The 43,432-nt window shown below is 62.9% G+C and carries 43 protein-coding genes; 21 read left to right on the top strand and 22 right to left on the bottom strand.

All coding sequences use genetic code 11. The features are described from left to right. Window positions 1-335: 335 nt before the first annotated feature. The 5 genes from HMPREF2736_RS11985 to HMPREF2736_RS07730 form a co-directional block, all read right to left on the bottom strand. The gene (locus HMPREF2736_RS11985) at window positions 336-437 is read right to left on the bottom strand and encodes a 30S ribosomal protein bS22 (protein WP_003855542.1); all 102 of its coding nucleotides are present in this window, start codon (window positions 435-437) and stop codon (window positions 336-338) included. Between the two features lie 211 nt (window positions 438-648). Further along, complete coding sequence (locus tag HMPREF2736_RS07745; RefSeq protein ID WP_070421497.1) at window positions 649-840, bottom strand: helix-turn-helix domain-containing protein; 192 nt, start codon at window positions 838-840, stop codon at window positions 649-651. A gap of 181 nt (window positions 841-1,021) precedes the next feature. Beyond that, window positions 1,022-1,834 carry a pyrroline-5-carboxylate reductase gene (gene proC, locus HMPREF2736_RS07740; RefSeq protein WP_070570871.1) on the bottom strand — a complete coding sequence of 271 codons (813 nt, stop codon included), beginning with the start codon at window positions 1,832-1,834 and terminating at the stop codon, window positions 1,022-1,024. An 11-nt stretch (window positions 1,835-1,845) separates the two neighbouring features. Next, window positions 1,846-2,700 (bottom strand): hypothetical protein, encoded by an 855-nt coding sequence (locus tag HMPREF2736_RS07735; protein ID WP_070829334.1) that lies wholly within the window; start codon window positions 2,698-2,700, stop codon window positions 1,846-1,848. Then, window positions 2,701-3,654 carry a Ppx/GppA family phosphatase gene (locus HMPREF2736_RS07730; RefSeq protein WP_070482908.1) on the bottom strand — a complete coding sequence of 318 codons (954 nt, stop codon included), beginning with the start codon at window positions 3,652-3,654 and terminating at the stop codon, window positions 2,701-2,703. Between the two features lie 33 nt (window positions 3,655-3,687). Here HMPREF2736_RS07730 and HMPREF2736_RS07725 point away from each other — a divergent pair, with 33 nt between their 5' ends. Next, the gene (locus HMPREF2736_RS07725) at window positions 3,688-4,587 is read left to right on the top strand and encodes a DUF3109 family protein (RefSeq protein ID WP_070482911.1); all 900 of its coding nucleotides are present in this window, start codon (window positions 3,688-3,690) and stop codon (window positions 4,585-4,587) included. Here the strand turns inward: HMPREF2736_RS07725 and HMPREF2736_RS07720 are convergent. The 3 genes from HMPREF2736_RS07720 to HMPREF2736_RS07710 are packed head-to-tail and all read right to left on the bottom strand — an operon-like array spanning window position 4,569 to window position 7,196. Beyond that, window positions 4,569-5,258, bottom strand: coding sequence for a response regulator transcription factor (locus HMPREF2736_RS07720; protein ID WP_070421500.1), 690 nt, complete (start codon window positions 5,256-5,258; stop codon window positions 4,569-4,571). The genes HMPREF2736_RS07725 and HMPREF2736_RS07720 overlap by 19 nt on opposite strands. Continuing rightward, the gene (locus HMPREF2736_RS07715) at window positions 5,255-6,439 is read right to left on the bottom strand and encodes a sensor histidine kinase (protein WP_070829333.1); all 1,185 of its coding nucleotides are present in this window, start codon (window positions 6,437-6,439) and stop codon (window positions 5,255-5,257) included. The genes HMPREF2736_RS07720 and HMPREF2736_RS07715 overlap by 4 nt, the downstream gene beginning before the upstream one ends. Before the next feature lie 10 nt (window positions 6,440-6,449). Then, complete coding sequence (locus HMPREF2736_RS07710) at window positions 6,450-7,196, bottom strand: phosphoglyceromutase (protein ID WP_070421582.1); 747 nt, start codon at window positions 7,194-7,196, stop codon at window positions 6,450-6,452. A gap of 40 nt (window positions 7,197-7,236) precedes the next feature. Here HMPREF2736_RS07710 and HMPREF2736_RS07705 point away from each other — a divergent pair, with 40 nt between their 5' ends. Continuing rightward, window positions 7,237-8,337, top strand: coding sequence for a chymotrypsin family serine protease (locus HMPREF2736_RS07705; RefSeq protein ID WP_141761616.1), 1,101 nt, complete (start codon window positions 7,237-7,239; stop codon window positions 8,335-8,337). On the opposite strand, the gene mshA is transcribed toward HMPREF2736_RS07705, so the two are convergent. Beyond that, window positions 8,334-9,596: a D-inositol-3-phosphate glycosyltransferase gene (gene mshA, locus HMPREF2736_RS07700; RefSeq protein ID WP_070829331.1), complete on the bottom strand. Its 1,263-nt coding sequence runs from the start codon at window positions 9,594-9,596 to the stop codon at window positions 8,334-8,336. The genes HMPREF2736_RS07705 and mshA overlap by 4 nt on opposite strands. Before the next feature lie 23 nt (window positions 9,597-9,619). Further along, the gene (locus tag HMPREF2736_RS07695) at window positions 9,620-10,612 is read right to left on the bottom strand and encodes a MinD/ParA family ATP-binding protein (protein ID WP_246822119.1); all 993 of its coding nucleotides are present in this window, start codon (window positions 10,610-10,612) and stop codon (window positions 9,620-9,622) included. 147 nt (window positions 10,613-10,759) lie between these two features. Here HMPREF2736_RS07695 and HMPREF2736_RS07690 point away from each other — a divergent pair, with 147 nt between their 5' ends. Together HMPREF2736_RS07690 and HMPREF2736_RS07685 are read left to right on the top strand one after the other, a co-directional pair. Continuing rightward, window positions 10,760-12,454, top strand: a complete 1,695-nt coding sequence (locus tag HMPREF2736_RS07690) for a long-chain-fatty-acid--CoA ligase (RefSeq protein WP_070829330.1) — start codon at window positions 10,760-10,762, stop codon at window positions 12,452-12,454. A gap of 24 nt (window positions 12,455-12,478) precedes the next feature. Next, window positions 12,479-14,200, top strand: coding sequence for a long-chain-fatty-acid--CoA ligase (locus HMPREF2736_RS07685; protein ID WP_070829338.1), 1,722 nt, complete (start codon window positions 12,479-12,481; stop codon window positions 14,198-14,200). Window positions 14,201-14,356: 156 nt separating this feature from the next. On the opposite strand, the gene HMPREF2736_RS07680 is transcribed toward HMPREF2736_RS07685, so the two are convergent. Continuing rightward, complete coding sequence (locus tag HMPREF2736_RS07680) at window positions 14,357-15,358, bottom strand: UDP-N-acetylmuramate dehydrogenase (RefSeq protein WP_141761615.1); 1,002 nt, start codon at window positions 15,356-15,358, stop codon at window positions 14,357-14,359. Between the two features lie 24 nt (window positions 15,359-15,382). Here HMPREF2736_RS07680 and HMPREF2736_RS07675 point away from each other — a divergent pair, with 24 nt between their 5' ends. The 3 genes from HMPREF2736_RS07675 to HMPREF2736_RS07665 are packed head-to-tail and all read left to right on the top strand — an operon-like array spanning window position 15,383 to window position 17,455. Then, window positions 15,383-15,874, top strand: coding sequence for a DUF2505 domain-containing protein (locus HMPREF2736_RS07675; RefSeq protein WP_070421584.1), 492 nt, complete (start codon window positions 15,383-15,385; stop codon window positions 15,872-15,874). A 59-nt stretch (window positions 15,875-15,933) separates the two neighbouring features. After that, a complete protein-coding gene (locus tag HMPREF2736_RS07670; protein ID WP_371326415.1) occupies window positions 15,934-16,686 on the top strand; it encodes a class I SAM-dependent methyltransferase in 753 nt (250 codons plus the stop codon). A 10-nt stretch (window positions 16,687-16,696) separates the two neighbouring features. Continuing rightward, a complete protein-coding gene (locus tag HMPREF2736_RS07665) occupies window positions 16,697-17,455 on the top strand; it encodes an LmeA family phospholipid-binding protein (RefSeq protein ID WP_070829329.1) in 759 nt (252 codons plus the stop codon). A gap of 29 nt (window positions 17,456-17,484) precedes the next feature. Here HMPREF2736_RS07665 and HMPREF2736_RS07660 read toward each other — a convergent pair whose 3' ends face one another. The 7 genes from HMPREF2736_RS07660 to HMPREF2736_RS07630 all read right to left on the bottom strand — a co-directional run bounded on the left by HMPREF2736_RS07660 (window position 17,485) and on the right by HMPREF2736_RS07630 (window position 23,743). Next, on the bottom strand, window positions 17,485-17,799 hold the full coding sequence (locus HMPREF2736_RS07660; RefSeq protein ID WP_083284891.1) for a DUF2516 family protein: 315 nt from the start codon (window positions 17,797-17,799) through the stop codon (window positions 17,485-17,487). Window positions 17,800-17,810: 11 nt separating this feature from the next. Next, window positions 17,811-18,314 (bottom strand): CGLAU_01105 family protein, encoded by a 504-nt coding sequence (locus HMPREF2736_RS07655; RefSeq protein ID WP_070421509.1) that lies wholly within the window; start codon window positions 18,312-18,314, stop codon window positions 17,811-17,813. Between the two features lie 15 nt (window positions 18,315-18,329). Further along, window positions 18,330-19,607 carry a DUF445 domain-containing protein gene (locus HMPREF2736_RS07650; protein WP_224213154.1) on the bottom strand — a complete coding sequence of 426 codons (1,278 nt, stop codon included), beginning with the start codon at window positions 19,605-19,607 and terminating at the stop codon, window positions 18,330-18,332. 84 nt (window positions 19,608-19,691) lie between these two features. Continuing rightward, a complete protein-coding gene (locus HMPREF2736_RS07645) occupies window positions 19,692-20,060 on the bottom strand; it encodes a hypothetical protein (RefSeq protein WP_070421511.1) in 369 nt (122 codons plus the stop codon). 66 nt (window positions 20,061-20,126) lie between these two features. Then, window positions 20,127-20,876: a succinate dehydrogenase/fumarate reductase iron-sulfur subunit gene (locus HMPREF2736_RS07640; RefSeq protein ID WP_070421512.1), complete on the bottom strand. Its 750-nt coding sequence runs from the start codon at window positions 20,874-20,876 to the stop codon at window positions 20,127-20,129. Next, the gene (locus HMPREF2736_RS07635; protein ID WP_070453159.1) at window positions 20,876-22,948 is read right to left on the bottom strand and encodes a fumarate reductase/succinate dehydrogenase flavoprotein subunit; all 2,073 of its coding nucleotides are present in this window, start codon (window positions 22,946-22,948) and stop codon (window positions 20,876-20,878) included. Before HMPREF2736_RS07635 ends, HMPREF2736_RS07640 begins: the two co-directional genes overlap by 1 nt. Before the next feature lie 21 nt (window positions 22,949-22,969). Beyond that, window positions 22,970-23,743, bottom strand: a complete 774-nt coding sequence (locus tag HMPREF2736_RS07630; protein ID WP_070421514.1) for a succinate dehydrogenase cytochrome b subunit — start codon at window positions 23,741-23,743, stop codon at window positions 22,970-22,972. Between the two features lie 257 nt (window positions 23,744-24,000). Here HMPREF2736_RS07630 and HMPREF2736_RS07625 point away from each other — a divergent pair, with 257 nt between their 5' ends. Beyond that, complete coding sequence (locus HMPREF2736_RS07625; protein WP_070421515.1) at window positions 24,001-24,465, top strand: SRPBCC family protein; 465 nt, start codon at window positions 24,001-24,003, stop codon at window positions 24,463-24,465. Window positions 24,466-24,716: 251 nt separating this feature from the next. Here the strand turns inward: HMPREF2736_RS07625 and lpdA are convergent, their stop codons facing one another. Then, on the bottom strand, window positions 24,717-26,129 hold the full coding sequence (gene lpdA, locus HMPREF2736_RS07620; RefSeq protein ID WP_070829328.1) for a dihydrolipoyl dehydrogenase: 1,413 nt from the start codon (window positions 26,127-26,129) through the stop codon (window positions 24,717-24,719). A gap of 78 nt (window positions 26,130-26,207) precedes the next feature. On the opposite strand from lpdA, the gene HMPREF2736_RS07615 reads away from it, so the two are divergent. The 12 genes from HMPREF2736_RS07615 (at window position 26,208) to HMPREF2736_RS07560 (ending at window position 39,019) form a co-directional block, all read left to right on the top strand. Further along, window positions 26,208-27,683 (top strand): alpha/beta hydrolase, encoded by a 1,476-nt coding sequence (locus HMPREF2736_RS07615; protein WP_246822117.1) that lies wholly within the window; start codon window positions 26,208-26,210, stop codon window positions 27,681-27,683. A gap of 316 nt (window positions 27,684-27,999) precedes the next feature. Continuing rightward, a complete protein-coding gene (locus HMPREF2736_RS07610; protein WP_070829327.1) occupies window positions 28,000-29,109 on the top strand; it encodes an alpha/beta hydrolase in 1,110 nt (369 codons plus the stop codon). Window positions 29,110-29,137: 28 nt separating this feature from the next. Beyond that, window positions 29,138-30,352 (top strand): M1 family metallopeptidase, encoded by a 1,215-nt coding sequence (locus HMPREF2736_RS07605; RefSeq protein WP_070829326.1) that lies wholly within the window; start codon window positions 29,138-29,140, stop codon window positions 30,350-30,352. Further along, entirely contained in the window at window positions 30,349-31,530 is a 1,182-nt protein-coding gene (locus tag HMPREF2736_RS07600) for a hypothetical protein (protein ID WP_070829335.1), read from the top strand. Before HMPREF2736_RS07605 ends, HMPREF2736_RS07600 begins: the two co-directional genes overlap by 4 nt. Window positions 31,531-31,536: 6 nt before the next feature. After that, entirely contained in the window at window positions 31,537-32,508 is a 972-nt protein-coding gene (gene rfbB / locus HMPREF2736_RS07595; RefSeq protein ID WP_070614789.1) for a dTDP-glucose 4,6-dehydratase, read from the top strand. Next, on the top strand, window positions 32,508-33,803 hold the full coding sequence (locus HMPREF2736_RS07590; protein WP_070829325.1) for a sugar nucleotide-binding protein: 1,296 nt from the start codon (window positions 32,508-32,510) through the stop codon (window positions 33,801-33,803). The genes rfbB and HMPREF2736_RS07590 overlap by 1 nt, the downstream gene beginning before the upstream one ends. Window positions 33,804-33,869: 66 nt before the next feature. Further along, window positions 33,870-34,730, top strand: coding sequence for a hypothetical protein (locus tag HMPREF2736_RS07585; RefSeq protein ID WP_070829324.1), 861 nt, complete (start codon window positions 33,870-33,872; stop codon window positions 34,728-34,730). A 76-nt stretch (window positions 34,731-34,806) separates the two neighbouring features. Next, entirely contained in the window at window positions 34,807-36,240 is a 1,434-nt protein-coding gene (locus HMPREF2736_RS07580) for an ATP-binding protein (protein ID WP_070829323.1), read from the top strand. 79 nt (window positions 36,241-36,319) lie between these two features. Then, on the top strand, window positions 36,320-37,186 hold the full coding sequence (gene rfbA, locus HMPREF2736_RS07575; RefSeq protein ID WP_070482967.1) for a glucose-1-phosphate thymidylyltransferase RfbA: 867 nt from the start codon (window positions 36,320-36,322) through the stop codon (window positions 37,184-37,186). Then, window positions 37,186-37,983, top strand: a complete 798-nt coding sequence (locus HMPREF2736_RS07570; RefSeq protein WP_070829322.1) for a glycosyltransferase — start codon at window positions 37,186-37,188, stop codon at window positions 37,981-37,983. The genes rfbA and HMPREF2736_RS07570 overlap by 1 nt, the downstream gene beginning before the upstream one ends. 14 nt (window positions 37,984-37,997) lie before the next feature. Beyond that, a complete protein-coding gene (locus HMPREF2736_RS07565; RefSeq protein WP_070570824.1) occupies window positions 37,998-38,687 on the top strand; it encodes a glycosyltransferase family 2 protein in 690 nt (229 codons plus the stop codon). Beyond that, on the top strand, window positions 38,684-39,019 hold the full coding sequence (locus tag HMPREF2736_RS07560) for a DUF2304 domain-containing protein (RefSeq protein ID WP_070452944.1): 336 nt from the start codon (window positions 38,684-38,686) through the stop codon (window positions 39,017-39,019). Before HMPREF2736_RS07565 ends, HMPREF2736_RS07560 begins: the two co-directional genes overlap by 4 nt. Here HMPREF2736_RS07560 and HMPREF2736_RS07555 read toward each other — a convergent pair. Genes HMPREF2736_RS07555 through HMPREF2736_RS07545 form a run of 3 tightly spaced genes read right to left on the bottom strand, consistent with a single transcriptional unit; the run spans window position 39,016 to window position 41,570 of the window. Beyond that, window positions 39,016-39,636, bottom strand: coding sequence for an MBL fold metallo-hydrolase (locus tag HMPREF2736_RS07555; RefSeq protein WP_070570821.1), 621 nt, complete (start codon window positions 39,634-39,636; stop codon window positions 39,016-39,018). The two genes, HMPREF2736_RS07560 and HMPREF2736_RS07555, sit on opposite strands and share 4 nt — an antisense overlap. After that, complete coding sequence (locus HMPREF2736_RS07550) at window positions 39,637-40,734, bottom strand: S-(hydroxymethyl)mycothiol dehydrogenase (protein WP_070829321.1); 1,098 nt, start codon at window positions 40,732-40,734, stop codon at window positions 39,637-39,639. It lies immediately after the preceding gene. 11 nt (window positions 40,735-40,745) lie between these two features. Then, on the bottom strand, window positions 40,746-41,570 hold the full coding sequence (locus HMPREF2736_RS07545) for a GDSL-type esterase/lipase family protein (protein ID WP_070614769.1): 825 nt from the start codon (window positions 41,568-41,570) through the stop codon (window positions 40,746-40,748). A gap of 51 nt (window positions 41,571-41,621) precedes the next feature. Here HMPREF2736_RS07545 and HMPREF2736_RS07540 point away from each other — a divergent pair, with 51 nt between their 5' ends. Further along, window positions 41,622-43,223 carry an AMP-binding protein gene (locus HMPREF2736_RS07540; protein WP_070829320.1) on the top strand — a complete coding sequence of 534 codons (1,602 nt, stop codon included), beginning with the start codon at window positions 41,622-41,624 and terminating at the stop codon, window positions 43,221-43,223. Window positions 43,224-43,432 lie beyond the last annotated feature (209 nt).

Below are 43,432 nucleotides of genomic sequence, written 5' to 3'. Positions count from 1 at the left end.
GCTAGCACAATCCCGAACACCACTAGCAGACCAGAAGAACACCACCCCAACGCTCATCGTCTAGCATCCTGAAACACCAGCTAGACGATCAGCCCCATAACGACAAACAACCCCAACACCACCAGGGCAAACACAGAGACCAAAACGAGACCGTCTAGCAGCATCACAAGCCCAGCTAGACGATCAGCCCACAGACCAGGAGAACACCACCCCACCATCCGCCCCAACCCCAATCCGACGCCATATATAGGGACACACCCACACCCCACCATCCGCTCCACGGAAGGCAAACAAAAAGCCCGCCTCCACAAAAACGGAGGCGGGCGGCGCTTGGCTTACTTGCCGAGCTTACGACGCTGCACACGAGTGCGGCGGAGCATCTTGCGGTGCTTCTTCTTCGACATACGCTTGCGGCGCTTCTTAATAACTGAACCCATAAGGCTTCCTCTTTTCTAACGTTGCTTCGTACGTACGTGGTCGGCACGACCGCTCGCGCGGAACAGTGGGAGGTGCACACTCCCACAGGTTGTGGCCAACCTGAACACGCCAAGCATACAGGCGTGCAGACCAGCAGCCAAAAACCGAAAACGCCCGTTCCCCCACTGAAATCAGGTGGGAACGGGCGTTTCGTAGGGGTCTGGAGTGGTTTTACCCCACGTCGTAGACGGAGGACTCCAGGTATTCGTTCACCGCGTTTTCGTTGACACGGAACGAACGGCCTACGCGGACGGCAGGCAGTTCGCCGGAGTGGACGAGGCGGTAGACGGTCATCTTGGAGACGCGCATAATCTCCGCGACTTCGGCGACCGTCAGGAACTTTCCTTTATCTTCATTAACCACTTAATTCTTACCTCTCGGCACGCAAACGCGCTGCAGGCTTCCCCTCCCGCAGGACGAACACGCACGTGCTCCAACCACCCTAACGTGAAACATGGGTTGAGTGCGACTTAAGGGAGAGAATTTTTTCAGAGTGCAGGTAGTGAACACACAGCATCAGTTGTGACGGGTGTGACTACCGGGGTTATTCCTCGCCAAGTTCCTTCGACCGGCGCGCACAGGCCTCTATCGCGCGGTAGAACGCACCACGCAGACCGGACTCCTCCAACTCGCGGATTGCACGCGCGGTTGTGCCTGCCGGGGACGAAACGTTGGCACGCAACTGCACGGGCCCATCCTCGCCTTCCAGCATCGCGCCTGCACCGGCCGCGGTGGCCTTAGCCAGACGCTCCGCAAGGTCGCGCGGCAGGCCGAGGGACACGCCCGCGTCCACCATCGCTTCGGTGACAAGGAAGAAGTACGCAGGGCCGGAGCCGGACACTGCGGTCACTGCGTCGATCTGCGGTTCGGTGACGGTGACAACCTCGCCGGCGGCGGCGAGCAGTTCATCGACGGTCTGCCGCTGCTCGTCGTCAACGAAACGCCCGTAGGTCACCGCAAGCACGCCCTTACCGACGAGCATGGGCGTATTCGGCATAACGCGCGCGATCGGGGCGCCTGCGAGCGCCACTGCCTCTTCCATCGCTGCCAGCGTGATACCTGCTGCCATAGAGACCAGGACCGGGGTGTTGTCGGCGTCGCCAAAGCCTTCGCCAATTTCGGCGATGACGTCGAGGATGCCCGCGGGTTTCACGCACAGGAACACGACGTCGGCGTGCTGTACGGCTTCGTGGTTGTCGTTGGTGGTGCGCACGCCGTAGCGCTCACGCAATACTTCGCTGCGTTGCGACGACCTATTCGTCGCCGTGATCTTCTCCGGGTCGTAACCGGACTGGATCAGACCCGACAGGAGCGCTTCGCCGATATTTCCGGCGCCAACAATTGCGATGTTTGCCATGGTTGCCATGTTTAGATCAACGCGGGCCCAAATGCCATAACTGCTGCAGCGATACCTGCAAGCGCCATGTTCAGACCATCACGTCCGGTGCGCATCGCACGCACACCGAAAACCACGCCGACCACTGCGACGATGCCAAGCAGCACCGCAACAACTGGGATGACGTGCGCCCACAGCCACTTGAATGCCAGGAACCCAAGCACACCAAGCAGCACGCCCAGGCCAACGAGCAGCACCATCAGAATCGGGTTGATGGAGGCGTCCTCGACTTCGATGTCGCGGACGTCCTCATCAGGCAGGTCGTTCTCGAACAGGTCGAGCTCCGCATCCTGCTTATCGACGACTACCTCCTCTACCGGCTTCTCCTCCGACTGAGGAGCCGCCACAGCAGCCGCAGCTGCCGCAGGCGCCGCCGGTGCCGTGGCCTGTGCTGCAGGCTTCTCCGCAGGCTTCTCTACCGGCTTCTCCGCCAGTTTCCCTGCAGGCTTCTCTGCCGGCTTTCCTGCCGGCTTGGCAGCGCCTTCGCGCACGACCGGAATGACGTGGGTGTCGTCCTCGGCAGGCGGAGCCTGAGTCGGCTTCGCCTTGGCCACTGCCTCTTCAGGCTTCTCCTGCTTGGCAGGCTTCTCCGCAGGCTTCTCCTGCTTGGGGGTCTTTGCCGGTTCGGCGGGGGCGTCGATAGGCACGCTCGAGTGCTTCGCCTCGACAGGCTTGACGTTGACCTTCTTAAAGGAGTCGGTGAGCTCGGCGACCGAAACGCCACCGTCTTCGAGGCTGCGGCGGCGCCGGGGGCGTCGTGTGGCCGAAGGGTTTTCCTTCTCGGCGCGCGCGAGGAGCTCGGCTACCGTGAGCTGCTTGTCGGCCATTTACTCGTCGTCTCCTTTATCGGCATTCAAACCGCCCTGGTCGATGCGTTTCAGAATCACGCCTTCACGCAAGGCCCACGGGCAGATCTCCAACTTATCAATATTTAGTGCGCGCATCGCAGCCTCGGCAACGAGGGCACCGGCGACGATCTGGTGGGATCGGTCCGCATTGATGCCTTCGAGCTCCGCACGGTCCGCTGCTGTCATGCGTGAAATGAACGCGATGAGCTGGCGCAAACCGGGTGCGGTGAGGGTGCGCTGCACGAACGGACCTGCCGACGATGGTGCTGCACCGGTAAGGCGGGCAAGGGAGCGGAACGTCTTCGACGTACCCACCGCCAGGCCTACCTCGCCGAGTGCTTTAAATTCTTCGGCGGGGCCGGCGAGTTCCGCGTCGATGTAGTCGCGCAGCATGTTGATCTTCTTACGCTCTGGCGGGTCGGTGTCGAACCACTCGTGGGTCAGACGGCCAGCGCCGAGGTCCAGCGACACTGCCAGGTCCGGCATTTCTTCGGTGCCTGAGGAAATCTCGAGCGAGCCACCGCCGATGTCCAGGTTGGTGATGCGGCCGGCGGACCAGCCGTGCCAGCGGCGGGCGGCGAGGAAGGTCAGGCGTGCTTCCTCTTCGCCGGAGAGGATCTCCAGATCCACGCCGGTTTTCTTCTTCACCTGCTTCAGCACGTCCTCGGAGTTCGTCGCGGAGCGTACTGCCGAGGTGGCGAAGGCAAGGACCTCTTGGCACTTGAGATTGTTGGAGAGGTCGGCTGCTTCCTGGCAGGCGTCGACAAGTTTGTCGATGCCTTTTTGTTCGATGTTGCCTTTCTTATCCAGCAACTCGACAAGCCGCAGCGGCTGCTTCCAGTCACTCATCGGGGTGGGGCGTCCGCCACCGTATGCATCGACCGCCACAAGATGGACGGTGTTGCTTCCGACGTCTAATACACCTAATCGCACCACCTCAGCGTAACGGGTCTACGGTGTGCAAGTGTGAATCAACCAGCCCCGAATCCTGTTTTTCTTGGCTTTCCGGCAGATTCCCCGGCAGGTCGCTCCATTGCGGCAGGCAGGGAAACGGCCCAGGAATTCCCGCGCGAATGGTTTGAGTTTGTCCACCCGGAGGACCCTGACCACACGTTTTCGCTAGATCTGACCTGGCTCGAGTCCACGTGGTCATGCCGCTTTGGCACGTCACAGTGCCTGGGTATCGACGAATCCAACCAGGCGGTCGGCTGCTGCATCCACGGCGCATACATTGCCGACGAAGAAGACCGCGACACCGTATATAACTCCGTTGCGTTGATGCCGGCGAAGTACTGGCAGTTGCGTCCGGCCGACACGGATGAGTTCTTCAAGGCTGACGACCCCACGTGGCTCGAACCGTGGCTGGAGTGGGACGACAGCGATGAAGAGGACGACGGTCCGCACATCAAGACAAAGGTGGTCGACGGCGCTTGCATCTTTGCTAACCGCCCCGGCCACCCGACCGGTGCGGGCTGTGCGCTGCACCAGTGGGCGATGGCGGAAGGCCACAACATCGTTGGCACTAAGCCGGAAGTGTGCTGGCAGGTGCCGTTTTCCCGCGAGGATGAATGGCAAGAGCGTAGCGACGGCCACGAGATCCTGCGCACCACCATCGGTGAGTACGACCGCCGCCAATGGGGCGACGGCGGCGAGGACTTCGACTGGTGGTGCACCGCCTCACCGCAGTGCCACACCCCGAACAACGGCAGCCTCAAGCCGATTTGGCAGTCCATGAAGGACGAGTTGATTGCGCTGATTGGTGAGGTCCCGTATGCGATCGTCGCAAAGCATTGCGAGGCTCGCGCGAACCTGCCGCAGGAGGCGAAAGCCACCCACCCCGCGACGGATCAGGCCTCGAACTTGTAGCCCAGGCCGCGCACGGTAACCAGCTGAGTGGGGCGCTTCGGCTCCGCCTCGATCTTGGAACGCAACCGCTTGACGTGCACGTCCAGGGTCTTGGTGTCGCCCACGTAGTCGGCGCCCCAGATGCGGTCGATCAACTGGCCGCGGGTGAGCACGCGGCCGGCGTTGCGCATGAGGTACTCAAGCAGGTCGAACTCCTTGAGCGGCATGGGCACCGGCTGGCCGTCCACGAGCACCGTGTGGCGGTCGATGTCCATGACCACCCGGCCGCCCTTCAGCAGCTGGTCGTCGGCCTCCTCCACACTTTCCGCCTCCGGACCGCGGCGCAGCACCGCGCGGATGCGGGCGACGAGTTCGCGGGTGGAGTACGGCTTGGTCACGTAATCGTCCGCCCCCAGCTCCAGGCCGACAACCTTATCGATCTCACTGTCACGCGCCGTGACCATAATGATCGGCACCGACGACTCCGCACGCAGCTTTCGGCACACCTCCGTGCCACTCATCCCCGGCAGCATGAGATCCAGCAGAACCAGATCGATGTCTTCAGAGTCGAAGAGCTGCAGCGCCGTCGGACCGTCCGGCGCGATCTTGGTCTCAAACCCTTCCTTGCCCAGCAAAAACGCGAGCGGATCCGATAAGTTCTCTTCGTCCTCGACGATAAGGATGGTCGTCACTGCTGCTCAAGTTCCTTTCTGCCAGCAGAGGCGTGAACAGATTCCGGGTCAAAGATCGGCAACTCAATGGTGAACGTTGAGCCGGTGCCGGGCCTAGACCACACGGTTATGTTACCGCCATGGTTGGCAACCACGTGCTTGACAATCGCCAGTCCCAGGCCAGTGCCACCTGTCGAGCGGGAACGGGCCTTATCCACCCGGTAGAACCGCTCAAACACGCGTTTTTGGTCCTCGGGCGCAATGCCGATCCCGCGGTCCGTGACACGAATCAGCACCGCTTTGTCGCGCACCGTTTTCTGCGTGATGCTCACCGGCTGCCCATCCGGCGAGTAGTTGATCGCGTTGGAGATCAGGTTGGCCACCGCCACTGTGAGCATCGACTTGTCGCCGAGCACGTACAGCCCAGTGGGGGCGCCACGGTTGATTTCAATCTTGCGGTTTTCGGCGGTGACGTGGTTGCGGATGACGGCTTCGTCGATGATGTCGTCGACACGCACTGGCGCCATGTCGGGCAGCGCTTCCGCGCCTTGCAACTTCGACAGCGCAATCAGGTCCGTGATCATCTCCCCCATGCGGTGCGCTTCCTTGTGCAGTTTCCCGCCGAAGTATTCGACCATCTCCGGGTCAGTCGGATCCTGCAGAAGCGCCTCCGCCAGCAGCGACATGCCACCGACGGGGGTTTTGAGCTCGTGCGAGACATTTGCGACGAAATCACGCCGCGCGTGCTCCATCCGCACATTCTCAGACTCGTCGGAGCCGTAAATGATCACCGACGAGTTATCCGTCAGCGTCAACGGAGCAACTACCGCGCGCACGTTACGGATGCGGTTACCGGTGGTGCGCTGTGGCATCTCCATGTCGATGACACGTTGCTCCGCATCGTCCATCACCTGCTCCGCAACGTCGAGTACGCGGGGGTTGACGGTGCCGTCGTGCACAAGCGACATGTCGTGGGCACGCGCGTTGGACAGTTGCACCTTGCCATTTCTTCCAACGACGACGATGCCGGTGGGCGATCCCTGTGTCACCAGGTGCAACATATCGCTGACAGTGCTCACGCCTGTGTGTTCATCGTGGTCGTCCGCGCTGTTTCGGGCATGCCAACGCAACGCCCGCTGCCCGAGGTGGACAGCGGGGACGGCGACGAGCGCGCCGAGAATAAACGCAAGAACTGGCGACACAGCCTAAGCGCTACTTCTTGCCCTGGTTAGCCACAGCGGCAGCGCCAGCAGCGGCAGCCTCCGGGTCGAGGTAGGTACCGCCCGGGTTGAGCACCTTGCCGCGCTCGCCGATTTCGTACAGCAGCGGCATGCCCGTCGGGATGTTCAGCGCCGCAATGTCCTCGTCGGAAATGCCGTCGAGGTACTTCACCAGCGCACGCAGGGAGTTACCGTGCGCCGCAACCATGACGGTCTTGCCCTGCAGCAGCTGCGGCAAGATTGCCTCCTCGTAGTACGGCAGGAAGCGACGCACAACGTCCTGCAGGCACTCGGTGCGCGGCACCTCCGGCAGGAACGCGTAGCGCGGGTCGTTGGTCTGCGCGTACTCGTTATCGATGTCAATCGCCGGTGGCGGAGTGTCGTAGGAACGACGCCACTCCATGAACTGCTCATCGCCGTACTTGTCGCGGATCTCCGCCTTGTTCAGGCCCTGCAACTTGCCGTAGTGGCGCTCGTTGAGGCGCCAGTTGCGCACAACCGGGATCCAGTGGCGGTCCGCTGCGTTCAGCGCAATGTTGGCGGTGCGGATCGCGCGACGCAGCAGCGAGGTGAACACGATGTCCGGCAGGACACCCTTTTCAACCATGAGCTTGCCGGCGTTGACGGCTTCGCGCTCACCCTGCTCTGTCAGGTCGACGTCCACCCAGCCGGTGAACTGGTTCGACTTGTTCCACTCACTTTGACCGTGACGTACAAGAATCAACTTTCCGTTACCCATAACTTTAAGCATGCCACGAAAGAGGTTTAGTGTCGTGGGCATGCTCAAGGTTTTTCGCTACGCCGCCGCGGTTGCCGTCGCCGCGGCACTGACCACTGCCCCATCTGCTGCCGCAGCGCCTGCGCTTGCCGCCCCCGGCGCGCCTGTGGCCACACTGTTCGAGGGCTCTGATTCCTTTGCCAACACCTCGCGCTGCAGCCAGGGCCCTTCCGGTGTGGTGCGCACCCCTGACGGGCAGACGAAGCGGATCATGATCACCGCCGCGCACTGCTTCGACGTGGACGATAAAACGGTGCGCCCGGAGGTGTACGCGCCGGTACGAAGTGGTGGCGGGGTGCGCTACCCGCACGTGGGCACCATTGATACGCAGCGCAAGAAGTTCGAGCTGGGCAACGGCGAATTGATGGACTTCTACCGCATTATCGACGAGCCCGACTGGGCCATGGTCCGCCTCGACCCAGGCGTTTCTGCCTCCGGCTGGTCCACCTCCCGCGACCAGTGGGGTTCTGCACCTTCCCGGAACGTGGCGATCACCGGGGTGAAGGACTACCGCAGCCTGGGCAACGAGCTGATCAGCTTTGACAACTTTGGCCAGCCCATCTGCAAAGACGGCATGCGCACCGGCCGCTCGTGCGGCACCCAGGTGTTCCGTACACAGAACTTCATCTGGCACGTCGGGTTGAACTACGCCTCGGGTGATTCCGGCGGCATCAACTACGACCCGCGCACGGGCGAGGCCATCGGGTTGACCGTCATTGGATACGGCCCCTTCGGCAACTCCCAGCAGATCGACCGTGCGCTCGAGTCCGCCTACGGCATCCCCGACGGTCAGGTAAATCAGGCGTTTACTCCTGCTGAGCCGGCGCCGCGCGCGGAGTTTGCGACGCTTCGCGACGAAATCGCCCAGCACAACCCAGCCGCCGCCAACAAGCCCGCGCCGGCACCGTCGAAGTTCCACAAACTCACCGGCGCAATCAACGGTGCCCAGGCTGATGCTGCTCGCCTCGCCGGGGAGGCGCAGCGTCTTCCCCAGGCAGCAGACCCGGTTGCTGCAGCGCAGGACCTTGCCGGACGTGCGGGCGCCGCAGCCAACCAGCGTGCAGGTGAGATCAGCGCCGCCGTGAACGCGATCATCCGCTAGTTGCCGCCGGGGATCCGGGGAGCCTCACAGGGGTCGTAACCGTCGAGCGCTTGCTTATAGACGCCCGCGAGCTGGTCTGCCGACGCCGCCCAGCTAAACCGGGCCGCGTGGCGGACGGCGGATTCGCCCATGTGGATGCGCGTGGAGTCGTCGATAAGCAACCGCTCCAGCGCGTCCGCCCACTCGTTGGTGTCGTGACTGCCCACCAGCAGGCCGGTCTCCCCGTCACACACCGCGATCGGGAGCCCGCCGACCTTCGCCGCCACCACCGGCGTACCTGTGGCCTGCGCTTCCACGGCGACCAGGCCGAAGCTTTCGTTGTAACTCGGCACCGCGACGACGTCCGCTGCTTGGTAGATGCTGACGAGTTCTTCAGGCGGACGCGGGCCAAGGAAACGCACGGTGGCACCCAGCGCCTCCTCGTCCGCGATCGCACGGTAGTGCTCCACCGAGGAGCCGGACCCGCTCGCCCCACCACAGATGATCACGCGCAACGGACCTTCGACGCTGCCGCGGCGCACGACCTCCCCCATCGCGCGCAACAACACCTGCGGACCCTTGAAGTCCTGCAACCTGCCCACGAACGCCACCACCTTCGCATGCAGCGGAATACCCAGGTGGCGGCGCGCAAGTTCCGTGTTGCGGTTCGTGCCCGGGGTAAACAACTCCGTATCTGCACCAGGGCTGACCACGGAGATCTTCGACGGGTCCACGTCGTAGAAGCGGGCAAGCTCGCTGGTTTCATCCTCGGTGTTGACCACGAGCGTTTCGGCGTTGTCCACGAGTTGCTGCTCGCAAATACGGCGCGCCTCCGACTCCGATCCACCCACCCCGTAGGCGTTTTTCACCGCCGCCCACGTATGCCCGGTGTGCACCAGCGGCACCCCAGCAAGGTCGGCGAGCAACCACCCCACCTGACCGGAGAGCCAGTAGTGCGAATGGATCAGGTCGTAGGAGCGCTCGTCTGCTCGGCAGAACTGCACCACCCCGCCGGCGAACGCCGCGAGTTGGGTGGGCAGGTCTTCTTTCTCCAGCCCCTCATACGGCCCGGCGACGATATTGATCACCCGGTAGCCTGGCTCGACCTCGACGATCTCGCCCTGGCTGGGCCGCGTCGCACGGGTGAACACATCCACCTGCGTGCCCTGGCGGGCCAGTTGGGTCGCAATGTTGTGAACGTAGACGTTCATGCCACCGGCATCACCTATCCCCGGCTGCTCAAGCGGAGATGTGTGCATTGAAATCATGGCGACGCGCATGCGGGCCAGACTAGCGCGGCACATTACAACGCGTGCCGGTGCCACGCACCGAAGTCCGCCGCGACCGTCGCCGCCAGGTGCTGGTAGGCCTTGAGCGTCGCCGGGGCCATGCGTTCCAAATCGACGACCGCACCTTCCGCCAAGTGCCTGTCGTACGGGATCGTGAGCACCGCCCGCGTACGCGAGGCGAAGTGTTCGGTGACCTTGCCCATGTCGATGGTCGGCTTGCCCGGTGCGGATGAGGAAATGACCACGACAGCGTTGGCGGCCAACTGGTCGTAGCCGTGGAGGTTGAGCCAGTCGAGGGTCGCGGATGCGGACTGCGCGCCGTCGAGAGCAGGTGAGGTGACCAGCACAAGCGCGTTGGCCAGGTCGAGCACGCCCGCCATCGCGGAGTGCATCAGGCCGGTGCCACAGTCGGTGAGAATGACGTTGTAGTGGTGCTGCAGGATGTCGATGGCGTGGCGGTAGTCGGCTTCCGAAAACGCCTCGGAGACCGCCGGGTCTCGCTCGGAGCCGATCACCTCGAGCCGCGATGCTGCCTGGTTAGTAAAGGCGCGGACCTGCGGGTAGCGGTGCGTTTCCGGCGCGTGGAGCAGGTCACGGATGGTGGCCGGTGGCGCGGTTGCTGCGCGTTGGGCAAGTGTGCCCAGGTCCGGGTTGGCGTCGATGGCGATGACGCGATCCCCACGGGTCTGTGCGAACACGCCTCCAAGGCCAACGGTGGTTGTGGTCTTACCGACGCCACCTTTCAGGCTCATCACCGCAATGCGGTAGTCGCCGCGCAGGGGCGCACGGATGGCGTCGATAAGCTGCTGCTCCTCGAGCTCTTTGCGCGAACCGCCCGGGTTGATGCGACCACGAGTGGCGGTGTGGATCATTTTGCGCCAGCCCTGTTTCGGCGGCGATTTCACCGGATCCACCAGGTTGGTTTGATCGAGCACCTCAGGTGGTGTGAGTTCAAGCTCCGGCATGGCAACAGCGTCGCGAAGCGTGGCGTCATGGAACGTGGTCATGAAAAATCCCCCCGTATTTCCCCAAATATGTGATGCGGGCAAGTGTAGATGATCAATTTCTTGCGCGCACCCATTCACAACCTACGCAAGAGTAAGTTATACTCCGCAACACGTTTAGTTACATATGACCATAACCGAGAGGATGCAATGGGCGCCGCAGACACACAGGCCTGGATTGAGCAATACGCCGAATGGACGAACCCGCGTCCCGAAATCGGCACAGATACGCTCGTGAGCTGGTTCAACCGGGCCGTGGCCACCCAACCGCGCAGCGCCGCAACATGGTTCATGGGCAAGGAGCTCACCTACGCCGAGCTCAACGATCACGTCGGCAGCACGGCAGCCGGCTTGGCCAAACTCGGCATCCAGCCTGGGGACCGCGTTGCGGTTGCGCTACCCAACTGTCCGCAGCACGTCATCGCAGTCACGGCAATCCTGCGACTGGGCGCGGTCGTCGTCGAACACAACCCGCTCTACACCGCAGACGAGCTCGAGCCACAGTTCAACGACCACAGAGCGAAGATTGCGATTGTCTTCGACCGTGAAGCGGACACCTTCCTCTCCCTGCGCGGACGCACCCCGCTGGAAACCGTTGTGGCCGTCAACATGATCGACGAAATGCCAACGCGCCTCAAGGCATTGCTCGCACTGCCAATCCCGCCAGTAAAGAAGAAGCGCGCCGAGCTCAGCACCCCCGCCCCAGGGACCATGAACTTCACCGACCTGCTGCGGACGCGTTCGCGCACGGTGCACCTGCCACCGATCGAACCGGAAACCACCGCCTTTATCCTCTATACCTCAGGCACCTCCGGGAAACCTAAGGGTGCGCCACTGTCGCACCGCAATATCGTCTCGGTCCTCAAGGCGGGCATCGAGTGGCTGGAGGACTGGGGTGCGGTGCGCGAGAAGGTGCTCGCCGTGCTGCCGATGTTCCACATCTACGGCCTTGCGTTGAACTACGGCCTGCCACTGACCGTTGGCGGGCAGATCGTGCTCGTGCCCGCACCGCAGCCGCAGTTGTACCAGTCGGCGATCCTGAAAACGCGGCCAACGATGCTGCCGGGCGTGCCCACGCTGTACGCCAAAATCATCGAATGGGCGAAGAAAGACAACGTCGACCTTTCCTCGATTCACACGTCGATCTCCGGCGCATCCACCCTGCCTGCAGAGACGATCGAACTGTGGGAAAACACCACGGGCGGGCGCCTCATCGAGGGCTACGGCCTGACGGAAACCTCGCCGATCCTCGCCGGCAACCCCCTCGACGGCACACGTCGTCCGGGCTACATCGGTCTCCCCTTCCCCAATACGGAGATCCGCATCGCTGACCCGGACGACCCCTCTCGCACCATGCCCGACGGCGAGCCAGGCGAGCTGCTCGCCCGTGGCCCGCAGGTCTTCGCAGGCTATTTGAACAACCCGGAGGCGAACGAGAACGCGTTCCACGATGGCTGGTTCCGCACCGGCGACATGGCCGTCATGGAGCCGGACGGCTGGATCAAGTTGGTGGCGCGCATCAAGGAGATGATCATCACCGGTGGCTTCAACGTGTACCCGGACGAGGTGGAGGGCGTACTTCGCCGCCATCCGGATATCGACGACATCGCAGTCGTCGGCCGCCCCCGCGAGGATGGCGCCGAGGACGTTGTCGCGTGCATCACACTTGTCGACGGCGCCGCGCTCGACCCCGAAGGCCTCAAGGCCTACGCCCGCAAGCACCTGACGCGCTACAAGGTGCCGCGCGAGTTCTACCACTTCGAGGAGCTGAACCGGGACCAGACAGGCAAGATTCGTCGCCGTGAGGTTCGCGACACTCTCGTCAGTCTTCTTACCCAACCGTAGGTAGATGGGCGTAGGGTGGTCACCATGACTTCACCCTCCCCAACCAATGGAGACGCCCCCTGGCTGCAGTACTACCCCGAGTGGACCGCCCACTCGCTGGAGTACGGCAACCGCACGCTGAACGATCTTTACGACGACAACCTGGCCACCAACGGCAACAACACCGCCACCAGGTTCTTCGGCCGCACCCAGACCTTTAGCGAGCTCGACCGCGAGGTGCGCCGCGCCGCCGCAGGTCTGAAAGCCTTTGGCGTTCGCCCGGGTGACCGCGTGGCGATCATGCTGCCGAACTGCCCGCAGCACGTCGCCGCCTTCTTTGCTGTGCAGAAGATCGGCGGTGTTGTCGTCGAGCACAACCCGCTCTACACCGCCCACGAGCTGCGCCCACAATTCAAGAACCACGGCGCCCGTGTGGCAATCGTGTGGGACAAGGCCGCCGACACGCTCGAGCAGCTGCGCGCCGACACCCCGCTGGAAACCGTGGTCAGCGTGAACATGATCAAGGCCATGCCACGCGCCCAACAACTCGCGCTGCGCCTGCCGCTGCCGAAGGTGATGGAGGCCCGCGCAGCGCTCACCGGCCCGTGCAGCAACACGGTGCCATGGGAGTCATTGACCAGCTCCGCCATCGGTGGGCTGGGCACTGACCTGGAACCCCCAGCGGAGATCACTCCGGAAAGCCCCGCGGTGATCCTGTACACCTCCGGCACGACCGGCGCGCCGAAGGGCGCGGCACTCTCGCACGCAAACCTGGTTGCCAACCCGCTGCAAGGCCAGGCGTGGGTAAAGGAACTCCAAGAGGGCAACCAGCGCATGCTGGCGGCCCTGCCGTTCTTCCACGCCTACGGCCTGACGTTCTCGTTGACGTTGACCATGCTGATCGGCTCAGAACTTGTGCTCCTGCCAGCCCCGCAGATGCCTCTTGTGATGAAGGCCATCAAGAAAACCCCGCCAACATTCATTCCGGGTGTGCCCACCCTGTTTGAGCGCATCCTGCAGGCTGCGGAGAAGAAGAACATCGACCTGTCCCCGATTCAGATTGGCTTCTCGGGAGCGTCGTCGCTGCCGAAGGAGATCATCGAGGAGTGGGAGCGCGCCACCGGCGGTCGCCTGGTCGAAGGCTACGGCCTGACCGAGACGTCGCCGATCATCGTGGGCAACCCGCAGACCGCGGACCGTCGCCCCGGCTACATCGGCATCCCCTTCCCCGACACCGAGATCCGCATCGTCGACCCGGACAACCCGGACAAGGACATGCCCTACGGCGAGGACGGCGAAATCCTGGCGAAGGGCCCGCAGGTGTTCTCCGGCTACTTCAACAACCCTGAGGCTACCGAGAAGGTCTTCCACAACGGTTGGTTCCGCACCGGCGACATGGGTGTGATGGAGGAGGACGGCTTTATTAAGCTCGTCTCCCGCATCAAGGAGCTCATCATCACCGGCGGGTTCAACGTCTACCCTGCGGAGGTTGAGGAGGTCATCCGCACCCACAAGGACGTCGAGGATGTCGCCGTGGTCGGCCGTCCGCGCTCCGACGGTTCGGAGGATGTTGTCGCCTGCGTCGTGCTTCGCGACGGCGCCGCCCTCGACCCCGACGGCCTGAAGGACTTCGCCCGCGAGAACCTCACCCGTTACAAGGTGCCGCGCACCTTCTACCACTTCGAGGAGCTGGCCAAGGACCAGATGGGCAAGCTACGCCGCCGCGAGGTCCGCGAGGACCTGCTGTCCAAGCTCGAGCAGCGCTAAAGGCTCGGTCCGGACACCCGCGCTGCTTTGTTGGTCTCGCGGCGGCCATCCGCCGCGCCGCCCCACAGATGGTGAGAACCTAATGGTGAGCTCGGCAAAATTTTGGCGTTCTCCCCGTTTGGTTCTCACCATTTGCGCGTGCGACGGGGGTTCGCGCTAAAGACCCACCCAGACCGGCTCGGGGTGCAGCTCAACGCCAAACTGCTTGTCGACGACCCCCTGCACCCTCCGCGCCAACGCCACGATGTCGTCCGCCGTGGCGTTACCCCTGTTCGTCAGCGCAAGGGTGTGCTTGGTGGACAGTCGTGCAGGTGCGTCCTCGCCGGGGAATCCGCGGGGGCAGCCGGCGCGCTCGATCAGCCACGCCGCAGACAACTTCTCTTGGCCCTCACCAGCGGCAAAGCGTGGCATGTGGTCTTCGCCGACCTTGGCCTCGATCTCATCCGCCAGTGAGGTGGGCACGACCGGGTTGGTGAAAAACGAGCCCGCGGACCACGTGTCGTGGTCGCCGGCGTCGAGCACCATGCCCTTCGCCCGGCGCGTCTCCAGCACGGATGCACGGGCCTCCGCCAGCGACACACGCTCCCCGCCCAGGTGGCGCAGCGGGATCGACTGGTCGGTCTTCTCCAGCGCCAGCTCGATCTCCAGCACCACGGCACGCGAGGTGAACTTCAGGTTGGAGTAGCGATACGCCAACTCCAGTGACTCGGCGGACACCCACTCGTCCGCACCCGTCTGGCGGTTGTAGAGGCGCACGCGGGTGAGCACGTCCGAAATCTCGGAGCCGTACGCGCCGACGTTTTGCACCGGAGTGGCACCAGCGGAACCCGGAATGCCCGACAAGGCTTCGATACCACCGAGGCCATGGTCGACGGCAAAGGCAACCACGTCGTCCCAGACGGTGCCGGCTTGGATGCGCAGCGTGGTGTCGTCGATAAGCGAGATGCCCTCGTTGCGCACCAACACAGCAGTCAGATCGAGCGCACCTTCCGCAACAAGCAGGTTGGACCCGCCGCCAACAACAAGCAGCGGCGAACCGGCGCGATCAAGGCGCGCAACGGTCTCGGCGAGTGCTTCGGCGCTGGTGCACTCGATGATCTCGGCCGGCGAACCGCCGACGCGCAACGTGGTCAGAGAGGCAAATGATGGGGTTGACACGCCAACAACGGTAGTCTGTGATCCATGACTGCACGTAGTGAGATCACTGTGACCATCAACCAGCCGATCGAAAAGGTCGCGCAAGCCTACGCCACGCGCGAATACTGGGAGTTCATCGCAGAGAAACTCTCCCCGGAACCGGGCGAGCTCAACGAGTTCGCGGACAACACCGCAACCCTCTTTGAGATTCTGCCGACCTCTATCCTCCCGCCGGCAGCACAGGCGATGGTGTCCCAGGACCTGAAGCTCAAGCGCGTCGTCACCGTAGGCGCGCTCGACGGCGACACCGCCAAGCACACCATGACCGGCGACGTCAAGGGCACCCCGGTGGACCTCGGCGCCGAATACACAGCAACCCGCGACGGCGACAACACCAAGCTCGACTACGAGCTCGAAGCCAAGGTCAACATCCCGTTTATGGGCGCTGCCCTCGAGCCGAAGGTCGCCGAGGCACTCGAGGAGATCGTGGAAAACGAAGCGAAGCTCACCGAGCAGTGGATTAGCGAGAACCTCTAATCCCCCACTATCACAATCTCCGCGCCGATAACCCGGGTGCGGCGGGCAAACCCTACGGGGTGATCACCCGCGGCACGACCGGGTTTAATCGTCTGCGCAGATCTGATCGCTGGACCCGCTTTCACCCGCGGGTCCAGTCCCTGTTGCGCGCCGTACCCGACCCGCTGGCCGTGGATGTGGGCTACGGCGCGTCGCATGCCACCACCGTCGAATGGACCGGGTGGCTGCGCCAGATCCGCCCCGACATCGAGGTCGTGGGCCTGGAGATCGACCCGGAGCGCGTCCTGCCGCCCCGCGACGGCGTGCGTTTCGAGCTCGGTGGCTTCGAACTCGCCGGCTACCGCCCCCACCTCGTGCGCGCCTTCAACGTGCTGCGCCAATACGACGTCGACCAAGTCCCCGACGTGTGGGACACCGTCTGCTCACGCCTTGCGCCGGGCGGCCTGTTTGTCGAAGGCACCTGCGATGAAATCGGACGCCGTTGCGCATGGTTGCTTCTCGACGACACCGGCCCCGTCTCCTTAACCCTCTCCTGGGATCCCTTCCACACCGCAACCCCCTCAGAGGTGGCGGAGCGCCTCCCCAAAGCGCTGATCCACCGCAATGTGCCCGGCGAGGCCATCCACGCATTTCTTACCGACGCCGATACCGCCTGGGAACACGCCGCCGGATGGGAACCCCACGGCCCGCGCGTGCGCTGGCGCCACGCCCTCGACGACCTGGCCGCAAAATGGCCGATCACGCCCCAGCGGCGCCGCTTTTCCGACAATTCCGTGACCGTCGAGTGGAACGCCATCGCCCCAAGTTCCTAAACTGGCCCGCATGACCAAAGCCTGGAAAGTCACCCTCTCCATCATCGTCGGAGTACTCCTCCTGTTCGCCGTTGCGGAAGGAGGCATCCGCGCGTTCGTGTCCCACCAGGTCACGTCCGAAGCCCCGGAAGGCACCTCGGTGTCCTTCGGCCCGAAGCCAGTCACACTCGGCTTGCTGGGTGGAAAGTTCCCCCACATGAAAATCGACCAGGACTCCACCCTGGTCGTCGACGGCAACACCTTCACCGGCGCGCCCGCCGCCGTCGTAGAGATGGACAACGTCCACATCACAGGTGGCGACCCGGTCGCCGAAACCCTCCACCTGACCTCCGATCTGCCCACCGACTACGTCCGCGCCATGCTCAACCAGCAGTTGGAGCAGCAGATGGGCGAGGACGCCGGATTCCTGGCCAACTTCATCAACGTCAGCGACGTCACCGCGAACCCCGAGGCCGGAACCTTCACCGTCGAGTTCAGCGGCGGTGTCGCAGGCATCGAACTGCGCCCCTCCATGCGTGACGGCCAACTCGCGCTCGAGGCCGAGAACACCTCGCTGTTCGGCTTCGACCTGCCCGACGGTGTCGCCGACGCCATCAGCGGCGCCCTGTCCAACGGCATGGCCCAGGAAGCCAACAGCACCATGCGTATCGACGACTTCCGCGTCATCGACGGCGGCCTCCAAGTCTCCATGGTGGGCACCGACGTGAACTTCAACGAACTGCAGATGATGCAAGAAAACCCCGCCGGGTTCACGACCCAGCAGGGTTAAGCGGTGCCGCTGCGGCGGCGCGGGCGGTGTTACCAGCCGCCGTTGCCCTCCAGAATGTTTTTGATCTGGGGGCGGATGTCGAAGTAGTAGATACCGATCGCCACCGCACCAAACCATGCGATGAACGGCAGGCCGAGCATGCACGCCACCGCAGACAGCGCCAGGATGCCAATCCAGGCGCCCTTCGACTGGCGGCCTGCTGCTTCGAACGCGTCGGGGCGGGTCGTCGCCACGAGCCCGGCAGCCACAAGGCCTGCGATGCCGACCGCGAAGAGCATGAGGAAGCTCGCGCGTGACGGGAGCGTCGTGATGAACTGGATCTGCTCAAGAGCCGCGGTATCCATATCCCAACCTTCTAGTTAGCGGTGTTGTTGGAGTCGGTTTCGTCCGTCTCCAGAATCTCGCCGTCGATAATATCGCCGTCACCGGTGGTGTTGGTGAACTGGTCTTGGAGGCGCTCCACCAGGCCGTCGAAACGCGAGCGGATATCGCTCATAACACCCTTGTCGTCGACCCCGTCAAGAGCCTTATCCAGACGCTCGTTGAGCGCAGCGCGCACCTCATTTACCTTCGTAGTCACAGTCTCCTTGAGGTCGTCGGAGATCTGCAGATCACGCTCACGCAGGGAGTTGAAGAGCTTCTCCGCCTCGTCGACGAAGTTGTTGGCCACGTTGCGCACGTCACCCTCCGACGTCGCCGCGTTCAAGTTCGTGCGAGCCTCATCGGACGTGGATTGGAAACGCTCAGAGAGCTCGCCGGCTACCTTGCCCAGCGCCGCGCCGAGAGAAGAGCCAGCCAGCAGCAGGGCCTCGCCAGCGTCGCGCAGGTTGTTACGGATCTCGCCATTGTTGTCAGCCATAGTTTTACCTTTCATCTAAAAGAACAAGAGCTGTGTCACAGTGTAAATAACCAAACCGGCCAGTGCACCGACCACAGTGCCGTTCAGGCGAATAAACTGCAGGTCACGGCCCACCATCAGCTCGATCTTCTCCGCTGCTTCCTCCCCGTCCCAGCGCTCGATCGTCTCCGCGATGATGCCCACGATCTGTTCCGCGCCGTTCTCGGCCGCGTAGTGGGTGATCTTTTCCAGGCGTGCTTCGGCGTCGGCGCGGACTGTGGGGTCGTCGCGAAGCTTGGTGCCCCATTCCATCGACGCATCCGCGATCTTCCTGCGCAGCGTGCTCGACGGATCCGAGGCCGCCTCCACCAACGCTGTGGACAACTGCGCCCACATCCCGGCAGACGCCGAACGCACCGCGTTCGACGCCATGATATCGCCCTTCAACGCCTCCACGCGCGAGATCATCTCCCCATCAAACTGCAGGTCCTGCGCGAAGTCGTTGATCTGTCGGCGCAGCGCCCGCCGCGCCTCGTGCTGCGGGTCCGCGTCCACGTCCGCCATGAACGACACCAACTCGTCGTACACGCGCTGCCCCACGAGGTCTTTGGCGAATTGGGGTGCCCAGCGGGGCATACGTTCGTCGATAAGTGAAACGACCGTGTCCTCCATGCCATTTACTTTGCGACGACCCCACGCCACCATGTCATCCACCACCGGCTCCACCTTGCCATCCGCAATCAACCCCTCCAGCGCACGGCCCAGCGGCGGGCCCCAAATCGGCTCCGCAAAGCGGTCGATCACCTGCGAATCGATAAACCGCTCCGCCTCCTTCGGATCGATGCCCTCAACCATGCGCACCACGAACGTGCCCACCTCTTCGCTGACCCGCTCCGCGTTCGCTGGCTGCGCCATCCACGTGCCTACCCGCTCCGGGATGCCCGCATCCATCACCTTCTGCGTAATCGTGCGCGCATTCAGGAAGTTCTCGCTGACAAAGTCGCTCAGCGCCCCCGCAACCTGATCCTTCTTGTTCGGGATGATCGCCGTGTGCGGAATCGGAATCCCCATCGGGTGCTTAAACAACGCCGTCACCGCAAACCAGTCGGCCAAACCACCCACCATGCCTGCCTCCGCCGCAGCACGCACGTAACCAATCCACGCCGCCGTTGCGCCTTGGGATTGCGCCCACGAGCACGCAAGGAAGATCACCGCAGCAACCCCAAGCAAACTTGTCACCGCGATCTTGTGGTTTCGCAGGACGCGGCGCCGCTCCGCCTCATTGGTTGGGCTTGGCATCAACTGATCAGTCATGCCCCCGATTAAAGCAGCCCGGCCGACATGGGCACGAAAAATGCCCCCTCCGCCGAAACGAAGAGGGCAAAAGCGTCCAGCGCGTTAGTTCACGCGGCCAGTGCGCTTGCGGTACTCCTTGTAATCCTTCCGGCCAAGGCCGATGAAGATGAAGGCGAGCACCGTGGTGATCACTGCTTCAGCGACGCCCAGGATGAGCAGACGCTCTGCCAGGCCGTGAGTCTGCGAGCCAAAGCCGTAGACCATCGCACCCCAGCCCCACACTGCCAGGCCAACACCGAACAGTGCGGACAGGAGCAGACCCATCGCAACCCAGGTGAAGTTGCGGTTCAGGGACGAGTGCGGCGCACCCAGGGATACCGGGTCGTAGCCCTCGATGTACGTGTCCTCAATCCTGCTCTGGTACTCAGGGAAAGACTCGCTGTGGATATCTGCAACTGCATGAGAACCCATGATGATGTTTCCTTCTACTACTGCTGGTTCTACCAGGACTCCAATACCTCGGAGTATACGGCAGATCTAGTCGTCGCCACCCTTGAAGGCAGCACGGGCACGCTCAGCGTTGATCGCACCGACTGCATCAAGCGGGATACCGGCCGGGCAAACATCAGCACACTCGCCGTACAGCGAGCAGTGGCCGAAGTTCGTCTCCAGCTCATCAACCATGTTGCGGGCACGGCGGCCGCGCTCCATCTTGCCCAGCGGCAGCAGCTTCAGGTGCTTGAGCTTCGCGCCAGTGAACAGGTGCGCAGCACCGTTCGGGCAGGCAGCCACACAAGCGCCACAGCCGATGCAGGCCGCGTAGTCAAGCGCGGTCTCTGCGTCCTTGTGGTTCACAGCCAGCGTGTCAGCATCCGGAGCGGTACCGGCGTTGACCGAGACGTAGCCGCCCTGCTGCATGACGCGGTCCAGGGCGGAACGGTCCACAGTCAGGTCCTTGATCACCGGGAATGCACCGGAGCGGAACGGCTCAATCTTGAGCGTGTCGCCGTCGTTGTAGTTAAACAGGCGCTGCAGGCAGGCCGTCGTGTTCTGGCCAGCACCGTGCGGGCGACCGTTGACCAGTACGCCACAGGTGCCGCAAATGCCTTCGCGGCAGTCAGAGGCGAACACGAACGGTTCTTTGCCCTCTTCGACGTAGTTGTTGTTGACGTGGTCGAGCAGCTCCAGGATGGACATCTGCTCCACAGCGTCGTCGACCTGGACGGTCTCGAAGCTGCCCTCAGTGTCAGGACCAGCCTGGCGCCAGATTTCAAGTGTCAGTTTCATTACTTGTAGTTCCTTGCCATCAGCGGGATCGAATCGAAGTACAGGGGTTCAGCGTGGCGGATGAACTGGCCTTCGCCGGCCGGCTCCCACGCGGAGACGAAGCACCAGTTGTCGTCGTCACGCTCTGCCTCGCCGTCATCGGTGAGGTGATCCATACGGTAGTGAGCACCGCAGGACTCGTCGCGGTCAAGAGCGTCGATGCACATGAGCTCGCCGAGGTTGATGTAGTCAACCAGGCGCAGCGCTGCCTCGAGGGTCTGGTTCATGTCATCCGCGGTACCCGGGATGGAGATGTTGGTCCAGAAGTCCTCGCGCAGTGCACGGATCTTACGGATGCCCTCTTCCAGGCCCTCCACGGTACGGGCAACGCCGCAGTGCTCGTAGAGGATGTCGCCGAGCTGCTCGTGGAAGTGCTCCGGGCCGTGCGGCTCCGGGCCACGGATGGACATGATGCGCGCGATGCGCTCCTCCACCTCAGCAACAACGTCCTTGGCTTCCTGGGAGTCCTCGGAGAGCTTCTCCTCACCGAGGTGGTTTGCCAGGTAGTTCGGGACGGTGAACGGCAGGGTGAACCAGCCGTCGACGGATGCGGACAGCAGCGAGTTAGCACCCAGACGGTTTGCACCGTGGTAGGTCCAGGAGCACTCACCGGCGGCGAACAGGCCGTCGATGGAGGTCATCTCGTTGAAGTCGGTCCACAGGCCGCCCATGGTGAAGTGGACGGTCGGTGCAATACGCATCGGAGCCTTGTACGGGTCGTCGCCAGTGGAGTCCTCGTACATCTCGAACAGGTTCGAGTAACGCTCACGGATGGTGTCCTCGCCGAGGCGCTCAATCGCGTCGGAGAAGTCCAGGTATGCGGAGTTGTGCAGCGGGCCAACACCGTAGCCGGCATTGAGCTGCTGGGAGATCGCACGGGACGCAACGTCACGCGGCACCAGGTTGCCGAAGGCCGGGTAGCGACGCTCCAGGAAGTAGTCACGCTCGTCTTCCGGAATGGTGTTCGGGTCGCGGTCGTCGCCCTTTTCCTTCGGGGTCCAAATGCGGCCGTCGTTACGCAGCGACTCCGACATCAGCGTGGTCTTTGCCTGCCACTTCGCGTTGACCGGAAGACCGGTCGGGTGGAACTGGACGAAGCACGGGGACGCCAGGTAGGCACCACGCTCGTACGCACGCATCATGGCGGAAGAGTTGGAGTTCTTCGCCAGCGTGGTCTTGTGGTACACGTTGCCGTAACCGCCGGTAGCCAGGATGACTGCGTGGCCGGTGAACGGCGTGATCTCACCGTTGATCAGGTTACGGGTCACAATGCCGGAGCAGTGCTTCTTGCCGTCCTTCTCGGTGATGATCAGATCCATCAGGTCGTGGTGAGTGAAGATCTCAACGTTGCCCAGGTGGATCTGGCGCTGCAGAGCCGAAGCGGTGGACAGCTGCAGCTGCTGGCCTGTTTGGCCACGGGTGTAGTAGGTACGGGAGACCTGCACGCCACCGAACGAACGGGTGGCCAGGGTGCCGCCGTACTCACGAGCGAACGGAGCGCCAATGGCGTTCATGTGGTCGATCACGCGGACCGACTCGACAGCCAGGCGCCAGCAGTCGGACTCGCGGCAGCGGTAGTCGCCGCCCTTCACGGTGTCCTTGACGTGGCGGTAAGCACCGTCGTTATCCACCTTCTTGCCGCGGGCGGAGTTGACGCCACCCTGTGCAGCAATGGAGTGCGCACGACGCGGAGCATCGTGGTAGGTGAAGGACTTGACGTTGTAGCCGAGCTCGCCAAGTGCCGCAGCAGCTGCGCCACCGGACAGGCCGGTACCAACAACGAGGACGGTGAACTTACGACGGTTCAGCGGCGACACCAGGTTCATGTGGTCCTTCTGGAACTCCCACATGTCCTTCATGCGCACTTCGTCGCGGTTTGGCTCGTTGGACTGCAGGATCTCACCCGGGGTGACACCAGCAGCAGCCGACTCCGGCTGACGGAACGCCTGTGCCTGGGCCTGGCCGGCAGCCGGCGTCTCGGTGGAGGCCTGCTCGCCGTGCGAACCCTGATTCGAGGAAATAGAGGTAGTCATATTGTTTCTCCTATTTGGCCATTACCGAACGAAGTCCGGGACCCAGCCGGCCGCAAGAGCGATCGGCATGATGACGTTTCCGGCGACGACGATGAACGGAAGGATGTACGCGAGCACGACCATGAGGCCCTCACCGCGCTTGCCCAACCAGCCAAGGTCAGACACAGCGAGGTAGATGCCGTGGGTCAGGTGCAGCAGCAGTGCCAGGTTCGCGACAACGTAAACCAGGGTGACCCACCAACGACCTGGGCCGAAGGTAGCCAGCAGGTTGTTGCGGACTGCGCCGTGGACGAACTCGTCGGAAGCCACAGCAACACCCATGGTGAGGTCCAGGATGTGGAACACGATGAACAGCAGCAGGATGACACCCGTGACCAGCATTGCGCGGGTCGCGGTGGACTGCCAGCCACCCATCAGGCCCGTGCGCTTGAAGCGACCGCGGGACTTCTTCGAACGGCCGTGCAGGGCGAATGCTCCCCAAACGTGCAGCACCAGGCAGGCGAGCAGCACGATGCGAATAATCCACAGGAAGCCCTCACGCGGGAACAGCGGCTCGCCGATCGTGCGGAGGAACTCGCCGTAGTCGTCGATCGGCGCGGAGCCGTCGGCGTGCAGCGGCATAAAGATCTTCAGGTTGCCCACCATGTGGCCAAGCACGAAGAGACCGAAGATGAGGCCGGTGATGGCCATGGTCAGCTTGATGGCCCATGTTGGGTAGGACGGCCGCTCGCGCAGCGGCTTTTCAGTAATTTTTCCGTGACGAATGGCTTCACGGTCTGCGTTTTGTACAGTCATGGCACCTCCAGTGTCGCTAATACTCTATGGGAATCGCGCCGGTTACACACACCTGAATTGCAGGCCGATCCATGTTTTTCCCAAGTTTCAACCGTCACTTGACCCCTCTCCCCAGTACGCACCGCACTTTGTGACCTTCCTCACTGCGAGGCATTGATGGTGGATAGCCAACAATCCTCACCCCGTTAAGTGTCAATCTTTGGTTGGTTAGTTTCACCTAACTGCCAGCTCGGGGCGAAATCGGTACGCTGGCCCCCATGGCTATTGACAAGAACACCGAGAACTCTGCAACCCGTCAGATTGATGCCCCTGCGGCCGCGATCTTCGACATCCTGTCCAACCCCGAGCGCCACGCCGAGACCGACGACTCCGGCATGGTTGTCTCCGCCGATCAGGCCGAGCGCCTCAAGGCAGTCGGCGACACGTTCACTATGAACATGACCAAGGAGGACGGCGACTACCAGACCGTCAACGAGGTCTTCGCCATCCAGCCGGACCGCATCATCGGCTGGAAGAACGTGGAAAACACCACCGCCCAGGTGAAGGTTGGCGCGAAGTGGCTCTACGAGCTCGAGCCGATCGACGCCGACAACACCACCGTGAAGCTCACCTACCAGCGCGATGAGCTGGAGGAGAACCTGCTGGGCATGACCGAGAAGTTCAACGACGACTTCCTGGCTAAGTCCCTGGACAAGCTCGCAGCAGCAGTCGCAGGCGCATAAGCACTCGCTAATCGACGACCCCACGCGGCGCCCCGCCAGCCGGGGCGCCGCGTTCTGCTTTTGCTGATCGTCTAGCTTCCTTGGCAGCACAACCAGACGATCAACGCACCTCGCCCGCGTTTTCCCAGGTGATAACGCAACCCATGTTCAATATGGTGCGGATCGTCTAGTGGCAGCTAGACGATCCGCACCACAACATAAAAAAGGGGCGCGACCTGTGCGGTCGCGCCCCTTTTTTATGCGGCGATCAATTAGAGGTTGATCATGTGGCCTTCGACGCCGTGGGCAACTTCCTTGAGCACCTCAGACAGGGTCGGGTGGATGTGAATGGAGCGAGCGATCTCACCGGCGGTCAGATCGAAGCGCTGTGCAAGCACAACCTCCGGCAGGAGCTCGGAAACGTTCGCGCCAACGAGGTGGGCGCCGAGGATCTCGCCGAACTCCGCGTCGGCAACGAGCTTGCCAAAGCCTGCGGTCTCAGCCAGGCCGACTGCCTTGCCGTTTGCGGTGAACGGGAAGGTAGCGACCTTGATGTCGCGGTCCGGCCACTTCTCCTTGGCCTGCTCCTCGGTGTAACCCATGGATGCAACCTGCGGGTTACAGAAGGTGGCGCGCGGGGTCATCATGTAGTCCTCGATCTCGAGGGTCTCTGCACCCGCGATGGTCTCGGCGGCGATGATGCCCTGCGCCTCTGCGACGTGGGCGAGCTGGAGCTTCGCGGTGACGTCGCCGATGGCGTAGATGTGATCGACGTTGGTGCGCATGCGCTCGTCGATAGCAATGGCGCCGCGGTCGGTGAGCTCGACGCCGGTGTTCTCCAGGCCGTAGCCCTCGGTGCGCGGTGCGAAGCCGACGGAGATCATGACGCGATCGGCCTTGAGGGTCTCGGTCTTGTCGGAGCCGTTCTTCTTCACGTCGACCTCGACGGAGTCGCCGTTGTCGCGGACCTCGGTGGTGGCGTGGCCGGTGAGCAGCTTCACGCCGAGCTTCTTGTATGCCTTGGCGATCTCCTTGGAGACGTCCTTGTCCTCGTTCGGCAGGACGCGGTCCTGGTACTCGATGACGGTGACGTCAACGCCGTAGTTGGACAGCACGTAGGCAAACTCCATGCCGATCGCGCCTGCGCCGACGATGACCATCTTCTCCGGAGCCTCAGGGTTGAGGATCTGCTCTTCGTAGGAGACGACGTTCTCGGACAGTTCGATGCCCGGCAGGGTGCGCACGACGGCGCCGGTGGCGATGATGCAGTCGTCGAAAGTGACGGTCATGCCCTTGTCGTCACCCTCGGTGATCTCGATGGTCTTGGCGTCCTTGAAGGAGCCCAGGCCGTTGATTTCCTGGATCTTGTTCTTCTTCATCAAGTAGTGCACGCCGCCGACGATCTTCTGGGAGACCTGGCGGGAGCGCTTGTGGGCGTCGGTGTAGTCAAACTCCACGTCACCCTTGATGCCGAAAGTTTTTGCTTCGTGGTTGAAGATCGAAGCGACTTCAGCGTTCTTGATCAGCGCCTTAGATGGGATGCAGCCTACGTTGAGGCAGACTCCGCCCCAGTACTGCTTCTCAATGACAGCAACTTTCTTACCCAGCTGAGCTGCACGGATGGCGGCGACGTAGCCACCGGGGCCCGCGCCGAGGACAACAACGTCAAAATGTTCTTTACTCACGATGCATATGGTACGTCCCCGTCTGGCAAAATGTGGCGGAGGATCTCCCCAAGTCTTTAGGAAAGCGAGCACAGTTCCGTGAAACTCACGCGTCCGGCCATCGCCGTAGCCGCTGTCGCCCTTGTTACAGCAGGTGCCGTTCCCGTTGTCCATTACGCATCTTCGCTTAGCGACGACACCCCCGCCGTCCTCAGCGCTGCACAGTCGACAGTGAATACAACACTGCCCGAGACCACCCCCTCGGAGACGACCACCCCGACCGAGCCGACAGAGAAGTCGACCACGTCGGCAACGTCCGAAACCCCAACTTCGAACGAGCCCACCCCAACCACGTCCGAGCTGGTGCCGGAGGGCTCCAGCAAGGACACGACCAACGAGGACCTCAACTCGAAGGACGGGAAGGACGACTCAGCCACTGACGCGGATGCGGACGCCACGGTGCTTTCGGAGGATGCGGCGAAGCTGAACCCGATGGGTGAGGATATGCAGCAGCACCCTGCGATCAAGGAACTCGGTGAGGTGCCGAAGACGATGAGCGGCGCGGAGCAGCGCTGGGTCAAGCGTCTGGCCGACAACCAGCACGTGTGGAAGAACGAAGCGCTGCGCGTGTACTCGGAATCGATGGGCCGTTACATCCCGGTCGCGGTGTTCTACGCCACCAACGACAAGGGCGAAACGGTCGAGAACGCCCCGACGGTTTACCTACTTAACGGCGCTGGTGGCTCCGAGCAGGACACCGACTGGGTTTCCCAGGCACTCGAGGAAGTCCACGAGGTCTACGGTCGCTCGGGCGCGAACGTGGTCATCCCGATGGAGGGCGCGTTCTCGTACTACGTCGACTGGGCTGCAGAGCCGCCGACGGAGAACAACGTGTTTTACAAGGGCAAGCAGATGTGGTCGACGTTCCTGGCCAAGGAACTGCCGCAGATTATCGAGCCATACATCAAGGCTGACCCGAATCGCCGTGGCGTGATCGGCATGTCTATGTCCGCCACCTCGTCGCTGCTGCTCGCTGAGCACAACCCGAACATGTTTAAGGCCGTCGGCTCGTTCTCCGGCTGCCCGGCAACGTCGCGTCCGCTGCCGAGCTTCTTCATCAACCTCACGGTGGACCGTGCTGCACCGGGTGTCATGTCGCCTGAGTACATCTTCGGCCCGATGGGTTCGGACTACAACCGCTACAACGATGCCCTGGTCAACGCACCGAAGCTGGCCGGCACTGACACGAAGGTGTACATCTCCACCGGCACCGGCCTCGCAGCGGAGACCGATATGCCGGGCACGTTGCGGAAGCGCCTCGAAGATGCGGGCCTGGACTCCTCCGACGCGTTTGTGAAGGGTTCCGCAAACGCCGCGACCCTCCTGGTCGAAGGCGGCGCGATCGAGGCTGCGATGAACGCCTGCACCCACGACTTCCTGGTCAAGGCGCGTGCCAACGGTGCGGAGGTCGCTCACGCTGAGCTGCGCCCGGTGGGCACCCATTCCTGGCCGGTGTGGCGCGACGACCTGAAGCGCTCCTACGAGACCGTGTTCAAGTCGGCGCTCGGCCTGTAACTGGGCCTGTAACCGCGCCTGTAAAAAACAGGCAACAAAAAAGAGGCACCCTGCCACAGGGTGCCTCTTTTTCTAGCTTTTAGAACATGCCCAGGCCGTAGGCGATCGTGGAGGACGTCGAGGAGCCGAAGTGGATGAGCTGGCCGAGGACCTCGTTGATCTGCAGCTGGACGGATTCGATCGGGTTCATGTCGCTTTCCTTTCAAAACGTGGAACATCTGTAACAATAGCCACAGGTTTAACGTATGTACCGTACAATGACGCTTCGAATGTCGTCAGGCAACACACTTTCGTTACAGAAACGGGGACCCGCCTCATGAAGACCTTGAAGAAAGCTGCGCTCGCAGCACTCACCGCCGTCGCCGTCGCATGCGGTACGATTCCCGCGGTGGCGCAGCCGGTTGGCGTGGTCAAGGCGTGGGACGCCACGGCAAACCCGCCGACTGTCATCCACACCGGCAAGCCGCAGTCCTGGGTGAAGCAGGTCGACCACAAAACGGTCCTGTCCTACAACGTGTTCTCCCCGTCAATGAACCGTGACATCCCCGTCGCCGTCATCCCCGCCACCAACCCGGCTGGCCAGCGCGTCCAGGGCGCGCCGACGCTCTACCTGCTCAACGGCGCAGGCGGTGCGGAGCAGGACCAGGACTGGATCCACCTGCACACCACCAAGGACTACTTCGCGGGCAAGGGCGTCAACGTGGTCATCCCGCAGGCTGGCGCATTTTCGTACTACACCGACTGGGTCGCCCCAACCGTGCGCTCCCGATACCTCAACGGCCCGCAGAAGTGGGAGACGTTCCTGACCAAGGAACTGCCTGGTCCGATTGAGCGCACCCTCGGTGCAAATAACAACCGAGCGATCGCCGGGTTCTCCATGTCGGGCACCTCGGCGCTCGTCCTGCCGCAACACAACCCGGGCATGTACAAAGCCGCGGCGTCGTTCTCTGGCTGCGCGGCGACATCCTCGCCAGCCGGCTACAACTTCGCCCGCATCACCGTGAACCGCGCGTCGGCTACCCAGGACTTCAAAACCGTCACCCCGGAGATGATGTGGGGTCCGATGGGCGGACCCTACAACCGCTGGAACGACGCCCTGCTCAACGCCGAGAAACTGCGCGGCCTGAAGCTCTACGTCTCCGCGGGCACCGGCCTGGCGGGGCGCAGCGACCAGGTCAGCTACCTCATCGGCCTCGGCGCACCGGACCCGATCGCACACATCGGCGCGGCAACGCTGCAGGTAGAAGGCGGCGTGATCGAGGCTGCGATCAACACCTGCACCCACGACCTCAAGGCAAAGCTCGACGGGTTGAACATCCCGGCGCACTTCGAGCTGCGCAACGTGGGCACCCACTCCTGGCCGTACTGGCGCGACGACCTGGACAAGGCCTGGCGCACCACTATCGCACCGGCACTCGGGGTGTAAGCCCGCGCTGGACTAGACTTCGCAGGCGATGAAACGCCGCAGCGACAACTACACGGGCGTGGAACCCAACCGTGGGTTCCACGTCACGCATTACGACCTGGATTTCGACTACATCGTCGGACCCAACCGGCTCAACGCCACCGCAACGTTGACGCTGACCACCACCGAAGCCCTGCACCACCTGACGTTGGATGTGGCGGAGGGGCTTGCGGTTCGGCGCGTGGAGTCGTCGATAAGCAGTGGCATCAAGCGCTTCCGCCAGTCGGGTGGAAAATTGCGCATCTCGCTTCACGACGACCTCCCGGCCCACACCGAATTCACCCTCACCATCCGCTACGGCGGCAACCCCCGCCCGCGACGCACCGCGTGGGGCGAACTCGGCTGGGAGGAACTGGACAACGGCGCGCTGACCGCCAACCAGCCCAACGGCGCACCCACCTGGTTCCCCTGCAACGACACCCCCGACGAGAAGGCGACCTACACGTTTAACGTGCGCACCGACCGCGACTACGTCGCCGTAACCAACACCACCGCGCACCCGATGCCGACGTACCTGGCCACGGTGCAGGTCGGCCAGTTCCAGCGCGTGGAGCTCGGCCGCAACGTCGTCGCGTGGCTGCCCGGCGCGCAACCCGGCGACCTGAACAAGCAGCAGGCGATGCTGGACTACTTTGAAACCGTCTTCGGGCCGTACCCGTTTGAGAACTACCAGGTAGTCGTGCACGAGGAGGCGCTGGAAATCCCGCTCGAGGCGCACGGTTTGTCCATCTTCGGCATCAACCACCTGCGCCGCAACGAGCGGCTGATCGCGCACGAGTTGGCGCACCAATGGTTCGGCAACTCGCTCGGCATCGGCCACTGGCGCGACATCTGGCTCAACGAAGGTTTCGCCTGCTACGCCGAGTGGCTGTGGGCGGATCACGCAGGACAGATGCCTATCGACGACTCCGTGCGCACCCACTACAACAAACTCACCCCCATGCGGTTTACCCTGGCGGATCCGGGCCCGCGCGACATGTTCGACGACCGCGTGTACAAACGCGGCGCGATCACGCTGCATGCTTTACGACGAAGCGTCGGCGACCCAGTCTTCTTCAACACGGTGCGCGATTATGTGGCTGCGAACGCGGACGGGATCGTGGATACGCAAACGCTCATTGACGCGTTTGCCCGCAACGGTGCCGACATTGCCCCAATCCTGGAGGCATGGGTGCAGCGCGCCGAACTGCCGGAGTGCCCGTGAAACACCTCTCGCTGGCGACAGTGTTCGCCGCCATCAGCGGGCTGGTCGTCGTCTGGGTTGCCGGCTGGGCGCTGGACGTAGAAACCGGCTACCGGTACTTCCTGGCCTACTGGGGGCTGTTCTTCTCCTGCGCCGGAATCGTGGACGGCATCACCCACGAAACCACCCGCGCCGTCGCCGCCGCCCGCGAGGACGGCACTCGCGGCAACGCCAACCCGTGGCGCATGGGTGCGGTCATCGGCGGGGTGGCGCTGGCGCTCGTGGCGGTGTTCGGCCTGTTCGGCATGGGTACGATCGTCCCCTCCGACCCGACGCTGGCCACCGCGCTGCTGGCGTTCGGCCTGCTGTCTTACGCGTTCCAATCGGTGCTCTCCGGCGTGCTGTCCGGCGCGGGACTGTGGGAGCGCTACGCCGCACTCGTGGCGTTGGACTCCGGCGCGCGCCTGGTCCTCGCCGTGCTCACGCTGCTGCTTGGCGGTGGGCTTCGCGAGTTCCTCATCATCACCGTCATCGGCGCCCTGAGCTGGGTGGTCATCCTCGCCGTCGACCCGGTGCGCGTCGCCTTGGACGTGGACCGCGCCACGTTCGTGCGCCGCGTCCTCTCCGCCATGACCGCCTCAGGCGCCTCCGCAGCGCTGATCACCGGCTTCCCCACCGCCGTCAGCGCCGCGTTTCCCGACGACCCGCAGACCTCCCTGACCGTCGCCGCGATCTCGAATGCCGTCATGCTCACCCGCGCACCCGTGCTCGTGCCGCTGCAACGCTTCCAATCGGCGCTGGTGGTGCGGTTCGTGGAACACCGCGACCGTATTTACAAGGCGCTGGCCGCCCCCATCGGCGCGGTGCTCGCCCTCGGCGTGGTCGGTTTCGCCGCCGCGTGGCTCATCGGCCCATGGATCCTGCGCCTCGCGTTCAAACCGGAACTGTTCGTCGCCGGCATCACGCTCGGACTGCTCACGTTCGCCTCGGCGTTTATGGGCATGCTCATGATCACCGGCGTGGCAGTGCTCGCACAGGAGCGGCATGCGTTTTACGTGGCAGGCTGGGTCGCGGCGACGCTGATCGCCTTCGCGGTCCTCTTCATCGCGCCGTGGGGCGTGGCCACCTCCGTTACCGTCGCCCTGTTCGTCGGGCCGGTTGTCGGTGCGCTCGTGCACCTCGCAGGCCTTGTAAGGTAACGCGATATGGAATCTTTGCTGGTCACCGGCGGCGCCGGTTTCATCGGGTCGAACTTCGCACGCATGGCGGCGCAGCGCTACCGCGTCGTCGTGGTGGACAAACTCACCTACGCCGGCAACCGCGCCAACGTCCCCGAGGGCGTCGAGTTCGTCCAGGGGGACATTTGCGAGCAATCGCTTATCGACGACCTGGTCAACCGCACCGACGCCGTCATCCACTTCGCGGCAGAATCCCACAACGACAACTCCCTGCGGGACCCAAGCGCGTTCGTACAATCCAACGTGGTGGGCACCTTCACCCTGCTCGAAGCCGTGCGCAAGTTTGATAAGCGCCTGCACCACATCTCCACCGACGAAGTCTTTGGCGACCTCGAACTCGGCGGCAACGACGCATTCACCGAAACCACCCCCTACAACCCGTCGTCGCCCTACTCCGCCACCAAAGCCGGCTCCGACCACCTCGTACGCGCATGGGTACGCTCCTTCGGCATCAAAGCGACAATCTCGAACTGCTCCAACAACTACGGCCCCTACCAGCACGTAGAAAAGTTCATCCCCCGCCAGATCACCAACATCCTGTGCGGCCAACCCGCGAAGCTCTACGGCACCGGCGCCCAGGTGCGCGACTGGATCCATGTCGACGACCACAACGACGCCGTCCTCACCATCCTCGAGCACGGCCGGCTCGGCGAAACCTATAATATCGGCGCAAACCAGCCACACACCACAAACAAGCAGGTCATCGAAACAATCTGCGAAATCATGGGCGGCACCTACGAACACGTCGCCGACCGGCCCGGCCACGACCAGCGCTACACCATGGACGCCACCAAACTCCGCAACGAACTCGGCTGGACACCCAAGCACGACTTCGACACCGGCCTGCGCGACACCATCGACTGGTACCGAGAAAACCGTCGGTGGTGGGAGGACGGTAAGGGTGTCGTCGAAAAGCAATATGCGCAAAGGGGACAGTAATGATCGCAGGACTTGAAATCCACGACCTCACACTGCACAAAGACAACCGCGGCTGGTTCAAAGAAAACTGGGCCGGCCAAGCCCTCGTGCCGCGGCAACAAAACGTCAGTTTCAACGCCCGACGCGGCGCCACCCGCGGCATGCACGCCGAACCCTGGGACAAATGGGTCTCCGTCGCCACCGGACGCGTCTTCGGCGCCTGGGTAGACATGCGCGCCGGCTCCGACACCTACGGCGAAACCTTCACCTGCGAAATCGGACCCGACACCGCCGTGTTCGTCCCCCGCGGCGTAGCCAACGGCTTCCAAGCGTTGGAAGACGACACCACCTACATCTACCTGGTCAACCAGCGCTACACCCCCGGCGGCGCCTATTGCTCGTACCGCGAGATCGACTGGCCGCTGGAGCCCACCGAACTCTCCGCCGCCGACCAAGCGCACCCCATGCTTGCCGACGCCACCCCACTACCACCCCGCCGCATCCTAGTCACCGGCGCCAACGGGCAGTTAGGCCGTGCACTGCGTGCCATCTGGACGGACGAGGAAGCGTTGTTTGTCGGCCGCGAAGACTTCGATATCACCGCGCCACCCGAGCTGGACTGGTCCGAGTTTTGGGCCGTGGTCAACTGCGCCGCATACAACGACGTCAACGGCGCCGAAACCGACCGCGCCGCCGCCTGGGCCACCAACGCCACCGCCCCCGCCGCACTCGCCAGGCTTGCCGACGAGCACGACCTCACCTTCGTCCACGTCTCCTCCGACTACATCTTCGACGGCACCGTCGAGGTCCACGACGAAACCGAGGTGCCCTCGCCGCTGTCCGCCTACGGAGCCTCCAAAGCCGCCGGCGACACCGCCGCGCAAACCGCCCGCAAGCACTACGTCATCCGCACCTCCTGGGTCTTCGGCGACGGCGCCAACTTCATGGAAACCATGGCCCAACTCGCCGAAAAGGGCGCCACGCCGAAGGTGGTATCCGACCAGCGCGGGCGCCCCACCTACGCCGAAGACCTGGCCAAAGGCATCGCGCACCTGCTTCGCACCGGCGCCGACTACGGCGTGTACAACATCACCTCCGACGGCGACACCGTCGGCCGCGACGAAATCGCCATGGCCGTCTACATCGCCATGGGCGGCGACCCGGCCGACGTCCACCCCGTCACCACCGAGGAGTACGGCCTCGACGCCGCCGTGCGCCCCCGCGAATCAACCCTGTCGCTGGACAAGATCAAGGCCACTGGGTTCGCGCCGACGAACTGGCGGGCGGCACTCGCGCTCTACGTCGCCATGCGATAGCCCAGCTGAGGGGGTGAATCCCGCTTATACTTACGGAAGTCCCCACCCCGTTCCCAGGAGATTTCCATGAAAACCTCGCGCCTCCTCACCGCTGTAGTTGCCACCACCGTTGCCTTTTCCGCTGTCACGCCTGCGCAGGCAGCGCAGATCGGCCCCCTCGGCCAAAACAAATGCAAGGTGACCTTCACCGCGGCGGAGAAGTCCTTCCTGACATCGATGGAACAGGGCGTGGAAAGCCGACTCGACTCGACGTTTGCACGCGACATCAACCTGTCGCTCGAAGCCGCATACCCGTCCGCTCGTCCCGTTGGCAATGACTTCGTCGACGCCAACAAGCAACCACTCACCGGCCACAAGACTGTCGATGCCTTCGACGCAGCATTCGACGCCCTGAACAAGGACTCGTACCTGAACCGACTGGGTATGGCAGGTATGAATGAGTCGACCGCGAAGTTTTATCTGCAGCTGCGCGCGCGAGCTGCCTATGGGCAGAACCTCGCCGGCGGCGCCGAATCCGAGGAAACAGACTGGGATAATTACTACGTCGAAGCGAGGAAGAAAGAGGGCGATATCGAAGGCAACTTCGCTGGCGCCCTGATAGCTCTCTTCTTTGGTCTCACCGATGTCCTTGGCAACGAGGCGCAGATGGAGAAGTTCTACTCCACCTTCGAGAAAACCTCCACCGGCAAGTTCTTCGAGAACATGAACGCCTTCCTCAACGCCGAAGCGGACGCTGAGGAAGCTTGCCTCGGTGGAGGCAACACCACGGTTGCGTTCCCGACGAAGCCTGCGAACCAGCCGGGCAAGGAAGACGGCTCCTCCACCGCTGGCATCGTGGTCGGCGTGATCGCTGCTGTCCTCGCAGTGGTCGGTATCGCGGTGGCTTTCGCACCGCAGTTGGGTCTCCAGATCCCGGGCCTGCGCTAACTGGGGTCACAGGCAACTTACCAATCAACTTCCCAACTACTTACCAACATGGGAAGTTGATTGGTAAGTTGGTGGCATGTTGCCGGTCGATCTTGCTCAGCTGCTAGACAAACTCCGCATAATCGGTACTGAACAGCAGCACGTAGAAGTTAAATCCGGCGCCGGCAAAAACATGTTGGAAACACTCAGTGCTTTTTCTAACAAAGACGGCGGAATCATCATTTTTGGAATCGACGAAGAATCGGGTTTCACCCCGGTTCCCAACTTCGATTCCCGGAAAACTCAAGACTCTCTAAATTCATTTTGCGAGAAGCTCACTCCGCCAGTCCGTCCAACGGTCGAAGTCATGCCATTCGAAGGTTCCAGTGTCGTCGTTGCACATTTCAAAGAAATGGCTCCGTTTGATAAACCGTGTTATATCACCGCACGTGGTCCCTACGGTGGCAGCTATATCCGTTTAGGCGAAAGCGAACATCGCCTTACCGCGTATGAAGTGGATCGATTGCGCGAGGAAAGCCACCAACCACGCTGGGATCGCACTCCCGTCGAAGAAGCACGCTTAACCGACTTAGATGAAAATATTCTTCGGTCCTACCTTCAGCAACAACGCAATTCACGTCCGAAGACCTTTAAGGACGGGGAAGACATCGCGCTCCGACGGCTTCAAGTGCTCCAAGGCGACTCCCCTACCTTCGCAGCACTGTTAGCAATGGGCGACTTTCCTCAAGAATTCTATCCACGACTGACAGTCACTTTCGCCCTCTATCCAGGTGCCGAAAAAGGCGAGGTAGGAGAAGGAATTCGACTGCTGGATAGTGCGCGACTTAGAGGCCCTATCCCCGAGCTGGTAGACGAAGGTGTCCGCCTAGTTGAGAAAAATATGCGAACTGCTGGTCTTATAGAAGGAGTTTTCCGCCGAGATTTACCGGACTATCCTCAAATCGCAGTTCGCGAGGCACTCGTCAACGCACTTATGCATCGCGATTATTCCCCGACTGCACTCGGCACACCAGTACAGATCGACATGTTCGTGGACAGGCTAGTCATATCTAATCCTGGCGGACTTTACGGCGGTGTTACTAAGGAGAATTTGGGAACCCCTGGTGCGTCTTCTACGAGAAACCAACAGCTAGCAACTTTTTTGGAAGACCTTCATTTCGATGACGGGGGTCTCGTCGCTGAAAATAGAGGTACGGGTATCGCGACGATGACACGAGCGACCGCTGATGCGCTTATGCCGCCTCCTGTTTTCAGTAATTCTCTCACGCATTTCTCTGTGACTTTTCATAAGAGGAAAGTCGCTGCTGAAGAAACTCATGAAACGGCTTACCAACAGGTTCTCCGACTTTTCGATGAACAACATTCCTGGTCAAGCACTGAACTAAGAAATGCAACGGGGAGAAGTCGCAGCGCAATCCAGTTGGCTTTGAATCAGCTGATGGAAGAAGGGCGAGTTGAACGCACTGAGCCTTCTCGAAGCCCGAAACAGCGGTACCGGCTTACGAAGTAGAGCTTCCCAATCAACTTCCCAACTACTTACCAACATGGGAAGTTAGTGGGAAGTTGGCTGCCCACTAGACTTCGGGGCTATGAAAGGCATCATTCTGGCGGGCGGATCGGGTACGCGGCTGTACCCGATTACGCAGGGCATCTCGAAGCAGTTGATGCCGATTTACGACAAGCCGATGATCTACTACCCGCTCTCCACGCTGATCAGCGCGGGTATTCGGGAGATTCTGATCATTACGACGCCGGAGGATCGGGCGAATTTCGAGCGTTTGCTTGGCGACGGCTCCCACCTCGGCATCATGCTCCACTACGCCGAACAGCCGAAGCCGGAAGGCCTCGCCCAAGCGTTTCTGATCGGCGAGGATTTCATTGGCGACGACGCCGTCGCCCTGGTGCTTGGCGACAACATCTTCGACGGCGCCGGCATCCTGGAAGCACTCGGCCAGGTGCGCGAGATCGAGGGCGGGGCGATCTTCGCCTACGAGGTCTCCGACCCGCAGCGCTACGGCGTGGTGGATTTCGACGCGGACGGCACTGCCCTGTCCATCGAGGAAAAGCCAGCCCAACCGAAGTCGAACTTTGCGGTGGTGGGCTTGTATTTCTACGACAATGACGTGGTGGAGATCGCGAAGAACATCACCCCCTCGGCGCGCGGCGAGTTGGAAATCACCTCGGTCAACGAGGCCTACCTCAAGCGCGGCGACCTGAAGGTGCACCGCCTGCACCGCGGGGATGTGTGGCTGGATACCGGCACGATCGATTCGATGAGCGAGGCCAGCTCCTACGTCGAAGTGCTGCAAAAACGCACCGGCACCGTCATCGGTTCGCCGGAGGTCGCCGCCTACCGTGAAGGCTTCATCGACGCCGCCCAGCTGCGCGCGCTCGGCGAGGCCGTGCTCAAATCCGGCTACGGCCGCTACCTTATCGACGCCGCCGAGGAGGCCTAATGCCCACCCTTTCCGCCCTTATGAGCGTCTACCACGCCACCGACGCCGCCGAACTCGAACTCACGCTGAACTCCCTCGACGCCCAGACGCGCCCCGCCGACGAGGTTGTGGTGGTCTTTGACGGGGAGGTGTCTGGGGCGGTGCGTGGGGTCGTCGCAAAGCATGGCGCTCGCGTGGTCGAACTACCCGAAAACGTCGGCCTAGGCCGGGCGCTCAACGCAGGCTTAGCGACGATCAACGCCACCTACACCGCACGCATCGACTCCGACGACGCCGCCAAACCGGAGCGCTTCGCCAAACAGCTCGCGTACCTGGAGGCGCACCCGGACGTGGCCGCACTCGGCAGCGCCATGGAAGAGTTCGAACACACCCCCGGCGACCGCGGCACCATCCGCGCACTGCCGCGGGATCCGAACGCGTACGTGAAAATCAACTCCCCGCTCAACCACCCCGCGGTCACCTTCCGCACCGACGCCGTCAACGCCGTCGGCGGCTACCAGCACGTGCCGTTCATGGAGGACTACGACCTGTGGGCGCGCCTCATCGCCGCCGGACACACCCTGGCCAACCTCGACGAGCCACTGACCTACTTCCGCGTCACCGACGACCAGCTGCGACGCCGCGCCAGCGCCGACACCCGACGCGCCGAGCGCACCATGCAGGCCAACCTCGTCGAATACGGGCTGATCTCGCGGCCACGCGCGCTGGCGAACCTCGCCATGCGCAACCTGTACCGCGCCCTGCCCATCGGGCTAACTAAGCGCGTCTACTCCGTGCTCTTCCACCGCGGCGAGTAACCTCTTTAAGCGACATGACCGGATTTTCAGACACTTGGCTGATCGTGCCTTGTTACAACGAGGGCACGGTCATTTTCGACGTGCTCAGCCACGCCCGCGAAACCTTCCCCAATATCGTCGCCGTCAACGACGGATCCCACGACAACTCCGCCGAACAAATCCGCGCCGCCGGCGCCCACCTGGTCAACCACCCGGTGAACCTCGGCCAAGGTGCAGCGATCCAGACCGGCGTGGAGTACGCGCGTGCGCAGCCCGGCGCGAAGTACTTTGTCACCTTCGACGCCGACGGCCAGCACCAGGTCAAGGACGTGGCGCGCATGGTTGAGCGGTTGCGGACGGAGCCGCTGGATATTGTCGTCGGTACGCGGTTTGCGGGCCAAGACAACTCGCAGGTGCCGTGGATTAAGCGCGTCGTGCTGAAAACGGTGGTGATGCTGTCGCCGCGCACCCGCAAACTCGGCCTGTCGGACGCGCACAACGGGCTGCGCGCGTTTAACAAGAAGGTCGCCGACGAGATGAACATCCGCATGAACGGGATGTCGCACGCCTCGGAGATCGTCGCGATGATCGAGAAGTTCGGCTGGCGCGTCGACGAGGAGCCGGTGGATATTCTCTACACCGAATACTCGATGTCCAAGGGGCAATCGTTGATCAACGGGGTGAACATCCTCGCGGATGGGCTCGTGGCGAGGAGGCTGCCATGATTCAGGCGTTGTTACTGCTGGCCATTGTGGCGCTGGCGTGGTTCTTCTTCGCTAACCGCCGCAAGGCGAACGCGAAGGCGTGGGTGAAGTTGGGTTTCGTGCTGATGATCCTCGCCGCCGTGTGGGCGATCGTCCGCCCCGACGATGTGACCGTGCTGGCCAACTGGCTCGGCGTGGACCGCGGCACGGACCTCATGCTTTATCTGCTGGTCATCGCATTTTTCTTTACGACGATCTCCACCTGGACCCGCTTCCGCGAACAGGAACTGCGCTACGCGCGCCTCGCCCGGGCGGTGGCGCTACAAAACGCCGAAGCGCCCGAACGCGATTAGAACCCGCGGCGGATCCACTCCTCGAGGTGCGGGGCTTCGTCGCCAATCGTGGTGTGGTCGCCGTGGCCGGTGCGCACGACCGTCTCCGGCGGCAGTTCCAAAACGGACTTCTGCAGGGAGTGGATGATGGTGTCAAACGACGAGAAGGATCGTCCCGTCGCCCCCGGGCCGCCCTGGAACAAGGTGTCGCCGGAGAACAGTTCGCCGGCTTCCTCGGCGTAGATGACCACGGAGCCCGGCGAGTGGCCGGGGGTGGACATGACGCGTAGTTCGGTGCCGGCGATGTCGAAGGTGGCGCCGTCGAGAAGCGGGCGGTAGTGCGCGCCTGGGTTCTCGCGCTGCCAGAGGAACCCGTCGGTGGGATGCAGGTACACCGGGGCGTTCACGAGGCGGGACAGTTCGGGGGCGGCGTCGATGTGGTCGGAGTGGCCGTGGGTGGCCAGGATGCCCTTGACGCGACGGTTGCCCACGGCGTCGGCGATGGCCTGGGCGTTGTGGGCGGCGTCGATGATGTAGACCTCGGAGTCGTCGCCGACGATCCAGACGTTGTTGTCCACCTCCCATTCGCCGCCGTCGAGTTTGAACAGGCCGGATGTGACTACGTTGTCGATACGCATTTAGAACTCCACCACGCTTCGCAGCACGTCGCCACGCTTCATCTTGTCAAACGATTCTTCGATGTCGCCCACACCAATGCGTTCGGAGACGAACTCGCCGAGCGGGAACCGTCCCTGCTTGTACAGCTCAACGTACGTGGGGAAGTCGCGCTCCGGCAGGCAGTCGCCGTACCAGGCCGGCTTGATGGAGCCGCCTCGGGCGTACAGGTCGATCGCGGGGATGTCCACGTGGTCGGTCTGGTTGGGCACGCCGACCATGACCATGCGGCCGGCGAGGTCGCGGGAGTAGAACGCCTGGCGCCAGGTGGGTTGGATGCCCACGGCGTCGATGGCCACATCCGCGCCGAAGCCGCCGGTGAGGTCGCGCACGGCCTCGATGACGTCGTCTTCGCTCATATCCTTGGAGCAGATGGCGTGGGTTGCGCCGAACTTCTCGGTCGCGGCATCGCACTTTCGCTTATCGACGTCCACCGCCACCACCGTCGACGCCCCCGCCAACACAGCACCCGCCACGGCCGCAAGACCTACGCCGCCGAGGCCGAACACGACGACGGACTCGCCGCGCTGCACCTCACCGGTGTTCACGGCGGCGCCCAGGCCGGCCATGATGCCGCAGCCGAGCAGGCCCGCCGCGGCCGGGTCGGCTTCCGGATCCACCTTGGTGCACTGCTTCTCGTGCACGAGGGTCTTCTCGGCGAAGGAGCCGATGCCTAAGGCTGGGGTGAGCGGGGTGTCGTCGACAAGCGTCATGCGCTGGGACGCGTTGTGGGTGTTGAAACAATTCTTCGTGTCCCCCTTGCGGCAGGCGCGGCACTCGCCGCACACCGCGCGCCAGTTCAACACCACGAAATCGCCCTCTTCGACGTGGGTGACATCTTCGCCGACCGTTTCGACGACGCCAGCCGTTTCGTGGCCGAGCAGGAACGGGAACGCATCCTCAATATCACCGTCGCGGTAAGCCAGGTCCGTGTGGCACACGCCGGTGGCCTGGACCTTGACCACCACGTCGTTTGGGCCGGGGTCGGGGATCACAATGTCCACAACCTCGACGGGCGCGCCCTTTTCGCGGGCGATTACTCCTTGAACAGTCTGTGTCATGCCCTCCCAGACTAGGAGCGGGCGATGATATTTGCCACGTGCTCGTGGCCACGCTGGTTCACGTGGATCGGCAGGTTGCCCGGCCCGCCGTAGAAATCGACCAGGCCAGCCCACATGCGCTGGTTATCCGGGGCGCACATGTTGTTGTTCATCGTGGACGGTTTCAGGTCCAAAAACTCGACGCGGGCGGCGCGAGCGGCGTCGACCTGCATCCACTGGGCGAGGTTCTCCCAACGCTGAACTTCCTGGAAGCGCGTCCAATCGGAGGCATTCGGGGCGATGTGGAACAGGCACACGCGGTCGCCGGCAGTGACCTTCGGGTAGCCGACGATCTGGATGCGCGCGTTCGGGGCGGCGGCGCGGATGCGGTTGATCTGCGGGACCATGTAGCGGGTGAAGTCGCGGCGGATGTCGGCGTCGGGGCGCGAATTGTTGTTGTACGTGTCGTTGAAGCCGACGGAGATGATCACGCGCGCGGTTGCCGGCGACAGGCCGCGGTCCGCGATCGCGCGGTCAACCTGCTGGAAGAAGCCCGGCCCCTTCGAAATGGTGACCACGCCGGTGCAGGAGTAGTCACGCGCAGGCAGGCCGAGTTTCGCGGCGGAGCGCTTGCCCCAGTTCGTGGCGGAGGTCGGGCACCAGGTGCCGTTGTCGGAGCGCCCGCGCGGGTCGAGGCCGAGTTTGCCGGCGGCCCACTGGCCCATGTTGGGGTCGGAAATAACGGAGTCGCCGAAGATGACCATGTTGCGCTCCTGCGCGTGGGCGGCCGGGGTCAGTGGGGCGACGAGGGCGGCAGCGGCCACAAAGGCGGCTGCGAGACGTCGGAAAACAGACACGAAAATCCTTTCACGCGAGACACTTACGTATCGGTAGGCTACATTATCCTCATGCGTCCCACCCATCGTCCGCTGTTCTTACTGAAGTCTTTCGCGCGATTCGTGCCCGCCGTTACACGCGCCGGCATCATCAGCGCCGAAGGCGGCCCCCGCGCAGCGCTCGCACTCATCCCGAATCTCGCGCGCTACTGGTTCACCACCGCCCGCGAAATCGAACAAGGCGCCGCAGCAGTGCCCGATCGCCTCGCTCTTATCGACGACACCGGGGCGCTGACCTACCGCCAACTGCGCGAAGACTCCCGCACCGTAGCCAAGTGGCTGCTGGCCCAGAAAGAAGAGCGCGGCCTCGACGAACTACGCATCGGCGTCATGGCCCGCAACGGCCGCGGCATCGTCCTACCCCTCGGCGCCAAGGGCTACACCGGAGGCCACATCTTCCTTCTCAACATCGGCTCCTCCACCGAGCAACTGCGCGGCATCATCGCCGAAAACGACATCAACATCCTCTTTATCGACGACGAGTTCGCCGACCGCATCCCCAACGACATCCCCCACATACCCGTGGTGCGCGCGTATGAGGACGTGGTGGTGAAAGGGGTCGTCGATAAGCGACTGCCCCTCTGGCCCAAACACGGCAACCTCGTCCTGATGAGCTCCGGCACCACCGGCATCCCCAAAGGCATCGTGCGCCCCGAACCACGCCTGCCATTCGTGGTCGCCGGATACCTCGAAGCAATCCCCTGGCGCGCCGGCGACACCATCCAACTCACCGCCTCCATCTTCCACACCTGGGGCTGGTCTGCCCTGCAAGTCGCGCTGGCGACCCGCTCCACCATCGTGACGCAACGCGAATTCGACCCGGAAAACTGCTTCCGCCAAATCGAAGCATTCCGCTGCAACGGCCTCATCTCCTCGCCGATCTTCTTCAAACACATGCTGGACCTCGACGAAAACTACGACACCTCGTCGCTGCGCTACCTCGCCACCGCCGGCAACGCCGTCACCCCGTCACTACTGCGCCACACCACCGAACGCTTCGGCCCCATCCTGGCCAACATCTACGGCTCCACCGAACTCGCCCTCGCCGCCGCCGCCTCCCCCGAACAAATGCAGGCAGACCCCACCACCGTCGGCAAAATTGCGCCAGGCACCGTTCTCAAAATTTACGACGACAACGGCCGCGAAGCCCCCACCGGCCAAACCGGCCGCATCTTCCTCCACAACGAAACCGCCCTGCGCGGCTACACCAACCCGAACACCCCCACCGTCGAAATCGACGGGCTCATCGAAATGGGCGACCTCGGCTACATCGACGCCGACGGCTACCTCCACGTGCAATCGCGTAGCGACGACATGATCATCGTCGGCGGCGAAAACGTCCACCCCCAATCCGTGGTGGAAGTCCTCGAAGACATGCCCGGCATCGGCGAGGTCTACGCCCACGGCGTCGACGACGACGACACCTTCAAACGCATCGCCGTCTGGGTCGTCAAAACCGCCGAAATCACCGAGGAAGCCGTCCGCGACTGGGTGCGCTCACGCTTGGCCGATCACTCGATCCCCCGGGACGTGCACTTCGTCGACAAGCTGCCGCGCAACGCCGTCGGCAAAGTCGTACCGCGCTTCCTGCCCGGGCTAGGGCAAAAAAATTGAGCCACCCAGGCTCGCCCCTCTTGTGCCAACCAATGGCTTTCCATTACTGTTCGAAGCGTAGAGATTGCACGTCGTGTGCAACTCCACATTGCCGGAGACCCCGCCTAGTGCGGGGTCTTTGTGCACCTAGGGCCAGACCCTTTGTATCCCGAGCAGTGCAATGTGGGTTAAGCGAGGGTTAAGCGACAAAATGTGTGTCCGGAATCGTT

Origin of the sequence: Corynebacterium sp. HMSC036E10 (assembly GCF_001836265.1) — a bacterium.
Lineage (GTDB): Bacteria > Actinomycetota > Actinomycetes > Mycobacteriales > Mycobacteriaceae > Corynebacterium > Corynebacterium coyleae.
Note: the sequence above shows the minus strand (reverse complement) of the source record. Positions and strands in the feature narration are given on the sequence as shown.

Coding starts and splice junctions, on each gene's coding strand:
- HMPREF2736_RS11985 (WP_003855542.1), bottom strand. CDS start 437: ATGGGTTCAGTTATTAAGAAGCGCCGCAAGCGTATGTCGAAGAAGAAG.
- proC (WP_070570871.1), bottom strand. CDS start 1,834: ATGGCAAACATCGCAATTGTTGGCGCCGGAAATATCGGCGAAGCGCTC.
- HMPREF2736_RS07735 (WP_070829334.1), bottom strand. CDS start 2,700: ATGGCCGACAAGCAGCTCACGGTAGCCGAGCTCCTCGCGCGCGCCGAG.
- HMPREF2736_RS07710 (WP_070421582.1), bottom strand. CDS start 7,196: ATGGGTAACGGAAAGTTGATTCTTGTACGTCACGGTCAAAGTGAGTGG.
- HMPREF2736_RS07705 (WP_141761616.1), top strand. CDS start 7,237: ATGCTCAAGGTTTTTCGCTACGCCGCCGCGGTTGCCGTCGCCGCGGCA.
- mshA (WP_070829331.1), bottom strand. CDS start 9,596: ATGCGCGTCGCCATGATTTCAATGCACACATCTCCGCTTGAGCAGCCG.
- HMPREF2736_RS07695 (WP_246822119.1), bottom strand. CDS start 10,612: ATGACCACGTTCCATGACGCCACGCTTCGCGACGCTGTTGCCATGCCG.
- HMPREF2736_RS07690 (WP_070829330.1), top strand. CDS start 10,760: ATGGGCGCCGCAGACACACAGGCCTGGATTGAGCAATACGCCGAATGG.
- HMPREF2736_RS07685 (WP_070829338.1), top strand. CDS start 12,479: ATGACTTCACCCTCCCCAACCAATGGAGACGCCCCCTGGCTGCAGTAC.
- HMPREF2736_RS07675 (WP_070421584.1), top strand. CDS start 15,383: ATGACTGCACGTAGTGAGATCACTGTGACCATCAACCAGCCGATCGAA.
- HMPREF2736_RS07665 (WP_070829329.1), top strand. CDS start 16,697: ATGACCAAAGCCTGGAAAGTCACCCTCTCCATCATCGTCGGAGTACTC.
- HMPREF2736_RS07660 (WP_083284891.1), bottom strand. CDS start 17,799: ATGGATACCGCGGCTCTTGAGCAGATCCAGTTCATCACGACGCTCCCG.
- HMPREF2736_RS07655 (WP_070421509.1), bottom strand. CDS start 18,314: ATGGCTGACAACAATGGCGAGATCCGTAACAACCTGCGCGACGCTGGC.
- HMPREF2736_RS07650 (WP_224213154.1), bottom strand. CDS start 19,607: ATGACTGATCAGTTGATGCCAAGCCCAACCAATGAGGCGGAGCGGCGC.
- HMPREF2736_RS07645 (WP_070421511.1), bottom strand. CDS start 20,060: ATGGGTTCTCATGCAGTTGCAGATATCCACAGCGAGTCTTTCCCTGAG.
- HMPREF2736_RS07640 (WP_070421512.1), bottom strand. CDS start 20,876: ATGAAACTGACACTTGAAATCTGGCGCCAGGCTGGTCCTGACACTGAG.
- HMPREF2736_RS07635 (WP_070453159.1), bottom strand. CDS start 22,948: ATGACTACCTCTATTTCCTCGAATCAGGGTTCGCACGGCGAGCAGGCC.
- HMPREF2736_RS07630 (WP_070421514.1), bottom strand. CDS start 23,743: ATGACTGTACAAAACGCAGACCGTGAAGCCATTCGTCACGGAAAAATT.
- HMPREF2736_RS07625 (WP_070421515.1), top strand. CDS start 24,001: ATGGCTATTGACAAGAACACCGAGAACTCTGCAACCCGTCAGATTGAT.
- HMPREF2736_RS07610 (WP_070829327.1), top strand. CDS start 28,000: ATGAAGACCTTGAAGAAAGCTGCGCTCGCAGCACTCACCGCCGTCGCC.
- HMPREF2736_RS07605 (WP_070829326.1), top strand. CDS start 29,138: ATGAAACGCCGCAGCGACAACTACACGGGCGTGGAACCCAACCGTGGG.
- rfbB (WP_070614789.1), top strand. CDS start 31,537: ATGGAATCTTTGCTGGTCACCGGCGGCGCCGGTTTCATCGGGTCGAAC.
- HMPREF2736_RS07590 (WP_070829325.1), top strand. CDS start 32,508: ATGATCGCAGGACTTGAAATCCACGACCTCACACTGCACAAAGACAAC.
- HMPREF2736_RS07585 (WP_070829324.1), top strand. CDS start 33,870: ATGAAAACCTCGCGCCTCCTCACCGCTGTAGTTGCCACCACCGTTGCC.
- HMPREF2736_RS07580 (WP_070829323.1), top strand. CDS start 34,807: ATGTTGCCGGTCGATCTTGCTCAGCTGCTAGACAAACTCCGCATAATC.
- rfbA (WP_070482967.1), top strand. CDS start 36,320: ATGAAAGGCATCATTCTGGCGGGCGGATCGGGTACGCGGCTGTACCCG.
- HMPREF2736_RS07570 (WP_070829322.1), top strand. CDS start 37,186: ATGCCCACCCTTTCCGCCCTTATGAGCGTCTACCACGCCACCGACGCC.
- HMPREF2736_RS07565 (WP_070570824.1), top strand. CDS start 37,998: ATGACCGGATTTTCAGACACTTGGCTGATCGTGCCTTGTTACAACGAG.
- HMPREF2736_RS07560 (WP_070452944.1), top strand. CDS start 38,684: ATGATTCAGGCGTTGTTACTGCTGGCCATTGTGGCGCTGGCGTGGTTC.
- HMPREF2736_RS07555 (WP_070570821.1), bottom strand. CDS start 39,636: ATGCGTATCGACAACGTAGTCACATCCGGCCTGTTCAAACTCGACGGC.
- HMPREF2736_RS07550 (WP_070829321.1), bottom strand. CDS start 40,734: ATGACACAGACTGTTCAAGGAGTAATCGCCCGCGAAAAGGGCGCGCCC.
- HMPREF2736_RS07540 (WP_070829320.1), top strand. CDS start 41,622: ATGCGTCCCACCCATCGTCCGCTGTTCTTACTGAAGTCTTTCGCGCGA.